The organism is Paenibacillus sp. JDR-2 (genome assembly GCF_000023585.1).
Classification (GTDB): domain Bacteria; phylum Bacillota; class Bacilli; order Paenibacillales; family Paenibacillaceae; genus Pristimantibacillus.
In genome coordinates this window covers 6720514-6778184 of the sequence record NC_012914.1, presented here as the reverse complement: position 1 = coordinate 6778184, position 57671 = coordinate 6720514, and the positions used below count along the sequence as shown (strand labels likewise).

Here is a 57671-nt window from a genome sequence, read left to right as displayed (position 1 = left end):
GCAAATATTTCGCGATGTACCAGCTGCAGCAAGGCTCGGCTGTTACCGCATCCTAAGCCAAGACCGGACAGGGGAAGGGTTCTCCCCGGTTCCGGTTATGAAAAAAGCACCTCCATGCAGCCGCTTGGCTTGATGGAGGTGCTTTTTTGCTTGGCTTTTATTCCGTCTTGAACGTATCAATCGCTTTGTTCAGTTCGGATGCAAGGTTACGCAGCTGAGCGGACGAGCTTGCAACCTCCTGCATGGAAGCGAGCTGCTCTTCGGAAGCGGCTGCCACGCGCTGGGACTGGATGGAGGATGCCTCGGCGATATGCTCCAGCTGATCAAGCGAAGCTGCGATCTCCTCGCTGCCTGCCGACATTTGCTCGGATGCCGCAGAAACCTCCTGGATTTGCGCGGATACCTGGCGGATAGCCTCGTGGATGGAACGGAACGATTCGCCTGCCTGATGGGAGACGGAGCTGCCTTCGCGGGCGCCCTCGGCTGCTTTTTCCATCGAGAGAACAGCTTCGCTGGTCCGGCTGCTAATGCCGCTCAGGATTTCGTTGATTTGATCCGAAGATTCCTTCGAGCGTTCGGCCAGCTTGCGAATCTCATGGGCAACAACGGCAAAACCTTTGCCATGCTCGCCTGCACGGGCAGCTTCAATCGACGCATTAAGTGCGAGAAGGTTCGTTTGCTTGGATACTTCGCCAATCATCTCGAGAATGGAGCCGATTTGGCTGTTCATTTGCTGCAGCTCCTGCATGACGGATACCGTTTCGCTGACATTTTGCTCAATTACCTGCATTTGGTTGACAGTCCGGTTAATAACCGTATCGCCGGCATTGGCAAGCTCGGAAGCGTCGGTAGCCAATTCGGATACGGAAGAGGAGGATTCCGCAATCCGCTGGATGCCTACGGTCATTTCGTTCATCGCGCGCTGGCATTCCTGGAAGCTCTGCAGCTGCGTATCCGCTCCGGCGGCAACCTCTTGAATGGCATGAGCAACTTCCTCGGTAGCACGCGAGGTCTGCTCGGCGCTTTCCTGCATGATGGAGGATGAACCTGCTACCTCATTAGAAGTAGACCGAATATGGCTGGCTAGCTGACGGAGGCTAGCGATCATTTCATTAAAGGCATGGGAAGCTTGGCCGATCTCGTTGCCTGTAGTGACCGGTACCGTGACGGTCAGGTCGCCTTTTGCGGCAAGAGCGGCTACTTGGCTGAGTCGCTTCAAAGGCCTAATGGCAAACCGTACGATTACTACGATAAGGATAATGGCTATTGCATCGCAGATAATCCCGATGTTAATGACCTGCCACATCCGGCGGTCGAGCTCGGCTTGCACGTTGTCGTAATCGAAGTCGACGCCAAATACCGCGACTGTTTTATTGGAGTTGTCTTTAATCGCCATCAGATAAGAGACCCATTTCCCCATCTCATCCTCGTAGGTAGCCACTCTGGCGAAACCGTCCTTCAAGGCTTTATCATAGCTCTTTACGAACCCGGGGGAGAGTGCGTACGGGGTTCCTGGTGTAAGCCCTGCTTTCGTAAGCGCTCCGGTGCCTTGCAGCGTAGTGAGATAGGTTTTTCCGTCCTTCTCGTGTAAATCCGGTTGCAGAACGTAGACGTTGGAAACTTGGTCGTTGGAGTTCATAGCCTCCAGAAATAACGATAAATTGTAAAAGTCCGTGGAGCCTTGCGTTTTTCCTTTTTTCATCTGCTCCTGCGCAGAGGTGATAAGGTCGATTTTGGCGCTGGTAATATTGCCAAGGGTTTTGACCGTACGGGACATTTCTTCGAAGTAGGCATCCTTCTGATTGCTGCTCGTAATCGATACCATCGCTCCGATCGTAGCTAGAAATAGAAGGGCAAGCACAACGGAGCTGACGAGCGCTAAACTGGTTTTTCTCTTCTTGAACATTTCTTAATCCCTCGTTCTTTATGTAGTTGATCGGCTGCGGGAGCAAAGAAGTCTTGGTCTTTGACCAACTATAACAGCCAAATATTAAATAAGTTCGCGGGGCCATGTTAGAAAAGTATTTGGCATCGGTACTTACTCCTTTTTTCGGCGTATGTGGACCCGGAGTTTAGTTCTGAGACAATTCTAATCTTTGGCAAAGTGCTAAAAACTAGCGATGTTCAAAATCTGTTCATAGAAGAGGAATACAATGGAAACGTTATTGAAAATCCTGGATGGAAAGGCGGAATATTATGCGTAGAAGCAAAGCGATCGCGGCAAGCTTGATGGCTCTTACCCTTGCGCTTGGAGGAGGATTGGCTTACGCGGCCGGCTCCGACTCGTCTGCAACGGCTTCATCTTCCGTGGCATCGGATCAGGCGTCGTCGTCCGGAGTGCAGCAGGATAAGCACGGTAAGTTTGCCGGCAAGCGCGGCGGATTTGCCCAGCTGGCCGGTTTGGAGAGCAAGCTGGCGGACTATTTGAAGCTGTCGGCGGAAGAGCTGAAGACCAAGCTTGAGACGTCTACCTTGGCTGAAGTTGGGGCGGCGCAAGGGATCAGCCGCGAGGACCTGAAGGCGAAACTCTTGGAATGGATTGATGCAGCGGCAGCGGCTATGCCGAAGAAGGATGATACGGCGGCAGAAGGAGAGTCGGTCAAAAAGCCGGATAGCTCGGCCATTGCCGATAAGCTGCTTGATTCGAAAGGGTTCGCTGCAGCCGGGAAAGGCTTTGCAAGCAAAGGGCAAGGACATGGTACGGGTGGTTTAGCATTTGGCGATAAAGAAGCACTAGCCAAGCTGCTCGGATTAACGTCGGATGAACTTAAGACTGCACTTAAAGATGGTCAGACACTTGCTGCTATTGCGGACAAGCAAGGCGTAAACGTGCAAAGCGTGATCGACCTTGAGGTAAGCGCCGTAAAGGCCAAGCTTGACGAGGCACTCGCGAGCGGCAAGCTTACGCAGGAGGAGTACGATGCGAAGCTGAAAGCGGTCACGGATGAGGTGACGAAGCAAGTAAACGGCGAGTGGGAAGCACATAAGGGCGGACGCGGCGCCTTTGAGGGCGGCGCCCACTTCGGCGGGGGCCGCGGTGGCAAGTGGCAAGGCGAAGCCGGCCAACAAGCAGCGCCGGCGGCTACAAGCTCGACCACGGCTTAATAGAAATGCGGAATGCGGTACGCGCAGGGAATTGCGCTACCGCATTTCTTTGTTTTGCTTGTATCTGGTGAGGGTGGAGAGCAAAATAGCAGGAAAAAACCGTGTTACAGTGGGGTTAGCATGGTCACGTGGGGCCCAAATAGCTCAATAAGACGGTTTTTCCGTACTACAGAGGCTGGAGTGGTGGCGTGCAGGCTGCGAAGAGCCAAATAAGAGGAAAAAACCGTGTTACAGTGGGGTTAGCATGGTCACGTGGGGCCCAATTAGCTCAATAAGACGGTTTTTCCGTACTACAGAGACTGGAGTGGTGGTGTGCAGGCTGCGAAGAGCCAAATAAGAGGAAAAAACCGTGTTACAGTGGGGTTAGCATGGTCACGTGGGGCCAAAATAGCTCAATAAGACGGTTTTTCCGTACTACAGAGACTGGAGTGGTGGCGTGCAGGCAGCGAAGACCCAAATAAGAGGAAAAAACCGTGTTACAGTGGGGTTAGCGTGGTCGCGTGGGACCCAATTAGCTCAATATGACGGTTTTTCATAGTTAGAGCGCCCAGCCGCTCGACAGTGGCGCGCGGCAACCACCACTTGCCAGACAGAAACAAAGAAAGGACGGAGCAGAAGCTGCTCCGTCCTTTTTTCGCTTAGTTAGGCTTTCAGCACGTCGTGGTCGACGTAACGCTCGCCGTTCAGCTCGCTGATGATGTTGATTGCCACTTTGGCGCCGTCGCCTGCGGTGATAACCGCATGCACGCTGACGCCGGCAACCGTACCCGCTGCCCATACGCCAGGGATGTTGGTGCGGCCGGCCGGGTCTACATCCGCCACGGTTTTGATGCGCGGCTCCGTGCCCGGTTTTGTCGCTACGCCGATGTGCTCCGCCAGATCAACCAAAGCGCCGGTTGCCAGCAGCACATGCTTCGCCTCGTAAGTGCCTTGGTCCGTAACAACGGACAAGCCGCCTTCGATTGGCGATACGCCCGTAACGGTCTCTTCTTTTAACTCTGCGCCGAGCCGGACGGCTTGCTTCTTGCCTGTATCCACAAGATCGGGGCCGCCGATCTCGGTAATGCCGTAATAGTTCTCAAACCATGCCCGCTTGGTCATCCCTTTATTATTCTCGAGCAATAACGTTTGCTTGCCTGCTTTTGCCGTAAAGATTGCTGCGCTTGCACCGGCAGGACCGGCGCCAATAACGATGATATCGTACATCATTCCAGCCTCCTACGTAACATTAGTAAGTTTCACCAATATTATAAGTCCGGCTGGTGGGGACAAGCAATCGCTCCAGCCTTTTCATAAAATTTTCAAATTATTGGCTTGTATCTTGGTTGACTGACGACTAATCCTTTTGTTATAGTTCTACTGTCTAATAGTTCTACAGTGAAACTAAATGATTGTTAACGAGAGGGATACGGACATGGTGATAGACAACGATATGCTGGGGCAGCTCATCCGCAGATACGAGGGGGCGCATTTTACCGTTGAACGCAGGCTGACGGCCATGTTCCGCGATCTGATGCCGAATGAGCTGACCTTTGAGCAATCTTCGACGCTCCGTTATTTGCGGACGGTAGGCGTATGCACCTCGACGGAGCTTGCGGATACGTTTTGCGTGGGAAAAAGCTCGATCACCGCGATTATAACGCGGTTATTCGATAAACAGCTGCTGGAGAGAACGCCGGACGAGAAGGACCGCCGCGTCACGCTGCTGCGGCTGACCGACGAAGGCATACGGATGGCCGATGCGGTGGAACGCAAAATCCAGGAACTGATCGCGAAGTATTTGCAGCATTTTGACGAACAGGAAGCACTTGCGTTTATTGAGACTTATGAGAAGCTGGCCATGGTTATGTCACAGCCGCCGGGAGACGGAGAGGAGTTAGAGAAAAAATGAAGACGGTAATCAAAGCAAGATGGATTCTCCTTGTAGTCTGGATAGCGGTAATGGTTGGGCTTATGCTAAGCGCCCCTAATATGCAGGATCTTGTCCGCGAGAAGGGGCAGGTGAACGTGCCCGACGGCTATTCCTCCACAATCGCCGCAGACATGGAGAAGGCAATTGGCACGAAGGATTCCGGGGTAGGCGGCGCTTCTACGGTGCTCGTCTTTCATAAGGACGGAGGGTTGTCGGATGATGACCTGACCAGTATACAAGGCGGCATTAACAAGCTGAAACAAGAGAAAGACGAGCTGCGCATCACTTCGCTGACGACGCATTTCGATACGCCGGAGCTGGCGAAGCAAATGGTGGCGGAAGACGGTTCCACCGTGCTCGTGCTCGTCAACGTGAACCTGGACGGAGCGGATCTCGCGCAGGTCCGCGATCATCTGTACGACGCGATTAAAGACATCAAGATTGAGCATTATTACACCGGCAACTGGCTTATTTCGGAGGACGTTGTCACAAGCTCGCAGGAAGGGCTCAAGAAAACCGAATTTATTACCGTCGGCTTCATTCTTATTATTCTGTTCGTGGTGTTCCGTTCGGCAGTAGCTCCGATTGTGCCGCTTCTGACGGTAGGTTTTTCTTACATGGTGACGCAGTCCATCGTTGCTTTTCTCGTTAAATACATGGACTTCCCGCTCTCCAACTTTACGCAGATTTTCCTCGTTGCCGTGTTGTTCGGGATCGGGACGGACTACTGTATTTTGTTGATCAGCCGCTTTAAGGAAGAGCTGTCGCACCGCGGCGGGAATATTCCGGAATCGATTGTGGCTACTTACAAAACAGCGGGCAGAACGGTTCTCTTCTCCGGTCTGGCTGTACTGGTCGGCTTCGCCTCCATTGGCTTCTCGACCTTTATCCTGTACCGCTCGGCGGTGGCGGTAGCCGTCGGGATCGCCGTACTGCTTTTGGCCTTGTTTACGGTCGTACCGTTCTTTATGGCGACGCTTGGACCCAAGCTCTTCTGGCCTTCGAAAGGCTCGCTGGAGCATAAACCTAGCGGCTTGTGGGGTGCTGTCGGCAACTTCTCGCTGAAACGTCCGATCTGGGCGCTTGTTATTTTGGCGGTACTGGTCGTGCCGTTCCTCACTGCATACAAAGGTTCCTTGTCGTTTAACTCGCTCGACGAGATTGGCGATAAATATGATTCAGTCAAGGCATTTAACATAATCGCGGACAGCTTTGGTCCAGGCGAATCGCTGCCAACGACGGTAGTCATGAAATCCGATAAACCGCTCGATACCTCGGATGGACTGGCGGCGCTTGAGCAAATCAGCCGCGAGCTTGGCAAGGTTGACGGCGTAAAAGTGGTCCGAAGCGCGACACGCCCGACTGGCGATGCGATGGACGATTTTCTAGTATCCGACCAGGTGGGAACGCTGGAAGACGGACTTGGGCAAAGCAATGACGGGCTTGGCAAAATCGGCTCCGGCTTATCCGATGCCAGCTCCGAGCTGAGCAAAAACGGGCCCAAGCTGAACGATGCGGCAGCCGGCGCCGGCAAGCTGGTGGATGGTACCAATGCACTGAAGAGCGGCATCGACCAGCTGGGTACCGGACTGAAGCAGATTGAACGCGGTCTGCAGGACGGTTCTGCCGGAGCCAAAGAATTAACGGCCGGGCTGAAGCAGGCCAAAGCAAGCGCCGAACAGCTAGCGGCTGCAAGCCAGGATCTGCTGAAGGGCTATCAGCAGGCGGGCAGCGGATTAACGCAGCTTACGCAGGCTTATCAATCGGTTGCATCCGAGCAGGCGAGGCTTGCAGACGGATTGTCGAGTCTCGAGCAAGGCATCACGGGGCTTAGCGCAACCCATCCGGAGCTCGCGGAGGATGCGGCTTACCAGCAAGCATTAAGCTCGGTGAAGCAGCTTGGACAGGAAGCTTCCGGTCTAAGCGGGCAGATGACCCAGCTTAATGCGCAGCTTACCGGCGTAAGCGGCGGGCTGGACAAAGCAAATGCCGGCTACAAGCAAGCGGCTGACGGGCAAACGGCGCTTGCTGCGGGACTCGCCAAGCTGGCAAGCGGTATTTCCGATTTGCAAAAAGGCATTGAGCAGGCCGCGAACGGCCAAGGCCAGATTGTCTCGAAGCTGCCTGGCGTTACGCAGGGTCTGGATCAACTGTCGAATGGGCAGAAAGAGCTGCAGTCCGGCTTTACGGAGCTGAACGGCCAGCTTGGTCAACTGACGGATGGACTGGATCAAAGCGTCGACGGCTTGACGCAGGTAACGGACGGATTGTCTTCGGCAAAAGGGTATCTGAATGAGCTGTCCTCTTCGCCGAATAAGCAGATGACCGGCTGGTTCATCCCGGATGAAGCGATTAAGAATGACGACTTCCAGCAAGCGCTGAACGTTTATTTGTCCGAAGACCGCAAATCGGCGAAGTTTGACGTCGTCTTCAGCGGCAACCCGTACGAGGAAGAAACGATGTCGCGGATTGATGATCTGGAAGCGTCAGTGGGCCGCGGCGTGCAAGGGACTCCTTATGACGGCCATGTCACTTACGCGGTTGGCGGCGTCTCCAGCATGAACAATGATTTGAGCAATATTTCGAACGCGGACTATTCCCGCACGGTTATGCTCATGATTATCGGCATCGCGATTATTTTGATTATTTTGTTCCGTTCCATCATCATGCCGCTGTATATGATTGCTTCACTGCTCGTGACGTTCTATACGTCCATGGCGATTACCGAAGTCATCTTCGTCCGGATGCTGGGGCATACCGGTATCAGCTGGGCGGTTCCGTTCTTCGGGTTCGTTATGCTTGTGGCGCTGGGTATCGACTACAGCATCTTCCTGATGGACCGCTTCAAGGAATACCGCGATCAGCTGTCTCCAACCGAAGCGATTCTGGCCGCGATGAAAAACATGGGCACCGTCATTATGTCGGCAGCCGTCATTCTGGGCGGTACCTTTGCGGCGATGCTTCCTTCGGGGGTTATGTCGCTCTTGCAGATCGCCACAATCGTGCTCTGCGGCTTGTTCCTGTACGCGCTGGTGATGCTGCCGCTGTTCATTCCGGTTATGGTGCGGATGTTCGGTAGAGCGAATTACTGGCCGTTTATGAAAGAGGATGGAGAGCGAAATGTCCCTTTGAGAGGGCAGGAGGTTCATACCCATTCTAAAGATATGTAATAAAAAGCGGCTGTGCCGGGGATAACCCTGGCATAGCCGCTTTTGCTTATTGGCAGGCTTTAACGGCCGGACCTGCCCGAGGTCGGGCTAATAGTTATTGGCTATACGCTCTACGTTGGAGATTGTCCAACGTAGAAGCTCTTGTTTTCCCATTGAAGCAGCCTACGCTGGGTTTTATCCAATAGTTTTCGCTCATTTTAGCTTCTTTGGCCCAAATATACGCATTTCGTTGGAGTAGATCCAGTGTAACTTTAATAACCGGGCTTTAGCGCTCCGTTATGCTGGATGAACTCCAACGTAGGCGAAGGGGATGAGGGTTCGAGCAAACAAGTATAAGTCAAAGAAGTCCTCTCGTCGTCGGGAATGACGCATAAGAGGACTTCTTTTTAGATATCCGCCAGCACCGTGCCGCCGTAGACAAAGGCGATACAGATGACGATTGCGGGATGGACTTTTTTGCGCTCCATCAGCCAGTAAGCAACGGCTGCAATGCCTAGCGTCTGCCACAGGTTAGTGGAATGAATCGACGTATCGAACATTTGCCAGGTGAGAAGCACCATCATGATGGCGACAACCGGCTGGACAAGCAGGGTCATTCCTTTAACAATCGGGGATTGGCGATGCTTCTGCAGCAGCTCAAGCAGGAAAATAAGCGCTACAGCGGAAGGGACTATCGTTGCCGCAAGAGCTAGGACCAGGCCGGGCCAGCCGGCAACATCATAGCCGATAAACGCGGCGATCTTGGTCGCGATTGGTCCGGGCAAAGCGTTGCCCAGCGCAAGTATATTCGAGAATTCGGAATCGTTCGTCCAGCCGTAATGCGTGACGATCTGGTTGTACATAAGCGGGATGGAAGCAGGACCGCCGCCATAACCAAGCACGTTGGCAACGAAGAAGCCGATAATAAGGTCAAGCCAATCCATTAGTCGCCGCCTCCTTCAGAGCGTACGCGCCGGTTGTTTTTCCACTTGGCAACCCAGCCCGCTGCTTTGAAATGTACCGCCCCGTACGCGAGAAAGGCGACGATAACGATTGCATCTTCAATATTAATAATTTGTAAGAGTAGAAAAGCAACGGCAAACATCGCGAAGCCCATCCATTTGCCAAGCCCTTTGACGGCACGGTTCGCGAATTCGTAAGCCATAACCCCGAGCATTACGGCAATGACCGGAATAACGGCGGAGATCATCCCCTGAATGACAGTCGAACCGCTCAAATACTGCACCACCGACAGCAGCGCGATCATGGCGATGGCCGAAGGCAAAATGTGCGCAAGAACGGCAACGACAGCGCCAAGCCAACCCTTGCGGCGGTAGCCGAGATAAGCGGCCATTTTAGTGGCGATAGGTCCCGGGAGAGCGTTAGCCAGCGCTAAAATCTCAGCGAATTCATCGTCATCGATCCAATGATAGCGGGTAACGGCTTCATAACGGATAAGCGGAATAACCGACGGTCCGCCGCCATAGCCTAATACACCGGTTTTGACCATGGCCCATGCGATGTGGCCGTAATCGGTTAAGCCTGAAGGTCTTCCGGTTTGAGGCGGGTTTGTGCCCGGCTCCAAAGAAGTTGTTGTTTCCATGCTACAGCCTCATTCCCATCCGACTTTTGTATCGGTTAATCAACACCTGGCAGTCGACGCCCATAATGCCGGGCAGCGGGTACAGCTTCTCCCGCATAAAGGTCTCCATTTCCTGATTGCTCGTAAACAATCCATGCATATGCAGCTTGCTTGGGCCCGTCATATGATACAGGCTGGTGACAACAGGCTCGTCGGCTAAACGGTCCGCGGCTTCATGAAGATACTTGGGTTCTACCTCCACGTTAAAAAAAGCGCTGACCGTAATGCCGATCTTCTCCGGATTAATAACGGCGGTGAACCGCTCGATGACGCCCTCTTCCATTAACGTATTGATGCGGGCCTGCACGGCGACACGGGATAACCCGATGTCTTTGGCCAGGTCGGTGTAAGAAATTCTGCCGTTTTGATGCAGGGCGGAAATGATTTTGCGATCGATTTCGTCGATCTGAACGTTCTCGATTGGACTTGAAGTGCGGTGATGCATGCTTAGTCTATCTCCTCTCTATTGCTTCTGTATATGCAAAAGGTATGTAAAATCGAAAGATTCATTACCATATGCATAAATATATAGCGTTTTTTGTTCATCATCAACAAAAATCGCGGAAATAGCTTTCTTTTTCGTTGCCGGGTCCCGGGGGGCGTGATATTTTAAATCTATATGGTTAGTAAACCTGACTTACGAGGTGGCATGGGGATGAAGAAGCCGGTTACGGGTACAAAAGCGATGGTGGTAAGTCCGCATCACTTAGCAACGGCGGCAGGCGCGCGCGTAATGGAACGGGGAGGCAATGCGTTTGACGCGGCGGTTGCGGTCAGCGCTTGTCTGGCGGTTGTTTATCCGCATATGACGGGCGTAGGGGGGGATGCTTTTTTCCTTTCTTATCATGCTTCGGACGGGGAAATGCGGGCTTATAATGCAAGCGGACGGTCGGGAGGCGAAGCAACCATTGAAGCCTTTGCCGATGTAGAGGGGATTCCGACAAGAGGACCGCGCAGCGCCATTACGGTTCCCGGCATGGTCGACGGCTGGTATGCGGTGCAGAACCGTTACGGCCGCTTGACGTTTGCCGAAGTGCTGGAGTCGGCGGTCTCGTATGCGTCGGAAGGTTTCCCGATGTCGCCCGATCAATTTGAACATACCAAGCAGCATGCCGCCATGCTGGGGGAGCAGACGGCTACGGCTGAAATCTATATGCCGGGCGGGCGTGTAATTCCGGCTGGAGAAAGGTTTGTCCAGTCAAAGCTCGCGGCAACCTTAAGCACCATTGCGGAAAAAGGAAGGGACGCCTTCTATCATGGAGAAGTCGCCGCCGAGATTGTCCGGTTTCTGCAGACCGAAGGCGGGCTGCTGACGGAGGAGGATTTCGCCGCGCATAGCGGCGAGTGGATAGAGCCAATCCGCGGTTCCTATCGCGGTTACGATATCTATCAGGTGCCTCCGAATTCGCAGGGCTTCACCGGCATAATGGCTTTGCAAATCCTTGAGCAGTTTGATCTGGCGGCCATGGGGCATGGTTCTTATGAGTATTATCACGTGTTGACGGAGGCGCTGAAGCTGAGCTTCCGCGACCGCAACCGGTATTTGACGGATCCATCCTTCTCGGCCGTTCCGCTTGACCGGCTGCTCAGCAAGGAATATGCGTCGGAGCTTGCGGCTTCGATTAAAAAAGATGCTGCCGTAGATATCAACAGCCAGCCGGTTGGCAGCGATACCGCGTATGCGGCCGTTGTGGATGAGGACGGCAATGCGGTTTCTTTTATCCAAAGCTTATACTTTGAATTTGGCTCGGGTGTTGTGGCGGGAGATACCGGCGTGCTGCTGCAGAACCGCGGTTCGTTCTTCTCGCTTGACCCGAACCATATTAACCGGCTGGAGCCGCGCAAGCGTACCTTCCATACGCTGATGCCGGCAATGGCTTGCTTGAACGGCAAACCGGGCTTTTTGTATGGCACGCAAGGCGGGGAAGGACAGCCGCAGACGCAGACGCTGATGCTGACGCGGATGATCGACTTTGGCATGAATCCTCAGCAGGCGGTTAGCGAGCCGCGGTTTGTATGGGGACGTACTTGGGGGGCTCCAACGCAGGAGTTGAAGCTGGAAGGACGAATTCCGGAAGAGTCAGCCGAGAAGCTCGAGAAGGCGGGACATCTTGTCCGCAGGCTGCCTGACTTCGATGGGATAATGGGGCATGCTCATGCCATTGCGATAAGCAAAGACGGTCTGCTAAGCGGAGGAGCCGACCCGCGTTGCGACGGATCGGCAATTGGCTGGTAGACGGATGGATATAGAGGGAGGGATTATTCCATGATCGATACGTACAAAGCGTTTGTAGAGCCGGAGCTTGAGCTGCCGCCGGTCGGAGAGGGACCGCTTCGCGGCCTGACATTTGCGGTAAAGGATGTATTTGCGATAAAAGGGTACACGAGCGGGGCCGGCAATCCGGATTGGCTTCGTACGCATTCGCCTTGGGAGAAGACGGCCTCTTCGATCAGCAAGCTGCTGGCATCGGGCGCGCGCCTCACAGGCACAACCCATACCGATGAATTGATGTACAGCATTAACGGACAAAACGATCATTACGGCACGCCGGTTAATCCGAAGGCACCGGACCGGATACCTGGCGGGTCGTCCAGCGGTTCGGCGGTTGCGGTGGCGGCGGGCGCTGTCGACTTCGCGCTTGGCACGGATACGGGCGGCTCGGTCCGGGTGCCCGCCGCGTATTGCGGGATTTACGGATTCCGGCCGACGCATGACTTTGTTTCCATTGACGGGGTTATTCCGCTCGCTCCAAGCTACGATACCGTCGGCTGGATGGCAAGAGACATCTCTCTGCTGCGCCAAGTGGGCGATGTTTTGTTACCCGGAACTACCGATGCGGAAACGCCGCGGCAGGATTTTCGCAGGCTGATCTTTGCCGAGGAAGCGTGGGAGAAGGCGGAGCCTTCCTGCCGCAAGGCGCTGGGGAGCGTCTGCATACAGCTTGTACAGACGGAAGGCATGACGCAGGAATGGCGATCGGTCGCGCCGGAAGGTCTGGAGGCTTGGAGCCATGCTTTCCGCACGACGCAAGGGCGGGAGATCTGGCAGACGCATGGCGAATGGATTGTCAGGGAGAAGCCGGTGTTTGGCGAAAGCATTGGCGCGAGATTTGCTTCGGCAAGCACGATATCGGGCGCCGAAGCCGAGAGGGATGGCGCGTTGCGGGAAATTATTCGGAAAAGGCTGCGGGAGCTGCTTGGCGACGACGGTCTGCTCATCATTCCGACGATCCCGGGCACCGCTCCAAGCCGGACGATTCATGGGCCTGCCGTTGAAGAACGCCGGTTCCGCACGATGCAGCTATCCTGTATAGCAGGGCTGTCGGGGCTTCCGCAGGTAACGATTCCGGCAGGCGAGGTTGATGGCGCGCCAATCGCGTTGTCGGTTATAGCGGGCGTGAAGCAGGACCTCAAGCTGCTGCGCCGGGCGGAACAATTCGAGAAGGGGAGGTAAAGCGATGAAGCTGGCTACGATTGTGCATGAAGGTGTGGAGCTGGGCAGCATAGCCGTACCCGAAGGATATGTAACGCTGGCGGAGCTGAACCGTATCACGGGATCAGACTGGCAGACGGATGTATTTGGCCTTATTACAAGCGGTCGGCTGTCGGAGCTAACTGCCTGGTATAACGAAGGTGGTCAAGAGAGGCTAGCCTCATTGTCGATCATCCGAGCCGGGGAAGCAAGCCCCGTGCCGCTTTACCGCCATCCCCGCAAAATATGGGGAATCGGCATGAATTACGCGGCGGACGCGAGGCAGCTTGCTGCCCTTCGCGAAGAAGAGCCGGTAAGCTTTATGAAGCCGGATACGTCGATTATTGGCGACGGCGAGGATATTATGCTGCCTGCCCAATCCGAACGGGTGACGGCCGAAGCGGAGCTGGCGATTATTATCGGGCGGACATGCCGGAACGTATCGGAGGACGAAGCGCTGCTTGCCATTGCGGGTTTTGCGGCGGCGATCGATACGACGGCGGCAGATATTCACGCCCGGCATATGCGTTATTTGACCCGGGCGAAAAGCTTTGATACGTTCTTCACCTTTGGCTCCGAGCTGACCACGCCGGATGAAGCGGGAGAGCTGCCCGAGCTGCAAGTGGAGACGTGGCATAACGGCAGGCTGGCGCATGCCGCCAAGCTGTCGAATATGATTTTTCCGCCTGCTTTTCTGATTGCCTTCCACTCGCAGGTAATGACGCTGCTGCCGGGAGACGTTATCCTGACCGGGACGCCGGGTGCGGCCGTCATTCGGAGCGGTGATGTCATCGAATGCCGGATTAATGGACTGTCGCCGCTGCGGAGCGGGGTTCGTTAATCGTTTGCTTGCAAGCCTCAAGCCCGGTTTAGTATGATTTAGGTTGCATATGGGGACGACTGAGTACTAGAACCATATGCAATTGCTGAAACGGAGAGGGAGTTACAGATGAGCCAAATACTTGTGATGTTCACCGGAGGAACAATCGGCAGCAAGAACAATGACGGCGCGATTTCGGTGAATGAAGCAGGCTCTTACCATTTGATTGATGCTTACATGGCGAGCGCGCTGAAGCGGGATGCGGACCTGGAGACGGTTCAACCGATGAATATATTGAGCGAAAATATCGTGCCGTCGGACTGGAATACATTGATTGCGGCGATCAGGGCCGTCGATCAATCCAAGTACGACGGTCTTATTGTGACGCATGGCTCGGATACGCTGGCCTTTTCGGCGGCGCTTCTCAGCTTTGTTTTATGCGACCTGACAATCCCGCTGGTCCTTGTGGCCAGCAATTATCCGCTTGGCGACGAGCGGGCGAACGGTCTGAGCAATTTCGCTGCGGCAGTGGACTTTATTTCGGAGGATGCGGCGCCGGGCGTATTTGTCATTTACCGTAATGATAAAGGAGAATCGGTGGTTTATCTCGGCAGCCGCATTACGCAATGCGAGTCGTTCACCGACCAGTTCGACAGCCCGTATAGCGTGCCTTACGGCACCATGGCTGGCGGAAGACTGGTCCGTTACGACCATCCGTTTAACCCGGCTCACGATGAGCTTCGCGCGCGTCAGCCGGAGAGCAGTCCGTGGCTGGAAGACGGCGAAGGCATCCAGTCCGGCATGCTGTATATCCGTCCTTTTCCGGGGCTGAATTATTCGTACTACGATTTCTCCGTGCATAAACCAAAAGCCGTGCTGCATGACCTGTTCCACTCCGGAACGGCGAATGCAAGCGGGGCGGATTCCCATTCTCTCCTGCAGTTTGCCGAATATTGCGCGGAACAAGGGGTGGACCTGTATCTGTGTCCGCTCAAGGACAGCGGCGAAGCGATGTATGCTTCGTCTATTCTTCTGAAGGAAGCGGGAGCGGTTTTTATCGAGAACATGTCCGTCGAAGCCGCGCTTATGAAGCTGACTTTGGCTTACTCTCTGCCGCTTGGCAAGGAAGAGATTCAATCCTTCGTTATGGAGCAGCCGCTGTTCTACGAATTTGTGGCTAATCGTGGTAAACTTGGCGTATAAAACGTTTTGAGGAGAGGTGTTCATTTATGACGCAAGCGCAAGTAGGACAAGCTGTACCGGATTTCACTCTGCCGGCTTCTACAGGCGGCAATATCTCGCTATCCGACTACAAGGGCAAAAAGCTGGTGATTTATTTCTACCCGAAGGATAATACGCCGGGTTGTACGGTTGAGTCATGCGATTTCCGCGATTACAACGGGCAGTTCAAATCGTATAATACGGAAGTGATCGGCATCAGCCCTGACGATCTGGCGTCGCATGACACCTTCATTAACGACTTCCAGCTTCCTTTCCCGCTGCTTGCCGATACGGAGCATGGAGTATCCGAGCTGTTTGGCGTATGGAAGGAGCGTTCCTGGAACGGCGAAACGTTTATGGGAATCGAGCGCTCGACGTTCCTGATCGACGAGAACGGCGTGCTGGCACGCGAATGGCGCAGCGTATCGGTAGACGGCCACGTTCTTGAAGTGCTCGAAGCGGTAAAATAAGCATGGACAAAAGAAGCCTCCAAATCCACAAACGGTGGAGATGGAGGCTTTTTTTCTTATATTTTAACGCTGGAAAAATTCGATTCGTTCGCCTTCCGGTCCGCTAATGAAGAAGTAACGGTAGCCGTTAGGAAGCGTTGTAATTTCCTCGTCGATAAATGTTACGCTTGTCTCTTTCAAACGTGCGAATTCGGCATCCACATCGTCTACATAAATCGCAAAGTGGTGAACGCGCCCTTCTACAGGCAGCTCGCCGTTATAATGCTGGACTAATTCGATTTCCGTCTCGTCGGAATCCCCGAAGCCAAGGAAAGCTAGTTCAATAACGCCATTTGTATGAGTCAAGCGGCCTTTCAGGGTCAGACCCACAAACTCTTCATAGAAGCGGATGGTTGCCTCCATATCTCTTACCATGATTCCAACGTGATCGACGCGTTTGCGTGCCATTTGCATTACTCCTTCTCCTCTAGTTTGACCCCATCATAGGCATTCATTCTTTCGTTGTCAAGCAACGAAGGGGAGAGTATAATGAGAAATAATTCCAAGTAAGTAAATAGGTATTATATGATAAAAGAAAACGGATAAAAGGAGGCAGAGGAGTGGAGATAAGAAGGCTGGGCGCAAGTGAGCTGTACCCGTCGGTTATTGGTTTTGGAGCATGGGCTGCGGGCCGGAACGGCTGGGGGGCTGTAGAAGAGAAGGATATCCGGCAGGCGATAGATAAGGCCATTGATCTGGGGATTACCTTTTTCGATACGGCTCCGGTATACGGATTCGGGGAATCGGAGAGAGTGCTGGGAAAAGCGCTTAAGTCCGTACGGGATAAAGTACTTATTGCCACCAAATGCGGTCTTGTCTGGGATGACCGTTACCAGGTCGATATCGACTTGTCCGGGGCAAGCCTTATCCGCGAGGTGGATGACAGCCTCCTTCGGCTGGATACCGATTATATCGATCTTTATCAGGTGCATTGGCCGGATCCTAAAGGCAAGGTACCCATTGAGGAGACATTTTCGGTTCTTAACGGGCTTGTCCAAGCAGGCAAAATCCGCAGCATCGGCGTATCGAACTTCTCCGTTCATCAGCTTGTGGCGGCGCAGTCCGTTGCCACCGTCGTCTCGCTTCAGTCCCCGTACAACCTGCTGCAAAGGCAAGTCGAATATGCCGAGCTTCCTTACTCCGAGAAGCAGCAGCTGGGCTTTATCCCGTACAGTCCTTTGGCGCAAGGGCTGCTCACCGGCAAATTCAACGCGGTCACGAAGTTCCGGGATGACGATATCCGCTCCTATGGCAATCCGCTTTACAAACGCGGCCAGTTCGAAGGCAACGTGCTGAAGGTGGAGCTGCTGCAAGGGATCGCAAGGTCCATCGGCAAGCCGCTCAGCCAGGTCGCGATTAATTGGCTGCTCTATAACAAGGCGGTTACGACGGTTATCGCCGGTGCCAAGACGGTTGCACAGGTACAGGAAAATGCCGCCGCTTCCCGATGGAAGCTGACCCGCGAGGATTATGAGCAGATCAGCCGCTTATTTGAACCGGACTCTTCATACGTTATTTAAAATAAAAGGCTTGCGGATATCCGCAAGCCTCTTGTTCATTATTATAATCCGAATTCATCTTCGCTATATTCGGGATCGTCTTCATACATATAATAGATTTTCCAGCTGTTGTCCGGCATTTTTTTCAGATAGTAAGTAGCGTCCGTAGGGATGACCTGAGTATGCGTCATGTCCGGGCCTTCCAATTTCATGTTGATCTTGCCGCCTGTCGCATGAATAACGGCAAAACGGTTCGATTTGGAGACGACTTCAAAACTTGCAGGCGCAGTCAGCTCAAATGCCAATTTATAGCCCTGTTCTTTTAAAGCCGCGAAGCTCTCGCTGTCCCAGAAGCTGGCGGCCAGTTGATATCCGGTATAATATTGTGCCTGGATCTCGCCAAGCTTGCCGTATTCCTCCGCATTGACGGCTTCCGCCTCTTTAGCGTTTTCCTCGTTAATGACGGCGGTAAGCACGGCATCCTCGGGAAGATCGCTCTTCTGCAGATCAAGCGCGCGCTGAATCATGACAACGGCTTCCGCGCGAGTCGCGTTTGCGTAAGGCTTAAAGGTTGTTGCGGTAGCTCCGCGGACAATTCCGGCTTGGCTTGCCTTTGCAATGAAAGGCGTTGCGAAGTATTCCGGTACGTCGGAGAAGGATTTCGCCTCGCCTTCAAATTTGACGGAAGATTCGAAAGCGCGGACCACCATCGTTGCGATCTCGCCGCGCTTAACAAGTTCATCAGGCCCGAAAGTTGTTTCGGTCAGACCGTTCACAACGCCAAGGGAGCTGGCGATCCGAATCGGCTCGGAGTACCATTTGCCGCTAGGAACGTCAGTAAAGGATTTGCCTGCTTCCTCGGTTGCTAGACCAAGCGCGCGTACGAGAATGGATACGAATTCCGCGCGGCTGATGGATAAGTCGGGCTTCAGATAAGTATCGCCATAGGAGTCCGTGTAGCCCTTGAGCAGGTCCGCCGAAACGAAGTTGTCCAGCGCCTCGTAAGCCCAATGCTCGTCGATATCCATCGGGATATAAGCATACAGGGTGTCTTCCGCGGACGCAGCGCTAGCTTTGGACGCCTGGAACGGGAGTGCAAGCAGAAGTACTGCTGTCAGAAAAATAATAAGACTGCGGGTAAAAGCTTTCATTTCATATTCCTCTCTTATGTAAAGATATTGTAAAAATGACCCATACTGATACTACCAGATGAGAGGTTTTAGTACTAGAGAGAATAATTGGCATGCAAAAAAAGAAGGCTTGCGGGTATCCGCAAGCCTTCTTCGTTCTTATTCAGTGATTTCGTCAGTGCCGGACGCGTCATCAGCGTCAGGACCAAACAGATAGATTTTCCAGCTGTTGTCTTCTGTTTTCTTCAACAGATAATAGCCGTCTCTTGGAACGGTTTGCGTTTGCGTATCGGCATCGGTTTTGCCTTTAACCGTTACTTTGTAAGTGCTGCCTGTTGCATGAATGGTAGCAAAACGGTCTGTTTTCGCCACGATTTCATATTTTTGCGAAGTCAGCTTTTCCAAAGCAAGGGTGTAACCTTCCTTCGCCAGCTCCGAATAATCCTGGTAGTCAAAGGCGTTTTCGGCTTTAGCGTAACCCGTCATATATTTATCCAGAACATCGCCAAGCTTAGCGAAGTCCTGCGAATTAACAACCTCTGCTTCTTTTGCCTCGTATTCATCAATCAGAGCGGTGAGAGTCGCATCTTCCGGCAGATTGCTTGCTTGCAGATCAAGCGCGCGTTGGACCATTACCACAGCTTCAGCGCGAGTTGCGTTTGCGTAAGGCTTAAACGTTGTAGCGGTAGCGCCGCGAACAATGCCCGCTTGGCTTGCTTTTGCAATGAAAGGAGTTGCGAAGTATTCCGGCACGTCGGAGAAGGACTTCGCTTCGCCTTCAAATTTGACGGAGGATTCGAATGCGCGAACGACCATCGTAGCGATCTCGCCGCGTTTGATCAGTTCATTAGGACCAAAGGTCGTTTCAGTCAGGCCGTTAACGATACCGAGGGAGCTTGCGATCCGAATCGGCTCGGAGAACCATTTGCCTGCGGGAACGTCAGCAAAGGTTTTGCCTGTTTCAGTTGTAGTCAAGCCAAGCGCGCGTACCAGAATGGCTACGAATTCCGCACGGCTGACGGACAGGTCCGGTTTGATCAAAGTGTTGCCGTCAGAGTCGGCGGAGCCTTTGAGCAGATCAGCGTTAACGAAGTTGTCAAGCTCGTCATAGGCCCAGTGGTCGTCGATATCAACCGGGAAGTATGTGCCCAGTGTATCTTCAGCGGACGCGGCGCTTACTTTTGAAGCTTGGAACGGAAGGGTGAGCAGCACGACAGCTGCCAAGAAAACAATAAGACTACGGGAAAAAGTTTTCATTTCGTATTCCTCTCTTATGTAAGAATTTTGTAAATAGACCCTTACTGATACTATCAGATGAGAGGGGATTGTACTAGAGAAAATTAGTAGATTTGGGCTTGGAATAGCTAAAATAAATCCTTGGAACCAGTGCGCAAAAAAACCGATCCTTATTAACTAAGGACCGGCTTTTTTTGTCTACTATTGTATTATTTCCAATTGGGAAGCTGGCTGACATAGCTGTCGGACAACTGCAGCAGCTCCAGCGCGCGGTTAAATTCGTCCGCCGAATCAAGGGACACGGTGCTTGCTCCGGAGAGCGGAAGATGCGTGCCGTCCTCATAGCCGCTGCCGGAGAGGAACAGCTCATCGCTGCTGACGAATGATCCGGTCGGCAGATAATAACGCTGCGGCAGCAGGTTAACCGACGTGTTGTTCAGAATATCCTGACCGAAATGAATTTGATTGTCCAACGGCAAGCCTAACAGGTTCGCTACCGTAGGCAGAATATCAACCTGGCCGCCAAGCTGATTAAATACTTCCGGTTCGGTAATGCCAGGGGCGGTAATAATAAGCGGGATGTTAATCATATCGGCAGAGCCGTATTCACGTCCGTAAATCTCTTTCATCAGTTCCTTGTCATCGCGGTCCAGCGAGTAAATCGGCAGTCCGAGATGATCGCCATACAGCACGATAACGCTGTTATCCCAAATGCCGCGCTGCTTCAGATCGTCAATGAACAAGCCAAGCGCGTAATCCGCGTAATTCTGGGCGCGGATATAATCGCCCACGAAGGTCTTCTCGTACCGCTTCGGAAGCTCCATCTTGTATTTCCGCTCCGGAATAGTGAACGGATGATGGGAAGACATGGAGATGACCTGCGCATAGAACGGCTTGTCGCCTTGATCCATTTTCTCCAGCTCGGCTGCGGTTTTCGCGTACAGCACTTCATCGGAGGCCGCGAAGAAGACGGAATCCTCGTCGCCGAAGAACGGTTTGTCATAGTAACGGTTGAAGCCAAGCGCCTTGTACAGCTCGCTGCGGTTCCAGAACTCCACGACATTGGTATGAAAGGTCGCCGTGTCATAGCCATGCTGCTGCAGCAGCCTTGGAAGGCTTGGCAGCTCTTTCTTCGGGTAGACCTGAGTAGCCGCGCCGTTTGGCGGTATATAATAAGAAGTATTAACAACAAATTCGGCATCCGACGTATTGCCCTGTCCGACACCTTGATAGAAGTTGTTGAAGTAGTAGCTTTCATTGGCCAGCTTATTCATGTTAGGCGTAATTTCCTGGCCGTCGATTTTCAGATTGATAAGGAAGTTTTGGAACGACTCCATCTGGATAATGATCAGATTTTTGCCGGAGGCCGCCTTCCACAGCTTAGGGGAGGCCGGCTTTTCAATCTGCTTTATTTCATCAATCTTGGACTGCGTAATCTCGGACGGATTGACGAGATCCTGCTTCTTATTGGATAAAATCGTATATGCCTCGTAATTAAGAATGCCCATTTGCTCCGCTTTGACGATCTCGTTCATACTTGCGCGGTTCGGCAAAATGTTAAACAGGCAAAGCGCAAGGGAAATGCCAAACAAAGCAGCAAGCACGCTCCGGCTGACGCGTTTTTGGCTGGCCGCCTTCCAATACTGTCCCTTCCGGCGCCGAATCAAGTAATAACCCATGACAATAATATCGATAAAGACCAGCAAATAGTAAGGGTCCATCAGAGAGAAAACGCTGTTGCTGACGGCCGTGACCTGATTAACCTGGTTGAGGGCTGAGTAGGTAACGATAACGCCATAATATTTGTAATACATAAGGACCGCAAACAGGATGGCGGTCATAAGCAGGTTAGCGCTTAAATAATAGACCAGCTTTCGTTTGGTAGCGAACCATTCAATCAGACAGAACACAATTAACGCAAACGGGACTTCCTTGAGCAGGGTTGTCCAGTTAGGACCACCAAAGACGACCATCCAGGTTAGAAAGCTCTTAAGCAGAACAATCAGTGAGAATGCGAGAATGGGCCGTTTGCTGAAAAGCCTTTTTGGTGCTAGATTTGACACGTTTTCGCCGCCCTTCACAATAAAACAGGCTTCTCAATAAGCAGCCTGTCCCATAATGTCTTCTATCTCTATTGTAATCATTATGCTTGGCTGGAAGAGGAATGTCAAAGTCAAGCCAGTCTGCCGGTGATGGCAAAATCACGTAAACAAATGTTGCAACTTTTTAAGACATTATCGAGTCTATTCGTTTATAGTAGAGAGGAAAGAACCGTAACGTTCCTAAACAAAAACAAGCAAGAATAAGGAGAGCAGCATGAGAAGAAACGTACAAAGACGAAAAAGACGCGGATTAGCTTTTCTGGCGGTATGCGTGGTTGCTATAGCAGTCATTCTGTTTATCCGCTACGAAAATTTAACGGCCCAGGCTCCGGAAGAGACAGCGGCTAATAGCCAGAACTCAGAACAACCTTCTCCTACGGCATCGGATGAGCCTGCAGTTTCGGACGAGCCTACGGATGCGCCAACGGATGCGCCGTCTGACAAACCGTCGGACACACCTTCAAATACGCCGTCCGAGAAACCGTCGGACAAGCCAACTGATACACCGGCTGACAAGCCTGCGATAGCTACTGCAGGGGAAGAGGATGGCTACGCGGTTGTCGCTCAGCCTGCAAGCGTAGCCGTGCTGGTGGACAAGCAATACAAGCTGCCTGACAATTACGAGCCTAAGGATCTGGTTTATCCGGATGTTCGCTTTACGTTCAGCGAGAAAATCGACAAACGCAAAATGCGCAAGGAAGCGGCTGGCGCTCTGGAAGATCTGTTTGCCGGTGCGGAGAAAGACGGCATTTACCTGGCCGGGGTCTCGGCTTACCGTTCGCAAGCAACGCAGAAGACGCTTTTCAATAATTACGTGAAAAAAGACGGCATGGAGAAAGCATTAACGTACAGCGCATTCCCGGGTACGAGCGAGCATCAGACCGGTCTTGCGATTGACGTATCGGGCAGCGACGGCAAATGTGCCGCGACGGATTGCTTCGGCGGTACTCCTGAAGCGGAATGGCTGGCGGATCATGCATCGGAATATGGCTTCATTATCCGTTATCCGGAAGGCAAGGACGCCATTACGGGCTACAAGTACGAGCCTTGGCATCTCCGCTATGTAGGCAAGGAGCTGGCTAAGGAGATTAATGATAAGGGGCTGACCCTGGAGGAGTATTATAACGCGGTTCCGGTAACAAAATAATAGAGCCGAATGGGACGGCGCTCAGCATCCATTGCGTGTAAATCATACACGGCAGAGGGCTGCGCGCCGTTACCCGTTCTTTTAGATCTTTGGCTCAAACGTTTTGCAGTCGGTTTCATCCGAGTTGCTTGCTTGTTTCGAACGGTTATTCACTACATAAATCGAAGTAGCGGCACAATTATTGCCTGCTGCCCAGTACTTGCAGGAGTTTACTTCGCACAGTACATCTTTAGCCATGATTATCATCACCTCCTAGCCTTAGGATGGACAAACGCAAACCTGTTTTATACTTACGAAGGGAATGAACAACAATGGGAAAAAAGCTTTATTTTAATCATGACGCGGGGGTTGACGATCTTGTATCGCTGTTTCTCGTACTGCAAATGAAGGATGTCGAGTTGGTCGGCGTATCGGTGATTCCGGCAGACGGATATTTGGAGCCGGGGATGGCGGCTAGCCGCAAAATCATTGACCGCTTTGGAGCACCGGGAACAAGCGGCAAAGTGGAAGTTGCCCGCTCGAATTCGAGAGGAAGTAATCCGTTTCCGGCGGAATGGCGGATGCATACGTTCTTTGTGGATGCGCTGCCGATTTTGAACGAACCTGGCGTTATCCATACGCCCGAGGCAGAATTGCCTGCCCATAAGCATATGATTCGGCAGCTTCTGGCGTCCGATGAGCCAGTGACGCTGCTGTTCACCGGTCCGCTTACGGACTTGGCGAGAGCGCTTGACGAAGCGCCGGAGATTGAGAAGAAGATCGACAAGCTGGTCTGGATGGGCGGTACCTTTAACGAACAAGGAAACGTTCAAGAGCCGGAGCATGACGGTACGGCGGAATGGAACGCCTTCTGGGATCCGGAAGCGGTAGACCGCGTATGGAACAGCGGTATCCAGATCGAGCTCGTAGCGCTGGAGAGCACCAATAAAGTACCGCTTACCGTTCCGGTGCGCAACCGCTGGGCTTCGCTTCGGAAGCATGCCGGACTGGACTTCGTGGGGCAATGTTATGCCGCATGTCCGCCGCTTGTCTTTATGGAAACAAATTCAACGTACTACCTATGGGATGTTCTGACGACAGCGGTCGTAGGCGATCCAAGCCTGGTCGAAATGAAGACCGTCCATAGCACCGTTATCGCTCGCGGCCCAAGTCAAGGCCGAACAGTCGAAACAGCGGATGGACGGCCGGTGAGCCTTGTTTATGACGTGGAGCCGGAACGGTTCTTCGATTATATTACGTCGCTGTCGCAGAACGCTGTGCTGAATCCTGCGGAGTAGTTAGTCCATTTCATAAATCGAACCGGATTTGCTCGCGTACAGCTCGGCATAGACCTTCTCCGCATACGCATCGGTCATGCCGGAAATATAGTCCGCGATAAAGCGGGCCCAGGTCCAATTGTGCTTGTGCTGCTCGAAGCTTGCCACCCAGTCCGGCGGCAGAATCAAGCGGCCTTGCTCGGGCCTTTTGAAGCTGTCCCACAGGCGGCGGATCATAATTTCGCTGCGCATTTGCAGCCGCTGTACGCGGAAATCCTTAATCAGCGTTACCCACGCAAGCTTCTTCAATATTTCCATCGTGCGCAGCAGGTCGATATCCTGCTGACCATCCAGCACGAACGTTACCTTCTTCCAGCCTTTTACCGGATCTTCGATAATGCCCACACGCCCGGCAAACACGCTGACCCACCGCGCTTTCATCTCTCTTCGCGTTCTGGACGATTCATGATCGTACAGGGCATAAAGCTCTTCCCACTGCAGCAGATAAGCAGCAAGCACTCGCCCCACCATCGCCGGAATATCAACCTGATCCCAACCCACATCCATATTGCCTTGGTCTTCTACGATTTCCTGCACCAGATTGTCGATCAGCCGCTGATCCTCAAAGAACGTACGGTTCATTTGGATTTTGCCGGCACGGATGCCGTCTTCAATATCATGGGTGGAATAAGCGATGTCATCGCATAAGTCCATCAGTTGAGCTTCCAGGGTGGAGCTGCCTACTGGCATCGCCCATTGCTGGCGGATATGATTGATGGCATGCCATTCGGAGCTGTACAGCCCCTTCAGCCTGCCCGGTTCGTCCAGGGAATAAGGATATTTATTTACCGCAAGCAGCACGGCTGCCGTCAGATCCAGACCGCTGCCGCTGCCGGCGCGTTTCTCCAGAAACATGAGGATGCGGAAGTTTTGCGCGTTGCCCTCGTATGCGAGGCCATGCTCCTCGAGCAATAAGCGGTTCAGCACCTCTTCGCCTTTATGGCCAAACGGCGGATGCCCGAGATCATGGGCAAGCGCGGCGATTTCCACGACGGATGGATCCATAATGAGGCCGGGATGCTCTTTTTTGCTCAGAAAAGGATACTGCTTCCCCAGGCGTCTGGCCACTTCGCGCGCAATCTGCGATACCTCGAGGGAATGGGTTAATCTTGTCCGGTAATAATCGCCGGATCCGGCGCCAAACACCTGCGATTTGCCTTGCAGCCGCCGGAAAGCGGGGGATTGAATAAGCCTTGCATAATCCCGTTCGTATTCGTCGCGTTCTTCGCTGAATGTGCCGAGCGCTGGTTCGTCTAATCGAAATTTGCGTAAGTCCATGGTTCTTCCTCCTATGCCGCCCGCACTTTTTTCTGAAAATTGTAACATAATTGATTCTTAATAAGAATGTTTGTGTAAGGTTTGAACATCTTTCCCGCTTGAGGTATGCTCTAGTTAACGTTTTTATCCATATATTGAGGGGCTCGTCTAGCTATGAATGTCTTACAGGATGTTTCAACGGTCTTTATCGTCTTGAATATATTGCTGGCATTGACCGTTATTTTCCTCGAGCGAAAGGATGCAAGATCGACGTGGGCCTGGCTGATGGTGCTGTATTTCCTGCCAGGGGTCGGGTTTGTGCTCTATCTTATTCTCGGGCAGCGGCTGCGCAAGCGGAAGCTGAATAAGATGTTGCTCGAAAGCCAGCGTATTATTGAAGATTCCATTGAAGCTCAGAAGCTTCAATTAGAGGAGCGGCATATCATTTTTAATGATCCCGCTACTATTAACTATCAGAGCATGATTCATATGAATCTGGTAGGCAGCTATTCCTTGTATACGCAGAACAATGCGGTACAGATTTTTACAACAGGGAAAAGCAAGTTCGATGCGCTGCTGCGCGATATCGAGTCCGCACAACATCATATTCACCTTGTCTATTACATTGTGCGTGATGATAAGCTTGGCAACCGCCTGATCCAGGCGCTTGTGGAGAAAGCGAAGCAGGGAGTGCAGGTTCGGTTTCTGTATGACCATATCGGCAGCAAGGGGCTGCCGCGGAAGTTCTTCAAGGAGCTGCGGGAAGCCGGCGGACAGGCGGCAGCCTTTTTTCCGTCGCGGATTCCTTATCTTAATTTGAAGATCAATTTCCGGAATCACCGCAAGCTTGTTATCGTAGACGGGCGGATCGGCTATATCGGGGGCTTTAATATCGGGGATGAGTATATGGGCCGCGACAAGTATTTCGGCGAATGGCGGGATACGCATCTGCGTCTGGAGGGACGGGCCGTTCTGCAAATGCAGGCGCAGTTCCTGATGGACTGGAATCTGGCTTCCGCGGGAATGGTGGAGCTTGATTATCATTACTTCCCGCGCCACTTCCAGGCAGTGGGGACGATTGGCATGCAGGTCGTGGCGAGCGGACCGGATTCGGAATCCCAGCAGATTAAGGATGCTTACATCAAGATGATTTATTTCGCGAAAAAAAGCATCTGTCTGCAGACGCCTTATTTTGTGCCGGACGAGAGTTTGATGACCGCGCTCAAGACGGCCGCTATGTCGGGGATTGAAGTGAAGGTCATGCTGCCCGGCAAGCCCGATCATTTCTTCGTGTACTGGGCAACGCATTCGTATTTGAACGAACTGCTTGCCGCGGGCGGCAAATGCTACATTTATGAACGGGGCTTCCTGCACGCGAAGACGCTTGTCATTGACGGTCAGCTTGCTTCCGTCGGTACGGCCAATATCGATAACCGCAGCTTTAAGCTGAACTTCGAAATGAACGCCTTTATCTATGACAGCGCAACGGCAGGCGAACTGGAAAGATTGTTTGATCTTGACCTGCAGGATTGTCATGAATTAACCTTCGAGGATTATTTGAAGCGGCCGCTGATGAACAAGTTCAAAGAGTCCATCGCCCGGCTGTTATCGCCTATTCTATAAAATACGCACGCAAAAAGGGATTCCGCTTATCAATGATAACCGGAATCCCTTTACCTTTCTGAATCGCAATTATTCAATTTCGTAACGCTCCATTCTACAACTTGCGTTGCCTTAATCTTACTAACGAATAAGTATTGATCGGGTCCAAGTGACGAGAGACGAATTTGAGTTCCCGCATGTCCGGTTTACCTTGCGATCTCCTTCCCGGAAATAGTGAGGACATGCTTCGCTAACCTACTTCAATGGTCTATCCCCTTTCGTTTGGTGTAGGTCTATCATAAACTATTATTTCAATTTTGTAAATATTCAGATAATTATTTTTCGTAAAGTTTGGCTACTCATTCTAAAGAGGGAGAATGGCGCATATAGGCAGAGAGTCCCGGTTGATCTTCCTATTCTTTAGATTTATACTTAGTCTAAATTAACTTGTACTGAAGGAATGAATAATGATGACTAAGATAAATTTAACCGTACAGCGCAAAACGATTCTCGAGGCGATCCAGGAATCCAATGATCACCCGACAGCGGCGGATATTATTGAAAGATTACGCGACAAAGGCGTCAGCTTTGCGTACGGAACGGTATACAATTCGCTCCGTTATTTGACCGACGCCGGACTCATCCGGGAGCTCAAGCTAGGCGAGGCTGTCAGCCGCTATGATGCCAGAATGGACGATCACCATCATATTATGTGCAAGCAGTGCGGTCGCGTCGAGGAAGTGTTGACCGAGCTGCCCGAGGAATGGCTGAAGAAAATTGCCGCAGAAACGAAGTTTAAGGTTCAGGATGCACATGTTGTATTAGAGGGGGTATGCGAGTTATGCGCCAGCAAGTAGAAGATAACCGTATGGAGGGGCCGCCCTCCAGCGAGTCGATGGAGGGGAAGGCATGTTCCCTCACCAAACGGATTATGACGGTTAGTCCTTTTCCCGAGCGGATGAACAGCCTTCTGCATCTTCTTACGGCGGAATGCTTCGACCTGTTCACGCTCCACGATCTGAACAAGGCATTCGTCAGCAGCCTGCAGCCGGAGCTGATAATTTACGATGCCACTCCGCATCCGCTTATTCCGGATGCCATAGATGCCCTTCATGCGGCGATGACGCAAACTTCTCCCATTAACGGCGCATCCCTTCTGTATCTGGTCCACGAGGACGCCCGGATTATGGCAGCGGCTATTCCGAAACATGCCGAGCTGCTCGCATGGCCTTCGAATCCGCAGGAAGCCCTTAACCAGATCAACCGGATGCTCGGCGAGTGGAAGGCTCCCGATCTGTCCAGCTACCGGTTCAAGGACCTGACCGTCGACCTGAAGAAAATGGCGGTGTTCCGCGGCGGTGAGCGAATTGAGCTGACCAAGACGGAATATGATCTTCTCCTTATGTTTCTGACATCCGATGGGGCGGTGCTCACGCGCGAAGCGATGTTTGACGCGGTATGGGGCAGCCAGTATTTCGGGGGGAGCAATGTCGTGGATGTGCATATCAAGACGCTCCGCCGCAAGCTGAAGGACAGCGCGGTAGCGCCGCATTATATCGCGACCGTGCGCGGAGTCGGCTATCGGCTGGTAGAGGAACGGGGCAATTAAAAGAGAGTGCAGGGACCTTCTTCATCTGTTCTTCATTAGGTTTTCATCCAACGTTCATGACAGGGTTGATCCGTAAACGTACAATAGGATTATAAGATTTAGATCAAGTCTAAATATAAATAATCCGGAGGTACCGATATGATCAACCGTTTAACCACTAATCAAGGCAAGCCTGTAGGCGATAATCAAAACTCCAGAACAGCCGGACAACGCGGCCCGACCTTGCTGGAGGATTACCATCTGATCGAGAAGATCGCCCATTTTGACCGCGAACGTATTCCGGAGCGCGTGGTGCATGCGCGCGGGGCTGGCGCATATGGCGTATTCCGGGCAGCAAGCAGCATGAGTGCCCATACAAAGGCAGCATTCCTGCGGGAAGCGGGCAAAGAAACGGACGTGTTTGTCCGGTTCTCCACCGTTATTCACGGAACAGGTTCGCCGGAGACGGCGCGCGATCCGCGCGGTTTTGCAGTGAAGTTCTACACGGAGGAAGGCAACCTGGATATCGTCGGCAACCATTTGCCGGTCTTCTTCATACGCGATGCGATCAAATTTCCGGATATGGTTCATTCGCTTAAGCCGTCCCCGCGAACGAATATTCAAGAGCCGGAGCGTTACTGGGACTTCATGACGCTGTCGCCGGAATCGACCCATATGCTTACTTGGGTATTCTCCGATGCCGGCACCCCTGCTTCCTACCGCGAAATGGACGGCTTTGGCGTTCACGCGTTCAAGTGGATAAATGACGAGGGCAATGTAACGTATGTGAAATACCATTGGAAATCGAAGCAGGGAGTCCGCAACTTTACGGCTGCCGAAGCCAGCGAGATGCAAGGCAAAGACTTCAACCATGCGACTCGGGATTTATACGATTCCATCGAACTAGGCCAATATCCGGAGTGGGATCTGCATGTGCAGCTGATGCCGGTTGAGCATCTGGACCGTTATTCCTTCGATCCGCTGGATCCAACGAAGATTTGGCCGGAGGATATGTACCCGCTGCAGCTTGTTGGCACCATGCGGCTGAACCGCAATCCGGACAATTATTTTGCCGAAGTCGAGCAGTCTGCTTTTGCGCCTAGCGCCGTAGTACCCGGCATTGAGCCTTCGGAAGACAAGCTTCTCCAAGGACGCCTATTCTCGTACCCGGATGCGCAGCGCTACCGTCTTGGGGCCAACTATCTTCATATTCCGGTCAATTGCCCTTACGCGCCGGTTCGCAACCATCAGCAAGGTGGCGCGATGACGATGAAAGCCGATCCTTCAACCGTTAACTATGAGCCTAACAGCTCTTCGGAAAGCCCGCGGGAAGTTTCGGAGTACAAGGACGGCGACGCGCCATTGCATGGCTATGCCGGACGTCAGAAGATCGACAAGACCGATGATTTCACGCAGGCAGGGGAGCGCTACTTGTCGCTGCCGCCAGAGCAGCGGGATAATCTGGTCAGCAATCTGGTGAACGACCTGAAGCACGCAAGCGAAAATGTCCAGCTGCGTGCTGTATGCAACTTCTTCCGCGCTAACGTGGAATTCGGTATCCGCCTTTCGAAAGGGCTTGGCGTAGATATCAGCGCCTATATGCAGCACCAGCGTTAATTTTATAAAACCAACGGCCGAAGCCGATCGATTGACGATTGGGCTTCGGCCGTTTTTTTGTTACACTATTGACGTAAACGATTACATAACGAGGTGAGAGGATGCAATATCGCGGGTTAGGTTCATCGGAATTGAAAGTTAGCGAGATCAGCTTCGGAACATGGGCGATTGGCGGTGCCTGGGGCAACGTCAACGATAAGGAATCGCTCATGGCGCTTGAGGCTGCCATCGATAAAGGCGTCAACTTCTTTGATACGGCAGACGTGTACGGAGACGGCCACAGCGAGCAGCTGCTCGCGCAAGCCGCCAAAGGGCGCGAGGATGAGATTTATATCGCGACGAAATTTTGCCGCGCGGGAGATATTCATGATCCGGCGACCTACTCGGAGGCTTCGGTCCGCGCTTATTGCGAAGCCAGCCTGAAGCGTCTGGAGCGCGAGCGGATTGATCTGTACCAGATCCATTGCCCGCCAATGTCGATTCTGAAGAACGGAAGCGTGTTCGAGGTGCTGGACAAGCTGCAACAGGAAGGCAAAATCCGTCATTACGGCGTAAGCGTAGAATCGGTGGAGGAAGGTCTCTTCTGCCTGGAGCAGCCGAATGTGCGCGCGCTTCAGGTCATCTATAATATTTTCCGCCAGAAGCCGCTTGAGCTGCTCAATGAAGCGCATCGCCGCGGCGTTGGCATCTTGGTTCGCCTGCCGCTTGCGAGCGGTCTATTGACGGGGAAGTTCACGGCATCGTCCACCTTCGAAGCGGATGACCACCGCCGCTTTAACGAGAACGGCGAAGCGTTTAACGTGGGCGAGACATTCGCCGGTCTAGGCTTTGCCAAAGGCGTCGAGCTGGCCGACCAGCTGCGCTGGATGGAGGAGGGCCGCGGCAATATGACGCGTGCATCGCTGCGCTGGCTGCTTGATCATGAAGCCGTCACTTGCGTAATTCCGGGCTTCCGCAACGTCCGTCAGGTGGAGGATAATCTTGCGGCACTGGACGTGCCTTCATTTACGGCAGAAGATCGGGAGCGTCTTGCGGCTTTCTATAAGGAACAGGTCCATCCGTTTATCCGCGGATCTTATTGATTGGATCGTTTGAAAGGCATAAACTTGCGGGCTTCAGAAGGTTTGCACTGTTTAAAATTTTGCAGTACGATGGGTGTAGCTAACCTATTTTGAAATGAGGATAGATAACGATGCTATCTGCAAATACACATCTCATTCAAGTGGCGTCCATCGTTTTTTCGGTTTGTGCCGGTCTGACGCTTATCGTGCTTCGCATGCGGGCGGGCAAACAGCCGACGAACCTGCGTAAAATTATCGCCCCGCCGCTAGGCATGTCGACGGGCTTTATGATGTTTGCTTTTCCCGTTACCCATATCCACTGGCTGTGGGGGTTATCGGCTTTTGGCACGGGGCTTTTGATCTTCTCGTTCCCACTTATCGTCACAACGCGTCTCGAGAGAGTCGAATCCGATATATTCGTCCGCCGTTCCAAGGCGTTTATTTTCATCATGCTGACCTTGCTTGCGATCCGGCTAGCGCTGCATAGCGTAGTCGAGCAATATATGTCGATCCCGCAGACAGGGGCTTTGTTCTACCTGCTCGCGTTTGGGATGATCCTCCCGTGGCGTTTCGCCATGGTTGGCGACTATATGCGTTTGCAAAAGGCGGAAATGTAACGAGTGGGCCGTGCCGTGAGGCACGCCCTTTTTTTGACCGCAATCAAGATTCGGTCGTTTATTTTTGATTCATGGGCACGGTCCTTCCGTGCCGCAAGACGGATAAACCGACTTAATTCGCTAGTTGTTCGGAGCGTTGATATGCAGCGGGTAGCTGTAAGAGGAAAAAACCGACTTATTGGGCTGGTTGTTAGTTGGGCTGATACGGAGCGGGTAGCTGTAAGGGAAAAAAACCGACTTAATAGGCTGGTTGCCCGTTGCATTAATCAAAAGCGAGCGCTGCAAGACGGAAATTTCCCCTTATTCGTGCGCAGACTAGCTATTCAATGTTTGACATAGGGCATCGGAATATGATATAAATTGTATGCAATTTAATTTTAATCAAATCATTTAGTCGGAGGAGGATATATTATGAGCGTTTATTCATTTGAAGCAGATACAATTAGAGGGCAGCGTGTTAGCCTGGAGGATTACAAGGGCAAGGTTCTGGTCATCGTAAATACAGCAAGCAAATGCGGCTTCACGCCTCAATATTCCGACCTGCAGAAGGTATATGAGCAATTCAAGGAGCAAGGACTCGAAATTCTGGGCTTTCCGAGCAATCAGTTCGGCGAACAGGAGCCAGGCTCGAATTCGGATGTGCAGGAATTTTGCCAGATCAACTACGGCGTATCCTTCCCGCTGTTTGCGAAGACGGATGTCCGTGAAGAATCGGCTCATCCTCTGTTCAAGTATTTGACGGAGCAAGCTCCGTTCCACGGCTTTGACACCTCGGAGCCAAGCGGCAAAATGCTTCATACTTTCCTGTCGGAGAAGCTGCCTCATTACCTGGAAGGCAACGACGTGAAATGGAACTTCACGAAGTTCCTCGTTGACCGCGAGGGCAACGTCATCAAACGGTTTGAATCGACGGACGAGCCGCTAAATATGGTGGAAGATATCCAGAAGCTGCTGTAATCTCATACTGCCTTAATAAAAGCTCATGTCGCCCGTTCAAGGCAGCGTGGGCTTTTTTGCTGTTTATTCAAGCTTCCCACCAGATGACCTCCGCGCCGACCCCCATCAGGCCAAGCACGGTCAAAGAGCCTACTACGTTAACGGTTAAGGTCTGTCCCGGCGGTACGGAAACGCCCCCGCCAACGGAAAAAGAGAATGGGCCAGGCTGCAGCGGATATAGGATAAAAGCCGTCCCGCCAGTCACGGCGTTGATAGAGGTGGTGACGGAAGCGACACTGGCCGTCCCGCTTCCCAAGTTAAAATTGACCGGCGTTACGGTAGTTGGGGAAGCAACGGTTCCACCGCTGTAGACCGTCACTTGCGCGGAAAAGCTCGAAAGCAGGCTTAGCGAAATGTTGGTGTACCCGATGATCTGTCCAAGGTACGCGGTTTTGCCGCTGCCCGAAGGGTTGGCGATGCGAATCGAGATATTGACGCTTCCCCCTAACAGTCCTAAGGACAAGCTGTTGGATGCGCTGATGCTGAAGGAGCTTCCGGCTTGTACGGAGGTGCCGGACTGAACCGGAATCTCGGACCCGGGCTGCGTATAGGAGTTGGCTGCCGCTCCGTACAAGGGCCCGTTGGAGCCGTCAAATATCGGGTTATTCGGCATTAAAACTCCCACCACGAAATATTGGCCGCCGCCGTAATGGCACCGGTACCAACTGAGATGGTGACTGAACGGTTAGGCGCTACAATAAGTCCCCCTGCAAAAGCAACCTCAAACATCCCCGCCGCCAGCAAAGTGGTATAGAACAACGTTGGTGAACCCGACACGCTTCCGGTAGTTACCCTAGCGGTAGCTACGCTTGTTGTCGCGTTGCCAAGCTGCATGTTAAACGGAGTTGGCGTTGTACCACCCGTGACCGTGCCTCCCGAATAAAGGTTCACTGTTGCAGCCGCACTCACTCCACCGCTAATTTTTGAAACATACAGCGACCTTCCGCTGCCGTTTGGATTGGTAATCTGAATCAACAAGTTGGAGCCCGCGCCTACGGCTGTGCTAGCCGAAGTGACCATAAAAAACCGGCCGCTCGCAGCAGCGTCTTCTTCAGGAGGAGCCACGATGGCAGGACTGCTGTAGCGGTTATTCAGCAAAATATAAAGCGGATTGTTCTCGCTGTTAAATACGGAGTAATTCGTCAATTGTCCCCACCTCTTGTATCGAAATGCTTGCCACAGTATATGGTGGAAAAGCCGGATTCGTATGGGGATTTAACGATGAGAAGGAAGTTAGGTGAATCTACAGGCGTCAATCGCCGCCGCGGACAAATTCGTTTACACATAAAGTAATGGAAGCATGGACATTGAGGAGAAGAGGAGAAATGGGAAAAACAGCAGGATGCAAACATAGAAGACCACGTCGTTGCCGCAAAAAGCCGTTAAAGCCCAAGAAACGCTGTATCCCCCGAAGACGTGTTTGCCGCAGGGGCAAAGACGGCAACTGTTGTCAAAGTTTCCGTTCCATTGAATATGAAGAAGCTGCGACATCAGATGAATTCGTCCCGATGCCCAAACAAGACACATCCTCCGATTTGGTGCTTTCTTACTCAGTGCTGAACCGGGGAGGAAATGCAGCCGTTGTGCGCTTGGAGGTTGGACCAAACGGGGTGGATTTCGCAAGCGACTATGAGAGCGTCGTGGAGCCGGGGGGCATGATCATTATGACTCCGTCGAGATTTTTGCATTTTACAAGACTCTCGATACGCTCGCAGCAGCCAGGTGCTTCAACTTTGATCCAGGTATATTTTCAGGCACAGCGAACGCAGATGACCTCGGTTCATGAATTTCATTTTCTAAGAGAAAATAGGTGATGGGAAGGCATGCCAAACTTTTCGACATTTAATCCGAATCCTGATAATTTACGCACTTTAATCTTTGGTAAAGACAGTACGGATACGGCGCGGCCGCTGACAGTGGACTCAAGCGGCAATCTGGTTACCGTGATGCTTGACGGTACGATCAGCAGTATTTTGGGTGTGACGATTACGGCCGGTACGGTTGCCATATCTGGCGGCACGGTTGGGGTGACCGGAACGGTAGCCGTTTCCGGAGGAACGGTGGATGCTACTCTGGCGGGTGGTACTTTAAGCGCCTTACTGGGTGCGACAATTACAGGCGGTACGATCAGCGCTGTACTTGGCACAACGATTACGGCCGGTACGGTGGCGATCTCCGGAGGAACGGTCGAAGTATCCGGCGGCACAGTCGCCGTATCCGGTGCAACCGTTACGGGCGGGACAGTAGATGCCGTGCTTGGCGCCACCATTACCGCCGGAACGATTAACGCCGTGCTTGGCACAACGATCACGGCCGGTACGGTAGCCATCTCCGGCGGTACAGTCGCAGTATCGGGCGGTACCTTTGAGCTGTCCGGAGGAACGGTGGCGGTGTCCGGCGCGACCGTTACAGGCGGAACGCTGGATGCTGTGCTAGGAGCAACGATAACAGCTGGAACATTGGACGCGTTGCTGGGAGCGACAATTACTGCAGGAACGATAGATGCTGTGCTAGGAGCAACGATAACGGCGGGAACATTGAACGCGTTACTTGGAGCGACGATCACAGGCGGAACGATTAACGCCGTGCTTGGCACCACGATCACGGCCGGTACCGTAGCCATTTCAGGCGGTACAGTCGCGGTATCTGGCGGCACGTTTGAGATAGCCGGAGGAACGGTGGCGGTGTCTGGAGCAACTATTACAGCGGGCACATTGGATGCATTGTTGGGAGCAACTATTACAGCGGGCACATTGGATGCATTGTTGGGAGCAACTATTACAGCGGGCACATTGGATGCATTGTTAGGAGCGACGATCACTGCAGGTACACTTGATGCCGTTCTAGGAGCAACGATTACTGCAGGTACGATCACAGCGGTACTTGGTACTACGATCACGGCCGGTACGGTAGCGATTTCCGGAGGAACAGTAGCGCTTTCGGGCGGCACGGTGGCCGTGTCTGGCGCTACAATCACAGCGGGAACGCTGGATGCATTGTTGGGAGCGACGATTACTGCAGGTACGATCACAGCGGTACTTGGTACTACGATTACCGCAGGTACGGTAGCGATTTCTGGAGGAACAGTAGCGCTTTCGGGCGGCACGGTGGCCGTGTCTGGCGCTACAATCACAGCGGGAACGCTGGATGCATTGTTGGGAGCGACGATAACGGCAGGCACATTGGATGCATTGTTGGGAGCGACAATCACTGCAGGTACACTTGATGCGGTTCTAGGCGCGACAATCACAGCCGGTACGATCACAGCGGTACTTGGTACTACGATCACAGCAGGTACGGTTGCGATCTCCGGAGGAACAGTTGCGCTTTCGGGCGGCACTGTGGCCGTGTCCGGGGCGACAATCACAGCGGGAACGCTGGATGCATTGTTGGGAGCGACGATTACGGCAGGCACATTGGATGCATTGTTAGGTGCAACGATCACAGCAGGTACACTTGATGCGGTTCTAGGAGCAACAATCACTGCAGGAACGATCACAGCGGTACTTGGCACTACGATCACAGCTGGAACGCTGGATGCATTGTTGGGAGCGACTATTACAGCGGCACATTGGATGCAGTTTTAGGAGCAACAATCACAGCAGGAACGATCACAGCGGTACTTGGTACTACGATCACAGCAGGTACGGTAGCGATCTCAGGCGGGACAGTAGCGCTTTCGGGCGGCACTGTGGCCGTGTCTGGGGCGACGATCACAGCGGGAACGCTGGATGCATTGTTGGGAGCTACTATTACAGCGGGCACATTGGATGCAGTTTTAGGAGCAACAATCACAGCAGGAACGATCACGGCGGTACTTGGCACGACAATCACAGCCGGTACAGTGGCGGTGTCTGCAGCAACGTTAACCGGAGGCACATTAAATGCCGTCCTAGGCACAACAATTACAGCTGGTACGGTGGCCGTATCCGGAGCAACAATTACCGCAGGAACGCTGGACGCCTTGCTTGGCGCGACGATCACGGCGGGAACATTGACAGCAGTGCTTGGCACAACGATCACGGCTGGTACTGTGGCGGTATCCGCAGCAACGATAACCGGAGGAACGTTAAACGCCGTCCTAGGCACAACGATTACAGCCGGTACCTTGACTGCGTTGCTTGGAGCAACCATTACCGCGGGTACTTTAAGCAGTGTCACTTCTATTTCTCAAAAGAGCTTCCAAGAAGTAGCGAACCTGAATAACCTAACAGCAGATGCATATACGGCTGTACCGGCTATTACGACCAGCGTATTTGGCACTTATTCTTACTTTGTCTACAACAAAGGTCCGGGAACAAATGCGGCGACTGCGCGTGTTGAGATCAGCGCTAACGGAACGAACTGGTATACCGACGTGGAAAGCGTAACGGGTATCGCGGTAGGCTCGGTTGATGTGCTTGTGCCGCAGCGTTTTCTGAAATATACGAGACTGGCTTACCGTTCGACAACGACGGGCAGTGCTACCACCGTCGACGTATACTTCAATGGCCAAGGCACGTAGGCTTACGAAGTAAGAATTACCGCAAAGAACGCGATAATTCTTGGCGTAGGCTTACGAAGTAAGAATTACCGCAAAAGACGCGCTAATTCTTTTTAGGAGGGTTATAAAATGCTGCTCGGTGTTCACATCATCGTACGCAATGAAGAGGATATGCTTCCCGAATGCTTGGACAGCATTCGCGGCATAGCCGATGAGCTAATCGTTGTCGACACAGGTTCGACGGACGGAACGGTGGACATTGCCCTGCGGTATGGAGCAAGAGTGATTAAGGCGGAGTGGAAGGATAACTTCTCCTCTGCCCGCAATCTGGCATTGGAGCATGCACGTACCATATGGGTTCTGGTTCTGGATGCGGATGAACGGCTGAAGGGTGATTCGCAATCGCTCAGACAGGGGCTGCGAAAAGCCGCATCGCCTGCCTATCGGCTTCGGATGGAGCATCTGCTCGATGGCTCCAATACCGGCCGCAGCATGACGAGCGAAGCCGTGCGTCTGTTCCGTGCTGACCGAGGGTATGTCTATCATGGAGAAATTCATGAGCAGCTCGTCCGTGTCCGTGAAACGGAGGACGGTGCCGTCCTGAAGGATGTGGACGGTCCGTTATGTGCAGGGGACTCTCACATTGCTCATATCGGGTACATGCCGGATGTGCTGCAGCGCAAATCCAAAGCGGAACGGAACTTACGGGTCATTTCTAGGCAGCTGACCAAGCGGCCGAATGACCCTTTTTGTCTATACAATTACGGAGTTACGTTATGCCAGCTTGGAAAAGCCGAAGAAGCGGCGGTTGCCTTTGATAAAGCGCTTGGCTATACCCCTCTATCCGCTCCATACCGGCCGACGCTCGTTAGAGATTACGCAACTACGCTTCTTGCTCTATCCCGGAACGGGGAGGCTGCCGAGCTGCTTCGGGGGGAGACGCTCCGATATCCAGATTACCCGGACCTGTATTTGCTGCAGGGCAACAGCTTATCGGCGGCGGGAATGCTGTTGGAGGCAAAAGCAGCCTATGAGGCGGCTATTGAAGCGGGTTCAAGACCCCATTCCTATATCTCCGAAAATGGAGCGGGCAGCTACCAGGCACAGCTTCGTCTGGCATCCGTGCTGCAGCGGACGGGAGAGGCTGAAGCAGCTTTGCTTGCATATGAAGCCTTGCTGGGTGCAAAGCCGGGCTGGGAAGAGGCTTTGTTAGCCTTGGCGGATTACCTTCAGCAGCTTGGCGTGCCCGACCAGGAGATCCGTCAGAAGCTAAGCAGCTTTACCGGTAACGATGTTGCAGATCCGCATAAGCTGATGGCCCGCGTGTTAAGCCGTATCGGGGCCAATAGTATGGCTTTGCCGCTGTGGAGGGAAGTGGTCCAGTCAACATCCGTGTCAACGGCGGGTGCTCCAATGCCGGAACAGCTTCCTTGGTGCGATATACGAGGGTTTGCGGATTGTCTGATCGGGACCGGTCAGTATGCGGAAGCGGCCTCGCAGATTCGGTCTTGGCTGCAAGCAGCCCAACCGTCCGCGGACGCAGAGCCTTCATACGAGATCCTGCAGTTAGGCATGGACTGGGCATTATGCCGTTGGAATGACGGGCTGCAGATCAGTCGGGAGGAGCTGGCGGCTGTTCTCGGGGGAGGGCGTCTTGCCCACGAGGCGGAGCATTTGAACGGCTGGCTTCCGGCGGCGCAAGGACCGCAGAACAAAATCGCGAAGGAGCAGGAGCTCGCTGCAGCTGCCCGCTGGCTGGATACGGCGGTGAGCCGGGGGATGCTGCGCCTTGCGCATCGGTTGGCAGGCGGTTTTTACGGACTGAGGCCGTATTTTGAAACCCTTCTCTATGACCACGGTTACGTGGATGCCGCGGCGGAACAGATGCTTGACCGTTTCGAGAAGGAAGGCCGTTTGACCGGTGAGCAATCCTTCCGTCTTGGGGAACTGCTGTATTTGAAAAAGCTGCATAACGAAGCGTTATCCTTGTTCGACAGTTCGGCCGAAAGCGACAAAAGCGGCGTTTATGCGGAAAGAGCGCGGCTTGGAGCCGCCGCAGCCTGCTTGCAGCTTGCTATTGAAGCTCTTCAGCCGGATGAGTATAGCGGGACCCGCAATTGGGACGGCAGCTGGTCGGAGCCGGACCGGATGAAGCTTCAGGAAGCATTGCTCCGAGTTGAATGGATGAGCTGGCAGACCAGCTGGAACGGGCGGCAAAGGAGGCGCGTGAATGGCGGAACAGCGGAAGCGGATTTCCTTATGTATGATCGTTAAGAACGAGGAGAAGCATCTACCCGGCTGTCTCGACAGCGTACTCGGCATAGCCGACGAGATCATTGTTGTAGATACCGGTTCGACCGACGAGACCATTGCCATAGCGGAGCGGTACGGAGCGCAGGTGATCCGGAGCGGGTGGGAGCATGATTTTGCCAAAGCGCGCAACAAGGGGGTGGAGCGGGCCAGCGGGGAATGGATTCTGTTCCTTGACGCGGATGAACAGCTGGATGCGGCAACAAAGCCTCAACTGCTTGAGTATGCCGGCCATGCGGAACTGTCCGCGCTGCTTCTTCAGATCAGAAACCAGGTCGGGCCGGACCATGATCAGGGCTCGACGATCCATCCCGTGCTTCGGATGTTCCGGAATGACCCTGCCCACCGGTTCGAGGGGCGGATTCATGAGCAGATTTCGTTTTCGATTTTGCGAAAAAACCCTTCGGCCCGTTTTCACCTCACGGATGTCATCATTCATCATTATGGCTACCGGACCCAGGTGGTGGCGGAAAAAAACAAGCTGCAGCGCAATATGGAGCTGCTCGAGCTTGCGCTTGCGGAAGACCCGGACAATACGTTCCACCGCTATAATATCGGCGTTGAATATTTGCGGAATAACCGAGCGGAGGAAGCGTTGGAAGCGTTCCGGATTGCCAAGCGGTCCGCCGGCTTTGAGCAGCTCTCTTATGCGCATCTGGTGCTGAAATACGAATCGCTTAGTCTCCAACTGCTAGGCAGATGGGAGGAAGCCGCGGCTCCAGCGAAGGAAGGCTCGGCTATTTTCCCGGACTATACGGATTTGTGGCATTATATCGCGCTTTGCTCGGCGAGTACCGGACGGTTCAAGAACGCTATGGAAGCCGCCGAAAAAGCGCTGGAGCTAGGAGCGGCGCCTGCGCGCTACCATACGGAGGACGGAATGGGGACGTTCCGGACCGCTTATTTGCAAGGACGAATCTATGAAGCGCTGCACGATGAGCAGGGCGTGGAGCAAGCATATATGAAGGCGCTGCGGTTTAAGCCCAGCTTGCTGCCGCCGCTTTTTCGGCTGTGCAAATACATGAGGACCGCCGGCCGCGAAGGCCAGCTTGCTGCATGGATGGCAAGGCGGATCTCCTGCCCGGATGAAGCGGCTATGCTGAAGCTGGCCGGGGTAATGGTCGCAAGCGGCTGTCCGGCCAGCGCGGCTGCCTATTTGGAATGGCAGGGTGAGCTTTACAAGGAGCCTGGGCTCCGGCACTCGCTTGCCGTGCAGGCGAATGCTTTGCGCGATGGGGATTACAGCGGACTGCCTTTTGCAGGCTGGCTTGGCAAGGATGAGGCGGAAGATACGCTGTCTTCCGCGGTATATTGGAGGGCGCGTGCGGAGCAGTATTTGGAGCGGGTTCAGCAGTCGAAGGAGCGCCCTGTCGAACGGCAAGCCGTTCAAAGCATCCGCATGCTGCTGCCCGGATTTGAAGGGTGGTAAGGAGGGACGGGATGGAAGGCCAGCTTCCGATAACGCTGTGCATGATTGTCCGGGACGAGGAATTATTCCTGCCGGATTGTCTGGCCGCGGCGGCTCCTTATTGCTCGGAGATTATAGTGGCGGATACGGGGTCGACAGACCGGTCGGCAGACATAGCGGAAGCCTACGGTGCAATAGTGCGGCGGGTTGTCTGGCAGGATGATTTTGCATTAGCCCGCAATGCCGCAATCGAGCAGGCTTCCCAGCCGTGGATTCTGGTGCTGGATGCGGACGAACGGCTTCTCCCGCTTCCCGTGAAGGAATGGAGCCAGCTGCTGTCGGCAGAGCAATGCTATGGCTATTTGATTCGGATCAGAAGCCGGGTTGACGGCAGGAGCGGGGAGGAAGAGGTCTCGGATGCGGTCTGCCGGCTTTTCAGGAACGATCCGAGGATCCGGTTCTCCGGCGCAATTCATGAGGAAGCGGCAACGGCCGTTTCGGCCTGCGGAGAAGAGGCCCTGCGTTTTGCCCCGGTTGAAGTGCTTCATGAGGGGTACCGGCATGCCGTTATGGCAAGGCGCGGGAAAAAGGAACGCAATAAACGGATCCTGCTCGCCGCATTGAACCGTGAACCGGAAAATCCGGTGCTTCGGTATGCGATGGGTACGGAATATTTTACTTACGGGGACTGGGAGCGGGCGGCCGAATGGCTGGAGCCTATGGTGAACGGGAAAGAAGCGGGTGACGACGCCGGCTATTTGTCCGACATATGGCTGAAGCTGGTCCATGCGTTGCGGGCGCTTGGCAGGCTGGAGGATGCGGAGCGTTATGCCCGGAGCGGCCTAACGAGGTATGCCGATTTCCCGGATTTGCATGAAGCTTACGCGGCGGTGCTGATGGAGATGGACCGGCCTGGCGAGGCCGGATCGGTGCTGGAGCGGGCATGCTTGGCTGGCGCACGGTCTGCGCATTACTCTTCCGCTGCCGGCTCCGGAAGCTACCGGACCCTGCTTGCCGCCGGTTATGCGGCGGAACGCGGCTATGACTGGAATCGGGCAGCCGAGGCTTATGCGGCAGCGCTTGAGGCTAACCCCGGTTATCGGCCGGCATGGGAAAGGCTTGTTATGCTGGGCACGCTTGACGCGGATCATAGAACGCATTGGTTGGCTGCGGCCAACCGCGCGGCAGCCACCGGCGATCATAGGCTTTGCCGCTTCATGCTGGAGCTGCTGGCTGACGCCGGACTGCAGCTTGAGCCCGAGGTAAGCAGCCGGCTGATGACCGGGCTGGCGGTCGGGGAAGCTTTTTGGAGCGGCCTGCTCGCCGCGCAGCAGGGCGATCCGGCCGCTGCCCGGCAGCGCTGGGCGCAGCTGCCGGATGCGTACCCGGGCAGGGGCGAGTACCTCGCCGCCCTTGCCTGGGCGGATGGCGGGCGGGCTGAGCCGCCGCCCGCCGGGATTGCGCACGCGCTGCTTCGCGTGCGTGCCTGGCCCGCGTGGCTGCGGCTTTGCCCAGCCGCGCCACCGCCCTTGGCGGCGCCTGTGCCCGCGGCGCCGCTGCAATGGTGCGCGCTGCTAGGCGCAGCGCCGCCTGTGCCCGCGCTGGCCGCGGCACAGAGGCTGCGCGCGGCAGCGCAGCCCGGTGCGCCTGCGCGGCTTGCCGCGGGCGTCCTGCACTTCGCCGCGGGCGACATGCCGGCCGCGGCGGAGCAGTTTGCGGCTGCGCGCGAAGCGGCGGCGCAGCCATGGGTCTCGCGAGCCGCCGCGGCGGGGCTCGCGGCAGCGCTTGCGGCGCGCGCCCGCAGCGCCGCGCAGGTCCCTGTTCTCGCAGCGCCGCTGCTCTGCGAGCAGGAGTTGATGCTGCGTATAACCTCCGTGCTGTACAGCCTATAAGCTCTTTTGTTTCGCGTTATACAGCTTGTAAACTCTTACGTATATGACCTTTTCCATTGCAAAAAATGCATTATATTTCTGAATTATAATCCATTTATTGGAATTAAACTGTATGATCTGCAGGATATTGCGCGTAAACCTACTTTGATTAGCTAAGATCTGAAGTGTATCTTGCAAAATGTACAACGTTTTACGCAGAAACAGCCTGGATCGGCGAATATCCTGTACAACGTGCAGCATATCAGGCGGGCGGCAGCGCGGAAAGGCATCAGCGGCTCTCCCCATCTCCCTTCGCAAGCTGCGCAGTAATAATCGCCTTCCACTCGGCGAGCCAGCGCGTCTGATCGAATGCGAGCGCCGCCCGCCGGGCGGCTATGCCTAATCGGCGCCTCAGTCTAGGCTGCTCGATCAGCTCGCTGACGGCAGAGGTGACGGCTTCTGCCGAGGTTGTAATTAGGCGGCCGTTTACGCCATTGATGATGAGATCGTTCAGCCCGCCGACATTGGTTGCGACAACGGGCAAGCCGCAGCTCATCGCCTCCAGGCAGGAGAGGGAAGTCCCTTCCGAGAACAACGTCGGGATAACCGCGATATCCGCCTGATGATAGGCCGTCTGAATCGTCTCGAACGTATATGTCCGGTGAATGATGCGGTCGCGGTGAGGATGAGCCTCCTTCCATAAATAAAAGGCTGCCGCCATCATTGATCCGTCAATCAGCTCGCCGGCAAATTCCACGGTCAGGGCGGGATACCTGCAGAGCAGCTCATCCGCCGACAGCATCATCGTAACAAGTCCCCGTTCAAAGCTTAGCCTTCGCGGGAAAAGCACCCGCACCTCTTTTGCCGAAGGGGAGACACCCCCCGGCCGGGGAACAAACCGCAAGGTATCCACGGGATTGGGAAGCAGGGTAATAACGGCCGGATCTTCATACTCGCAGACAGCCCTGCAATACGTCTGGAAATGCGAATCCACCGACACCACGCGGTCTAGCTGCCGAAGAGCCTGATTGATATGCCGGGTGATCGCCGCCTTCGTCCCGGCCGCGATAGAAGGAGTGTCCCAATTGATGCCGTGGCAGATGCCGATGCTTCCCGGGCGATAGCGGATGGGATGCCAGATGCAGCTGGCATAGATAAGCAGGCCTTCCGCGGATTCCGCCATCCGCTCGAAAGCCTCCGTAATCTTATTGGCTTCAAATGGCCAGCCTTTTACCCGGACGCCTTCGTGCACGGTGTCAAAAGCCTCGTAATACGTCATCTGATAAACAACCGGATTGAGCCCGAGCTCCTTGATTGCCCGGCATAACAAATCGACATACCGCTCCAGCCCGCCTCCGAACACCCGGGAATAATCCTGTCCATAGGCGTTCAAATAGCTGTGGGTCAATATCGTCACCGTCTTCATGGGCTTCGGCTTTGCCATCGTCCTACCCATCGCGGCGCTCCCTCTCCTGCCAGCGGATCAATCTTGGATTCGGATCGAGAATAGAAGCGTAGTGGCCGAGATTGCCCCAATGTCCCTGCGGGTCGAGCTTCATATAACGGTCGTATTTCGCCCGCCGATCCTCGGCGCTTCCCGCCCAACCGTAATGCTTGATCCGAAGGTCGGTATCGAGACTGGGCAAAGCGTTGTAGGTAAAAGGAAGCCGGGTGGCGTGATGCGCCCGCTTCGGATACGCATAATGAAAGCCGGGCAAGTAACGGACAAGCGTCATCATAGGCCGCTGATGGAGATTCCACCAGTCGTCCTCGCGGTAGTGGGTGACCGAATCCCAGAAATCGTACATCCGGAAGGAAACGGTATCGTAGTCATCCTGGTTAATAAGCTGCCTCATGGCCGCTTTTGCGTCATCCTCGTAAAATTCATCCGCATCCACGGCCAGCAGCCAATCCGGCGAGGTTTCCTCCGCCGCCCGCCACAGCTGCTCGCGCAGCAGCCATTCTTTATGAAACAACGAATCCTTATTCCGTACCAGCTTCACAACCTTCTCGAACGATGCGGCGAGCTCCGGCGTATCGTCCGTGCTCCCGTCATCCACAATGACAATCTCGTCTGCAAAGCCGGACAAATCCGCAAGCGCCGCTTCCAGATAACGTCCGGCTTCGTTGCGGACCTGCATGATGGCGGTTAATTTGTTGTCCGTTATTTTTCTTCCGCCTTTTCCGAGACCGCTGGACATCCTTAGTCAGCCTCCTTATTTCCTCGTGTCAGCTCCCGCGCAACTCCATCCATAACAGCCAGCTCAACCACGCCGTTCAATTCCTCCTGCCTATGCTCTCCCGCCGCCAGAAAGCAGTGGATGGCCTCATGCCGTTTGCCTTTGAGCAAGAGCGCCGTTCCTTGCAGACGCTGCCACTGCCGGCGGTCGACCGCCGACTTGCGGAGCCCGTCTTTGCCGAGCGAGAGAGCGCTGTCTAATCGGCCCATCGTAATATAAGTAGCAGTAAGCAGCGCACACGCTTCCGGATCATCCGCAAGCGGCTCCAGCAGAGCTGCCGCTTTGCGGTAATCGTCATTCAGCCGGTATAGCTGGGCTTTGGCGAGCTCCCGCTTCCCGGCAGCCAGCCATCCGGATAATTGTTCGGCATGCCGCCATTCGATATCCCCTTGGGCGGTGTAGCCGTAGGTCCGTACGGCGTCCTGAACATGTCCCTGCTCCAGTTCGATCGCCGACAGGAACCGGTATACGTTCTGAAGCGTATCCCTGCGGCCTTCGTGCAGCATTTGCTCAAAGGAGGCAAGCAGAAGCTTTCTTGCGTATTCGGCTTCGCCGGTCAAATACCGGTAGACCGAATGGAAGAAGAGACCGTCGGCATAGCCGTTCACCTTACCGCCCGCCGCCTGCTCATGCTCCTGCTTCTGAAGCAGTTCATTCCGCCAGTTGGCTCTATGGCGCTGCTGGAGGCGGATAAGCATGTCGGATTCGAAGCCGTCGCTATGCCATTCCACCGCCTGACGGGCGAACAGATCGGAGGTTTCGTCCAATCCGTCCATTAGAAAGACGCTGCCGCGGCGGAAGCACTGCTCCAAATAGAAGGCCTCCGTACCGGCCACGACAAGCGTGGCATACGCGCATAGCCAGGAGCGGCATTTGCCCCACAACTCTTCTTCATTAGATTCCGGCCCGGGCAGTACGGCAATAAGACAGTGCGGCTTCAGCGGCACGGCAATATGCACCCAGGCGGGATGCATAACGATAGCGGAGGCGCTGCCCCATTCCACGTCATCCAGCTGTTCCAGGGAGAGAGTCTCGATTCCGCTTGGAGCATCATCGGCTACTGCAAGCAATTTTCTCTTCGCGGCCAGCTCCTCCAGCCAGTCCCGGACGCCGGAAGGAATCCCGCGCCAGCCGCCGGGAGGAAAGACGATAATCGGTTGTGCTGCCATGGCGCGCTCACCATCCGTTCCACTCTTTTGGTTCTTGTATGAACGTATGAAAAATAGTACGATAACCATTCCGGTTTTTTCTCGAACTGGAAGCAAATAATAGGCTTTAACAACAACATCAGGTTAAGACACAAGGAAAGAGGTAGGTTTGTAAGATGGTTGATCAAAACAAGAGTACCGCTGCTCCATCGCTTGCGGATGGGGAAGAGCGGTTCTCGAAATCAGGATTTATTTTCGCGGCAATCGGCAGTGCGGTTGGTCTTGGCAACATGTGGAAATTCCCTTATATCACCGGCAAATACGGCGGTGCGGCATTTTTCCTCATGTTTATTGTCTGCCTTCTCGCTGTTGGCTTGCCGGTCCTGATGGCCGAGCTTGCGATCGGCCGCGGCGGCCGCGGCAGCGTATCGACCTCCTTTAACCGGCTAACTAAGCAAAAGGGCTGGGGAGCGCTTGGATTCCTAATGATCGCAGCGCCATTTTTGATTTTATCGTTCTATTCCGTTGTCGCAGGCTGGACGATGTATTACGCAGTCCGGTCGTTCTCGGGGCAGTTGTTTACGACGACGGATTACTCCGGCCAGTTCAATGCCTTCATCGGCAGCTGGCAGCCGGTATGGTGGATGCTTCTGGCGCTGGTACTAACAGCGGCAGTTATTATTAAAGGCGTGTCTGCCGGAATTGAGAAGTTTAACAAAATTCTTATTCCGGGCCTCGTTATTTTGCTGCTTGTCCTTGTTGTCCGCTCTTTGACGCTCGACGGGGCGGGAGAGGGCGTATCGTTCTTCCTTAGTCCGGATTTCAGCAAGTTAACGGCTGAGTCGGCACTGGTTGCGCTTGGACATGCGTTCTTCTCCCTATCTCTTGGTATGGGAACAATGATTACGTACGGTGCTTACGTGGACAAGAGACAGTCGCTTGGCGCGGGCACGATGGCGATTGGCCTAGGCGACCTTCTGTATGCCTTCCTGGCAGGTTTGATCATTTTCCCGACGTCCTTTGCTTTCGGGATCGAGCCGGGCCAAGGGCCGGGGCTTGTATTTGTGGCGTTGCCGGCTGCCTTTGCAGCAATGCCGCTCGGCAGTCTTTTCGGCGGATTATTCTTTATCCTTCTTGCGGTTGCTTCATTAACTTCGACGGTTGGCCTCCTGGAAGTGCCGGTTGCCTTTATTCGCGAGCGGTATGGCTGGAGCCGCGGACTAGCGGTTACGGTGATCACGGTGCTTCTCTTCCTGGTTGGCATCCCTTCGGCCGTGTCGGTAGGCGGAGCGGTAAGCGGATTGGATTTCGGGGGCAAGACGTTTTTCGACTGGATGGATTTCATCTGCTCGAACATCATGCTGCCGCTTGGCGGTCTTATTGTTACGATCTTTGTAGGCTGGGTTTGGAAAAACGCGGCAGAGGAAGCCGGTCTTACGGCGGCATGGTTTGGGATATGGCTGTTTATGGTGCGTTATATCGCTCCGATTCTCGTCGTCCTGGTTCTGCTCTACTCCGCTGGCGCACTGGACTTTTTATTCAAGGGATAGTGCCTCCCTCTAGCAGTAGGCAGTGTATTTTCTCGTAATTTTGTGTATGATAGGAAGATCATTAATTACGGGAAAGGTTGGTCGCCGTGGAAAACACAGTGGAGAATAAGGTATCATCCTCTAACTTTATCAAGAACATCGTCGTCGAAGATTTGAAAGAAGGCCACGTGCAGGAAATCGTGACCCGCTTTCCGCCGGAGCCTAACGGATATTTGCATATCGGACATGCCAAGTCGATCTGTTTGAACTTCGAGCTAGCCGATGAATTCAAAGGACGGACAAACCTGCGTTTCGACGATACGAATCCGGTAAAGGAAGATACGGAATACGTAGAGTCGATTAAGGAGGACGTGCGCTGGCTCGGCTTTGACTGGGATGATCTTCGTTTTGCATCCGACTACTTCGAAGAGCTGTACAACCGCGCCGTTTTGTTGATCCGCAAAGGGAAAGCCTATGTGTGCGACCTGACTGCCGAGCAAATCCGCGAGATGCGCGGTACGCTGACGCAGCCTGGACAAGACAGTCCTTACCGAAGCCGCAGCGTCGACGAGAATCTTGATCTGTTCGCTAGAATGCGGGCAGGCGAATTCAAGGACGGCGAGAAGGTGCTGCGCGCGAAGATCGATATGGCTTCACCGAATATCAACTTCCGCGACCCGGTTCTGTACCGGATTGCCCATGCGCATCATCACCGCACGGGAGACGCATGGTGCATCTACCCGATGTACGACTATGCGCATCCGATCAGCGACGCGATTGAAGGCATTACGCATTCGATTTGTACGCTGGAGTTCGCGGACCACCGTCCGCTGTACGACTGGACGATCGCGGAATGCGAAATGGTCGATGTGCCGAAGCAGTACGAGTTCGCGCGTCTGAACATTACGAATACCGTTATGAGCAAAAGAAAGCTGAAAGCGCTCGTGGACGAAGGCGCCGTAACCGGCTGGGACGACCCTCGCATGCCAACGATCAGCGGCTTGCGCCGCAAGGGCTATACGCCGGAAGCGATCCGCGCGTTCTGCCGCGAGATTGGCGTAGCGAAAGCAAACAGCACGGTTGACGAGCGGATGCTGGAGCATTTTATCCGGGAAGACTTGAAGCTGAAGGCGCTTCGCACGATGGCCGTTCTGCAGCCTCTGAAGGTTGTCATTACGAACTATCCGGAAGGCCAAGTAGAGATGCTTGAAGCGGAGAACAATGCCGAGAACGAGGAAATGGGCACGCGCCAAATTCCGTTCTCCCGCGAGATCTATATCGAACAAGACGATTTCATGGAGAATCCTCCAGCGAAATACTTCCGTCTGTTCCCTGGCAACGAAGTGCGCCTGAAGCATGCTTACTTCATTACGTGCCAGGAAGTAATCAAGGATGCGGACGGCAACGTGATCGAGCTGCGCTGTACGTATGATCCGGCTACCAAGAGCGGTTCGGGCTTTAATGCCCGCAAAGTAAAGGGCACGATCCATTGGGTCGAAGCCTCGCAAGCCGTGCCGGCGGACTTCCGTCTGTACGAGCCGCTTATTACAAGCGAAGCCGAAGAGGAAGGCAAGCCGTTCCTCGAATGCATCAATCCGAATAATCAGCAAGTACTGCAAGGCTTTGTGGAGCCGAACATGAAGGACTCGAAGGGCCATGACAAGTTCCAGTTCTTCCGTCACGGCTACTTCAATGTGGATCCGAAGGATTCGACGGCTGAGAAGCTGGTATTCAACCGGATCGTCTCGTTGAAGAGCTCGTTTGATCCGTCCAAAGCTTAAATAAACGCCATAGGCCGAACGAGCCGGGCTGTCCGTACAGGATAGCTCGGCTTTTTAATTATCATAATATATGGTAAAAGAGAAGGAAATTGTAGAATGGTGGCGAACATTCTTGTAAACTGCTCGGGCTTTAGCGGGAGTCATAAGCCCAAATAGGTGGTAATAGGCTAAAGAAAGCACAAAAAGCCAATAGAGAAAAATAGGGAGGAACAACATGGATACTTATAACCGCGCAGGATTCTGGAGACGTTTGGGCGCCAATATTTTGGACGGCCTTATTATCGGCATTCCGCTTACCATTCTGGCCTTTATCATTTCGGGCGAGAGGGAGAACTCGTTTACGAACATTATATCCTTCCTGTATTCCTTGCTGATTCCTATTCTTTGGAACGGCTATACGATCGGGAAAAAGATTTGCGGCATACAGATCCGCCGCCTGGACGGCAGACCGCCGGGCATCGGCACGATGCTGCTGCGCAATGTCGTGGGCGGGCTTGTCTATGCGGTTACGATCGGTATCGCAGCGGTTGTCAGCGCGTTTATGGTTGGTATGCGCGAAGACAAACGCGCCATCCACGATTTTATCGCGGGGACGGTTGTTGTTCACGACGGAGACGAGTAAAAGGCCATCATCGCCATGTTATCTGGTATACGGCAAGCCCTTAAGGCCCCTTGGGGACCTTAAGGGTTTTATTTTTGTCTTTGAAGTGTCCGTTAAGGTCCCTAAAGGACCTTAACTACGCGGTAGGTGGGGGTTAAAGTTGGTTTTTGAGAGATCGTAAAGCGCTTAAGGCCCTCTGGGGGCCTTAAGTGCTTTAACTTTTGCCTTTGAAGTGCCTGATAAGGTCCCCAGAGGGTCTTAACTGCGCGGTAGGTGGGGTTTATGGTTGGATTTTGACAAGATCGCCAAGCACCTACGCCTCTGTGAGACCTTAAGCTCGCGGAAGATAGAGTTCGAGGCTGGTTTTTAGCGGGTGGAGAAGGTTAAATTATTTACACGTGCGCAAAAATCGTACAGGCTGTACAATCAAATAAAGGAAACAAGAGGTCAAGGAGAGAACTACTTATGAACAATGATTTTACGATCCGAGATGCCAGGGTAGAAGATCTGCCCCGCATCGTCGAAATATACAACTCTACTATCGCATCCCGCCGGGTAACGGCTGATCTGGAGCCCGTATCGGTGGAGAGCAGAATGAGATGGTATGACGAGCATTCACCGGATTTTCGCCCGTTATGGGTGCTGGAGGAAGACGGAAAAATGTTAGCGTGGCTGAGCTTCCAGTCGTTCTACGGGCGCCCGGCATACAACGCAACGGCCGAGATCAGCATTTATATCGATCAGGAGTACCGCGCGCGCGGTATCGGCTCGTTCCTGATTCAGAAGTCGCTTGAAGCAAGCCCGGGACTTGGTCTTCGGACGCTGCTCGGGTTTGTATTTGGTCATAATGAGCCTAGCCTTGCCCTGCTTCGGAAATTTGGCTTCGAAGAGTGGGCGAACCTGCCAAAGGTAGCCGAGCTCGACGGGGTAGAGCGGGACTTGATTATTCTAGGACGCAAGATTTAACGAAGGCTGAATTTGGTGATTCCTGCCAAATGATTTATGCTGGAAGCAATAGGATGATAAGACGACAGGGGAGAATGAACATTGAGCAAGTTTTGGAGTCCGCTTACGGCTTCTTTAGTCCCTTATGTTCCCGGGGAGCAGCCGAAGGACAAAAAATACATTAAGCTGAACACCAACGAAAATCCGTATCCGCCTTCGCCTCAAGTGCTTGAAGCGATCCGGTCGGTAACAAACGATGATTTGAGGCTTTATCCCGATCCAACCTGCGATGCGCTTGTCCGGAAAATCGCCGGATATTTCGATGTTGAACCGAATCGAGTATTTGTAGGCAACGGATCTGACGAAGTGCTCGCTTTTGCATTTGCGGCTTTCTTTAATCCGGCCAAACCGGTCGCGTTCGCGGACATTACATACAGCTTCTATAAGGTGTATGCGGAGTTCTACCAGCTGAAGGCGGACATTATTCCGCTGGGTGAGCAGTTTAAGCTGCCGGTTGAAGAATTCAGCCGACGGGATACCGGAGGTATTGTTATTCCGAATCCGAATGCGCCTACAGCTATGCTGATCTCGCTTGACGATATCCGTACTTTGCTGGTGCAGAACCCGGATCAGGTTGTCCTGATTGACGAGGCGTATATCGATTTCGGCGGCGAGTCGGCGGCGAAGCTGGTGAATGAATATCCGAATCTGCTTGTTGTTCAGACGCTATCGAAGTCCCGCTCGCTTGCGGGTCTGCGGGTAGGCTGGGCGCTGGGCAGCGAAGAGCTGATCGACGGGCTGAACCGCGTCAAAAATTCGTTCAATTCTTATACGCTGGACCGTCTTGCTCTTGCAGGCGCGGTAGCGGCGTTTGAGGACGAGGCTTATTTCCAGGAGACCACAGCGAAGGTAATCGCCACGCGCGAAGCTGTGACGAAGGAATTGAAACAACTGGGCTTTATCGTGACCGACTCGGCAGCGAACTTTGTCTTCATCTCCCATCCGGAGCATGCGGCAGAGCTTCTGTTCCAGCAGCTGCGCGAACGAGGCGTGCTTGTCCGTTATTTCAAACAGCCCCGCATTGACCGATATTTGCGCGTAACGGTTGGCACGGACGAAGAGATGGCCGCTTTTGTAGAGGCACTCAAGGAGATCATTAAGCGATAATGAAGCCGCAGGTAAGACCAGGCTATCAACGGGCTGCATTTTTCGTTGTTCTCTTGAGCGTTATTTATGCGGTAATCGGGAATACTTTTTTTCAACTGGCCTATCGCTATAGTGCCGCTATAGATGAGGCGTACATCGTTTTTGCAATAACATCGGCAGTATATGCGTTGCCCGTTATATGGTGGTTCCGCCGTAAATATTGGTATTTTGCTTTGTTTATCCCTGTTATTTGGGTGCCGATGCTGATGATTACCGGTTATCTGATGGGGGTGGTTTTTCCGCTTCCGGAGGATGATTATGGCGCAGGCATGCTGCTATTGTTCATACACGGATTGAATTTGGCAGCGGTAGTACTGGGCGTGGCGCTTGGATTAACCGTGAACGCGGCGATTGCGGCTTGGAGGAAGTTCAGCAGGGTATAAAAAGGCTATTTAAGCCTATTTCCATTTTGTTATTTTTTCGTGCTATAATGGTGGCAAGTGACTGGTTCGGATTTTTATGTTTGAAGTATAACAATCGTCGTCAGTCTTATAAATAGGAGGATTATTTTTGAATAACCATAAAACAGAAAAGAAACTAACCATTTTTGCCTTAGGCGGCGTAGGCGAAATTGGCAAGAACATGTACGCGGTACAATACGCGAACGACATTATTGTAATTGATTGCGGTTCCAAATTCCCGGATGAGGAGCTTCTCGGTATCGACATCATCGTGCCGGATATTACGTACCTCATCGAGAATAAGGACAAGGTCAGAGCTTTGCTCATCACGCATGGCCATGAGGACCATATTGGCGGGTTGCCGTATATCCTGAAGCAGCTGAGCATGCCGGTCTATGCAAGCCGTCTTACGATGGGATTGATCGAAGGAAAGCTGAAGGAAGCCGGACTGCTCGGATCGACGGAGCGGCATTTGATTCATTCCGATTCCGAGCTCAAGCTGGGTTCGATGAAGGCGTCGTTCTTCAAGACAAACCACAGTATTCCGGATTCCCTCGGCGTCGTGCTGGATACACCGGAAGGCGTCGTTGTCCATACGGGCGACTTCAAGTTCGACCAAACACCGGTAGGCGATTATCACGCGGACATTCACCGGATGGCCGAGATTGGGAAGAAAGGTGTCCTCGCTTTGCTGTCGGAGAGCACAAACGCCGAACGTCCAGGCTTTACGCCATCGGAACGGATCGTCGGCGCGAACTTCATTGATGCTTTCCGCAAGGCGGAACGCCGCGTGATCGTCTCTACCTTCGCCTCGAACGTGCACCGTCTGCAGCAGGTTGTGGATGCAGCGGCAGCATCGGGACGGAAACTGGCGATTATCGGGCGCAGTATGGTCAACATGATTACGATTGCTTCGGAACTGGGCTATCTCGATATTCCGGACGGTATGCTAATCGAGACGAACGAAGTGAACCGCTATGCGGATAATCAAGTCGTTATTCTTTGCACAGGCAGCCAAGGCGAGCCAATGTCCGCTCTTACGCGGATGGCCCGTTCGAATCACCGTCAGGTAGAGATTCTGGAAGGCGATACGGTTATTATTTCGGCAACGCCAATCCCAGGCAATGAACGCAGCATCGGACGCACGGTGGACGAGCTGTTCCGTCTCGGCGCGAATGTCATCTACGGTTCCGGCACGCAAACAGGCATGCACGTATCCGGCCACGGCAGCCAGGAAGAGCTGAAGCTGATGCTTCAATTGATGGCTCCAAAGTATTTCATCCCGATTCACGGGGAATACCGGATGCAGCTTCATCATAAGAAGCTGGCTGAAGCCGTTGGCGTAGAGCAAGGCAATACCTTCATCGTGGATAACGGTGAAATCGTAGAAATCGTAAACGGCGATGCACGCAAATCCGGCAAAGTGCCGGCTGGCAATACGTATATCGACGGACTTGGTATCGGAGACGTTGGCAATATTGTACTTCGTGACCGCAAGCACCTGTCCCAGGACGGCATTCTTGTTGTTGTAGTAACAATCAGCAAGCAGGACAAGACGATCAAATCGGGACCGGATATTATCTCCCGCGGCTTCGTCTATGTACGGGAGTCGGAAGGACTGCTTGAGGAAGCAGGCAGAATTGTAACAAGAACGATTACGAAATCCATTAGCGATAACGTAAACCAATGGACAACACTCAAATCAAACGTAAAAGACGCGCTCGGACGATTCTTATATGAACAAACGAAAAGAAAGCCGATGATCCTTCCTATCATCATGGAAGTGTAATCGGCACCTAACCAGTCCACTTCTTTTTGTTTAGTGAGCCGATATATACACGCAAGGGGCTGTCCCGTTAGCTGATAAAGCTACGGGACAGCCCCTTGATGCATTCTAACCGCAATTAAGCCACCAGCTTGAGGCCAACTACGGCCCCGATAATGAGGGTGATAAAGAAGATCCGGAGCATGTTTTTCGGCTCGCCGTACAGGATCATGCCTAGAATCGCCCCGCCGGTAGCGCCGATACCCGTCCAAATCGCATATGCAATACTCATCTCGAGGGTTTGCATGGCATAGGACAGGCAGGCAAAGCTCATCCCGAATCCAATTAGCAGGAGAGCGATGTTTTTTACGCTTTTCTTCTCATTGACCTTGTTCATCATAACGACGCCCAGCATTTCGAACAGACCTGCGCAGATCAAAGCTAACCAGTTCATTTGGAGGATACTCCTTTCTTGTCGCCCGCATTTGCGTGCTCCGGTGTAATAAGCTTGAGACCGATAATGCCAATCAAAAGAATGGCGATAAACAATAATTTAGCCGCATGAAGCGGATGCCCGAAAAAGACCGATTCCGAAATCACGGTGCCGGTTGTGCCCAGGCCTACAAAGACGGCGTATACCGTGCCGACAGGAAGCTCGCCGCTTGCTTTGATGAGCAGAGCGAAGCTGACCAGAATCGCAATAAACGTGACCGCCCAGCTCCATGCATGGTCCGCATGCTTGAGCCCGGTTACCCACATGACTTCAAATACGGCAGCGATATAAACTTGCAACCATTGCTTTTTCATGAAAAATCTTCCCCCTTACACGTGATGTAATATTTAAAAAGACAAAAATAAAACCTGGGAGACACTGCTGGCGCAGGCGACTCCCAGGTTTTTATCCTTCCGTGATCACAGCTATTGCTGTGAGTTTTCCCTCGGACCAGACCTAAGCATCTCGCTTAGCGGAACCCTAGAAAACCACTAACCTGTATTATACACACTTCCCCCCGAAGATCAAGGCCTGGAAAAGGATAAAAAATGACGGCACCCAGGCAGAGGAAGCTCTCAGTCACGCTAGGACTGAGGCTGCCACCGGCACAGGCGCCGCCAACATGAAACAGCGGATTACGGCTGAATCAAAAGCTTATCAGGAATGCTCGGCATCGAATGAAGCCGCAAGCTCCTTGGCGCGTGCTTCATCGTTGCTGCGTACATGAAGCCGTTTTAAGGAGCCATCCAGGGTTACCTTTGATTTTAATCCGTTTGTTTTGAAATACGCATACAGCCTGTCGATTTCATCCGCCCGGGATCCGGCCTCAGTCCGGAAGGCAGTCCATCGGTTCCACCACAGCACCATCCCTAACACACCTCCTTCGCCTGCTGATTCGCCATTCCGTACATATGTATTCGCCTCTCCGACCATCATGACAGGTTTGTTGGGATTATCCCGCTAATTATTCGATAGCGGCTTAATTGTTCATAGGGGAAGAACGGTGGTAAAATAGGGTAGCTGAGAAGCAGCATTTTTAGAATGAGGGAGGAGAAGAGTTGTGAGCAAATTTACATCCATTACGCAAACCACGGAATTGAACAACGGAATTCAGATGCCTTGGCTTGGCTTTGGCGTATTCAAAACAAAGGAAGGCGTCCAGGTGGAGCAAGCGGTTGCGGATGCCCTGGAGGCAGGTTACCGCAGCATCGATACAGCGGCGATCTATGGTAACGAGGAAGGCGTGGGCAACGCGATTGCCGCAAGCGGCCTGAAGCGCGAGGAGCTGTTTGTTACGACAAAGGTATGGAACAGCAACCAGGGCTTTGAGAGCACGCTGAAGGCTTTCGAGGAAAGCCGCCGCAAGCTGAAGCTGGAAGTTATCGATTTGTATCTGGTTCACTGGCCGGTGGCCGGTAAATACAAGGATACTTATCGTGCTTTGGAGAAGCTGTACAAGGAAGGGCATGTGCGGGCAATTGGCGTCAGCAACTTCCTGATTCCTCATCTGAACGATCTGCTTGGCAGCTGCGAGTAGTGCCTGCGGTGAATCAGGTGGAATTCCAGCCATACCTGACTCAGCCTGATCTGCAAAGCTATTGCAAGGAGCGCGGCATTCAGCTTGAGGCATGGAGTCCGCTGCTTCAGGGTAATCTCGATGTACCGCTTCTGCAGGAGATCGGACAAGCCCATGGCAAATCGGCCGCGCAAGTTATTTTGCGCTGGGATTTGCTATGCGGCGTCGTCACTATTCCGAAGTCTGTTACGAAGAGCCGGATTATCGAGAACGCGGACATTTTCGATTTTGAACTAACCGCTGAAGAGGTGGAGAAGATCAACGGCTTGAATGTCGGCCGCCGCTATGGATCCGACCCCATGAATTTCAATTTCTAACATTAAGCATTGCGAATAAGGGGGGTGCCGCCGTCGCACCCTATGACTGTGGCGGAAATCGGGCGGCCTTGCTATTGACATTGTTAACTGTAATTGATATTATTACAGTACTAAACAGGGAGGCCGTTCACATTGAACAGCGAATTTACGATTGCCGTACACAGTCTCGTTTATTTAGCCTATCTGCCCGAGCGGATGGCAAGCAGTGAGATGATCGCCGACAACGTAGGCACGCACTCCGCGCGCGTCCGCAAAGTAATGAGCGGATTGCGCAAAAGCGGCTTTGTCGATACAAGAGAAGGCGCGGGAGGCGGCTACAGGCTTACAATTGATCCAGATGTCGTTACGCTTGGCGATGTATACCGCGTCATGGCGCAGGGCTCTTTTATTCCGAGCTGGTGCTCGGGTGATCCGGGTATGGATTGCGTCGTTGGCTCGAATATGAACCAAGTGATGTTCGGGATCTTCTGTACGGCCGAGAAGCAGCTGGAAGGCTACTTCAGCGGCATCACGATTTCCGATGTACTGAAGCAAATTCACGCTTGTGGTTGCGATTAGGTTACAATAAAACGGTACGTGGCGGAATTCCCTTATCATAT

At 53.4% G+C, this 57671-nt stretch carries 52 protein-coding genes, 1 pseudogene and 1 riboswitch (1 of these 54 running past the window's edge); of the genes and pseudogenes, 34 read left to right on the top strand and 19 right to left on the bottom strand.

Features of this window, described 5'->3' with window-relative positions; all coding sequences use genetic code 11:
* Positions 1 to 56, top strand: partial view of an ABC transporter ATP-binding protein gene (locus PJDR2_RS29740; protein WP_015847452.1) — the end only. It extends 1969 nt beyond the left edge of the window; only the last 56 of its 2025 coding nucleotides appear in the window; its start codon lies beyond the left edge, outside the window; it ends in the stop codon at positions 54 to 56.
* 101 nt (positions 57 to 157) lie between these two features.
* Here the strand turns inward: PJDR2_RS29740 and PJDR2_RS29735 are convergent, their stop codons facing one another.
* Positions 158 to 1906 (bottom strand): methyl-accepting chemotaxis protein, encoded by a 1749-nt coding sequence (locus PJDR2_RS29735; RefSeq protein ID WP_015847451.1) that lies wholly within the window; start codon positions 1904 to 1906, stop codon positions 158 to 160.
* A gap of 290 nt (positions 1907 to 2196) precedes the next feature.
* Here PJDR2_RS29735 and PJDR2_RS32210 point away from each other — a divergent pair, with 290 nt between their 5' ends.
* Positions 2197 to 3105: a hypothetical protein gene (locus PJDR2_RS32210; protein WP_015847450.1), complete on the top strand. Its 909-nt coding sequence runs from the start codon at positions 2197 to 2199 to the stop codon at positions 3103 to 3105.
* Between the two features lie 642 nt (positions 3106 to 3747).
* Here PJDR2_RS32210 and PJDR2_RS29725 read toward each other — a convergent pair.
* Positions 3748 to 4311, bottom strand: a complete 564-nt coding sequence (locus PJDR2_RS29725; RefSeq protein ID WP_041613704.1) for an FAD-dependent oxidoreductase — start codon at positions 4309 to 4311, stop codon at positions 3748 to 3750.
* Positions 4312 to 4519: 208 nt separating this feature from the next.
* Here PJDR2_RS29725 and PJDR2_RS29720 point away from each other — a divergent pair, with 208 nt between their 5' ends.
* The gene (locus PJDR2_RS29720) at positions 4520 to 4996 is read left to right on the top strand and encodes a MarR family winged helix-turn-helix transcriptional regulator (RefSeq protein WP_015847448.1); all 477 of its coding nucleotides are present in this window, start codon (positions 4520 to 4522) and stop codon (positions 4994 to 4996) included.
* Positions 4993 to 8187, top strand: coding sequence for an MMPL family transporter (locus tag PJDR2_RS29715; protein ID WP_015847447.1), 3195 nt, complete (start codon positions 4993 to 4995; stop codon positions 8185 to 8187). The genes PJDR2_RS29720 and PJDR2_RS29715 overlap by 4 nt, the downstream gene beginning before the upstream one ends.
* 386 nt (positions 8188 to 8573) lie before the next feature.
* On the opposite strand, the gene PJDR2_RS29710 is transcribed toward PJDR2_RS29715, so the two are convergent.
* The 3 genes from PJDR2_RS29710 to PJDR2_RS29700 form a co-directional block, all read right to left on the bottom strand.
* Complete coding sequence (locus PJDR2_RS29710; RefSeq protein WP_015847446.1) at positions 8574 to 9110, bottom strand: chromate transporter; 537 nt, start codon at positions 9108 to 9110, stop codon at positions 8574 to 8576.
* Positions 9110 to 9676 (bottom strand): chromate transporter, encoded by a 567-nt coding sequence (locus PJDR2_RS29705; RefSeq protein ID WP_265525218.1) that lies wholly within the window; start codon positions 9674 to 9676, stop codon positions 9110 to 9112. Before PJDR2_RS29705 ends, PJDR2_RS29710 begins: the two co-directional genes overlap by 1 nt.
* Positions 9677 to 9770: 94 nt before the next feature.
* Positions 9771 to 10253 carry an Lrp/AsnC family transcriptional regulator gene (locus PJDR2_RS29700; RefSeq protein WP_015847444.1) on the bottom strand — a complete coding sequence of 161 codons (483 nt, stop codon included), beginning with the start codon at positions 10251 to 10253 and terminating at the stop codon, positions 9771 to 9773.
* Positions 10254 to 10463: 210 nt separating this feature from the next.
* On the opposite strand from PJDR2_RS29700, the gene ggt reads away from it, so the two are divergent.
* The 5 genes from ggt (at position 10464) to bcp (ending at position 15791) form a co-directional block, all read left to right on the top strand.
* Positions 10464 to 12044: a gamma-glutamyltransferase gene (ggt, locus tag PJDR2_RS29695; protein ID WP_015847443.1), complete on the top strand. Its 1581-nt coding sequence runs from the start codon at positions 10464 to 10466 to the stop codon at positions 12042 to 12044.
* A 30-nt stretch (positions 12045 to 12074) separates the two neighbouring features.
* Positions 12075 to 13262 carry an amidase gene (locus PJDR2_RS29690; protein ID WP_015847442.1) on the top strand — a complete coding sequence of 396 codons (1188 nt, stop codon included), beginning with the start codon at positions 12075 to 12077 and terminating at the stop codon, positions 13260 to 13262.
* 4 nt (positions 13263 to 13266) lie between these two features.
* A complete protein-coding gene (locus tag PJDR2_RS29685) occupies positions 13267 to 14121 on the top strand; it encodes a fumarylacetoacetate hydrolase family protein (RefSeq protein WP_015847441.1) in 855 nt (284 codons plus the stop codon).
* A 108-nt stretch (positions 14122 to 14229) separates the two neighbouring features.
* Complete coding sequence (locus tag PJDR2_RS29680; protein ID WP_015847440.1) at positions 14230 to 15303, top strand: asparaginase; 1074 nt, start codon at positions 14230 to 14232, stop codon at positions 15301 to 15303.
* Positions 15304 to 15329: 26 nt separating this feature from the next.
* Positions 15330 to 15791: a thioredoxin-dependent thiol peroxidase gene (gene bcp / locus PJDR2_RS29675; protein ID WP_015847439.1), complete on the top strand. Its 462-nt coding sequence runs from the start codon at positions 15330 to 15332 to the stop codon at positions 15789 to 15791.
* A 63-nt stretch (positions 15792 to 15854) separates the two neighbouring features.
* Here the strand turns inward: bcp and PJDR2_RS29670 are convergent, their stop codons facing one another.
* Positions 15855 to 16238, bottom strand: coding sequence for a VOC family protein (locus PJDR2_RS29670; RefSeq protein WP_041614792.1), 384 nt, complete (start codon positions 16236 to 16238; stop codon positions 15855 to 15857).
* A gap of 152 nt (positions 16239 to 16390) precedes the next feature.
* On the opposite strand from PJDR2_RS29670, the gene PJDR2_RS29665 reads away from it, so the two are divergent.
* Entirely contained in the window at positions 16391 to 17350 is a 960-nt protein-coding gene (locus tag PJDR2_RS29665) for an aldo/keto reductase (RefSeq protein ID WP_015847437.1), read from the top strand.
* Positions 17351 to 17391: 41 nt separating this feature from the next.
* Here PJDR2_RS29665 and PJDR2_RS29660 read toward each other — a convergent pair whose 3' ends face one another.
* From PJDR2_RS29660 to PJDR2_RS29650, 3 genes are all read right to left on the bottom strand, one after another.
* Positions 17392 to 18480: an S-layer homology domain-containing protein gene (locus PJDR2_RS29660; protein WP_015847436.1), complete on the bottom strand. Its 1089-nt coding sequence runs from the start codon at positions 18478 to 18480 to the stop codon at positions 17392 to 17394.
* A 138-nt stretch (positions 18481 to 18618) separates the two neighbouring features.
* On the bottom strand, positions 18619 to 19716 hold the full coding sequence (locus tag PJDR2_RS29655) for an S-layer homology domain-containing protein (protein ID WP_015847435.1): 1098 nt from the start codon (positions 19714 to 19716) through the stop codon (positions 18619 to 18621).
* Positions 19717 to 19904: 188 nt separating this feature from the next.
* Positions 19905 to 21758 (bottom strand): LTA synthase family protein, encoded by a 1854-nt coding sequence (locus PJDR2_RS29650; protein WP_015847434.1) that lies wholly within the window; start codon positions 21756 to 21758, stop codon positions 19905 to 19907.
* 253 nt (positions 21759 to 22011) lie between these two features.
* On the opposite strand from PJDR2_RS29650, the gene PJDR2_RS29645 reads away from it, so the two are divergent.
* Entirely contained in the window at positions 22012 to 22944 is a 933-nt protein-coding gene (locus tag PJDR2_RS29645; RefSeq protein WP_015847433.1) for a D-alanyl-D-alanine carboxypeptidase family protein, read from the top strand.
* 81 nt (positions 22945 to 23025) lie between these two features.
* On the opposite strand, the gene PJDR2_RS32665 is transcribed toward PJDR2_RS29645, so the two are convergent.
* Positions 23026 to 23181 carry a DUF1540 domain-containing protein gene (locus PJDR2_RS32665; RefSeq protein WP_015847432.1) on the bottom strand — a complete coding sequence of 52 codons (156 nt, stop codon included), beginning with the start codon at positions 23179 to 23181 and terminating at the stop codon, positions 23026 to 23028.
* 74 nt (positions 23182 to 23255) lie between these two features.
* Here PJDR2_RS32665 and PJDR2_RS29640 point away from each other — a divergent pair, with 74 nt between their 5' ends.
* Positions 23256 to 24221 carry a nucleoside hydrolase gene (locus PJDR2_RS29640; protein WP_015847431.1) on the top strand — a complete coding sequence of 322 codons (966 nt, stop codon included), beginning with the start codon at positions 23256 to 23258 and terminating at the stop codon, positions 24219 to 24221.
* Here the strand turns inward: PJDR2_RS29640 and PJDR2_RS29635 are convergent, their stop codons facing one another.
* Positions 24222 to 25538 (bottom strand): deoxyguanosinetriphosphate triphosphohydrolase family protein, encoded by a 1317-nt coding sequence (locus PJDR2_RS29635; RefSeq protein WP_015847430.1) that lies wholly within the window; start codon positions 25536 to 25538, stop codon positions 24222 to 24224. It lies immediately after the preceding gene.
* A gap of 153 nt (positions 25539 to 25691) precedes the next feature.
* On the opposite strand from PJDR2_RS29635, the gene cls reads away from it, so the two are divergent.
* From cls to PJDR2_RS29600, 7 genes are all read left to right on the top strand, one after another.
* Entirely contained in the window at positions 25692 to 27140 is a 1449-nt protein-coding gene (gene cls, locus PJDR2_RS29630; RefSeq protein ID WP_015847429.1) for a cardiolipin synthase, read from the top strand.
* Positions 27141 to 27589: 449 nt separating this feature from the next.
* On the top strand, positions 27590 to 27976 hold the full coding sequence (locus PJDR2_RS29625; RefSeq protein WP_041614788.1) for a Fur family transcriptional regulator: 387 nt from the start codon (positions 27590 to 27592) through the stop codon (positions 27974 to 27976).
* Complete coding sequence (locus tag PJDR2_RS29620; RefSeq protein ID WP_015847427.1) at positions 27961 to 28728, top strand: winged helix-turn-helix domain-containing protein; 768 nt, start codon at positions 27961 to 27963, stop codon at positions 28726 to 28728. The genes PJDR2_RS29625 and PJDR2_RS29620 overlap by 16 nt, the downstream gene beginning before the upstream one ends.
* Before the next feature lie 138 nt (positions 28729 to 28866).
* Positions 28867 to 30324 carry a catalase gene (locus PJDR2_RS29615; protein ID WP_015847426.1) on the top strand — a complete coding sequence of 486 codons (1458 nt, stop codon included), beginning with the start codon at positions 28867 to 28869 and terminating at the stop codon, positions 30322 to 30324.
* A 101-nt stretch (positions 30325 to 30425) separates the two neighbouring features.
* Positions 30426 to 31406 carry an aldo/keto reductase gene (locus PJDR2_RS29610; RefSeq protein ID WP_015847425.1) on the top strand — a complete coding sequence of 327 codons (981 nt, stop codon included), beginning with the start codon at positions 30426 to 30428 and terminating at the stop codon, positions 31404 to 31406.
* Positions 31407 to 31516: 110 nt separating this feature from the next.
* Positions 31517 to 32002, top strand: coding sequence for a CcdC family protein (locus PJDR2_RS29605; RefSeq protein WP_015847424.1), 486 nt, complete (start codon positions 31517 to 31519; stop codon positions 32000 to 32002).
* A 411-nt stretch (positions 32003 to 32413) separates the two neighbouring features.
* Complete coding sequence (locus PJDR2_RS29600) at positions 32414 to 32959, top strand: glutathione peroxidase (protein WP_015847422.1); 546 nt, start codon at positions 32414 to 32416, stop codon at positions 32957 to 32959.
* 67 nt (positions 32960 to 33026) lie between these two features.
* Here the strand turns inward: PJDR2_RS29600 and PJDR2_RS29595 are convergent, their stop codons facing one another.
* A complete protein-coding gene (locus tag PJDR2_RS29595) occupies positions 33027 to 33611 on the bottom strand; it encodes a hypothetical protein (protein ID WP_015847421.1) in 585 nt (194 codons plus the stop codon).
* Positions 33611 to 34144: a hypothetical protein gene (locus PJDR2_RS29590; protein ID WP_015847420.1), complete on the bottom strand. Its 534-nt coding sequence runs from the start codon at positions 34142 to 34144 to the stop codon at positions 33611 to 33613. Before PJDR2_RS29590 ends, PJDR2_RS29595 begins: the two co-directional genes overlap by 1 nt.
* 179 nt (positions 34145 to 34323) lie before the next feature.
* On the opposite strand from PJDR2_RS29590, the gene PJDR2_RS29585 reads away from it, so the two are divergent.
* The 6 genes from PJDR2_RS29585 to PJDR2_RS32200 all read left to right on the top strand — a co-directional run bounded on the left by PJDR2_RS29585 (position 34324) and on the right by PJDR2_RS32200 (position 43091).
* Entirely contained in the window at positions 34324 to 34812 is a 489-nt protein-coding gene (locus PJDR2_RS29585; RefSeq protein ID WP_015847419.1) for a DUF6385 domain-containing protein, read from the top strand.
* A gap of 9 nt (positions 34813 to 34821) precedes the next feature.
* Entirely contained in the window at positions 34822 to 36585 is a 1764-nt protein-coding gene (locus PJDR2_RS33340) for a beta strand repeat-containing protein (protein ID WP_015847418.1), read from the top strand.
* A complete protein-coding gene (locus PJDR2_RS33685) occupies positions 36570 to 37502 on the top strand; it encodes a DUF6385 domain-containing protein (RefSeq protein ID WP_265525089.1) in 933 nt (310 codons plus the stop codon). Before PJDR2_RS33340 ends, PJDR2_RS33685 begins: the two co-directional genes overlap by 16 nt.
* A gap of 108 nt (positions 37503 to 37610) precedes the next feature.
* A complete protein-coding gene (locus tag PJDR2_RS29565; RefSeq protein ID WP_015847416.1) occupies positions 37611 to 39755 on the top strand; it encodes a glycosyltransferase family 2 protein in 2145 nt (714 codons plus the stop codon).
* Positions 39712 to 41220: a glycosyltransferase family 2 protein gene (locus PJDR2_RS29560; protein WP_015847415.1), complete on the top strand. Its 1509-nt coding sequence runs from the start codon at positions 39712 to 39714 to the stop codon at positions 41218 to 41220. The genes PJDR2_RS29565 and PJDR2_RS29560 overlap by 44 nt, the downstream gene beginning before the upstream one ends.
* Positions 41221 to 41231: 11 nt before the next feature.
* Positions 41232 to 43091 (top strand): glycosyltransferase family 2 protein, encoded by a 1860-nt coding sequence (locus tag PJDR2_RS32200; RefSeq protein WP_015847414.1) that lies wholly within the window; start codon positions 41232 to 41234, stop codon positions 43089 to 43091.
* Positions 43092 to 43359: 268 nt separating this feature from the next.
* On the opposite strand, the gene PJDR2_RS29545 is transcribed toward PJDR2_RS32200, so the two are convergent.
* The 3 genes from PJDR2_RS29545 to PJDR2_RS29535 are packed head-to-tail and all read right to left on the bottom strand — an operon-like array spanning position 43360 to position 46479.
* The gene (locus tag PJDR2_RS29545) at positions 43360 to 44526 is read right to left on the bottom strand and encodes a glycosyltransferase family 4 protein (RefSeq protein ID WP_015847412.1); all 1167 of its coding nucleotides are present in this window, start codon (positions 44524 to 44526) and stop codon (positions 43360 to 43362) included.
* Entirely contained in the window at positions 44519 to 45271 is a 753-nt protein-coding gene (locus PJDR2_RS29540) for a glycosyltransferase (protein ID WP_015847411.1), read from the bottom strand. Before PJDR2_RS29540 ends, PJDR2_RS29545 begins: the two co-directional genes overlap by 8 nt.
* Positions 45272 to 45273: 2 nt before the next feature.
* Positions 45274 to 46479: a tetratricopeptide repeat protein gene (locus PJDR2_RS29535; protein WP_041613698.1), complete on the bottom strand. Its 1206-nt coding sequence runs from the start codon at positions 46477 to 46479 to the stop codon at positions 45274 to 45276.
* A gap of 155 nt (positions 46480 to 46634) precedes the next feature.
* Between PJDR2_RS29535 and PJDR2_RS29530 the strand changes: the two genes are divergently transcribed.
* The 7 genes from PJDR2_RS29530 to PJDR2_RS29500 all read left to right on the top strand — a co-directional run bounded on the left by PJDR2_RS29530 (position 46635) and on the right by PJDR2_RS29500 (position 54710).
* Positions 46635 to 48008, top strand: coding sequence for a sodium-dependent transporter (locus PJDR2_RS29530; RefSeq protein WP_015847409.1), 1374 nt, complete (start codon positions 46635 to 46637; stop codon positions 48006 to 48008).
* A gap of 98 nt (positions 48009 to 48106) precedes the next feature.
* Entirely contained in the window at positions 48107 to 49768 is a 1662-nt protein-coding gene (locus PJDR2_RS29525; protein ID WP_041614778.1) for a glutamine--tRNA ligase/YqeY domain fusion protein, read from the top strand.
* 214 nt (positions 49769 to 49982) lie between these two features.
* Positions 49983 to 50390: an RDD family protein gene (locus tag PJDR2_RS29520; RefSeq protein WP_015847407.1), complete on the top strand. Its 408-nt coding sequence runs from the start codon at positions 49983 to 49985 to the stop codon at positions 50388 to 50390.
* Between the two features lie 444 nt (positions 50391 to 50834).
* The gene (locus tag PJDR2_RS29515) at positions 50835 to 51335 is read left to right on the top strand and encodes a GNAT family N-acetyltransferase (protein ID WP_015847406.1); all 501 of its coding nucleotides are present in this window, start codon (positions 50835 to 50837) and stop codon (positions 51333 to 51335) included.
* A gap of 81 nt (positions 51336 to 51416) precedes the next feature.
* Entirely contained in the window at positions 51417 to 52481 is a 1065-nt protein-coding gene (gene hisC, locus PJDR2_RS29510) for a histidinol-phosphate transaminase (RefSeq protein ID WP_015847405.1), read from the top strand.
* Complete coding sequence (locus PJDR2_RS29505; protein ID WP_015847404.1) at positions 52481 to 52903, top strand: hypothetical protein; 423 nt, start codon at positions 52481 to 52483, stop codon at positions 52901 to 52903. The genes hisC and PJDR2_RS29505 overlap by 1 nt, the downstream gene beginning before the upstream one ends.
* Positions 52904 to 53030: 127 nt before the next feature.
* Entirely contained in the window at positions 53031 to 54710 is a 1680-nt protein-coding gene (locus PJDR2_RS29500; RefSeq protein ID WP_015847403.1) for a ribonuclease J, read from the top strand.
* Positions 54711 to 54825: 115 nt separating this feature from the next.
* Here PJDR2_RS29500 and PJDR2_RS29495 read toward each other — a convergent pair whose 3' ends face one another.
* The 3 genes from PJDR2_RS29495 to PJDR2_RS29485 all read right to left on the bottom strand — a co-directional run bounded on the left by PJDR2_RS29495 (position 54826) and on the right by PJDR2_RS29485 (position 56046).
* The gene (locus PJDR2_RS29495; RefSeq protein WP_015847402.1) at positions 54826 to 55140 is read right to left on the bottom strand and encodes a DMT family transporter; all 315 of its coding nucleotides are present in this window, start codon (positions 55138 to 55140) and stop codon (positions 54826 to 54828) included.
* A complete protein-coding gene (locus PJDR2_RS29490; RefSeq protein WP_015847401.1) occupies positions 55137 to 55493 on the bottom strand; it encodes a DMT family transporter in 357 nt (118 codons plus the stop codon). The genes PJDR2_RS29495 and PJDR2_RS29490 overlap by 4 nt, the downstream gene beginning before the upstream one ends.
* A 78-nt stretch (positions 55494 to 55571) precedes the next feature.
* Positions 55572 to 55674, bottom strand: a riboswitch (guanidine-I (ykkC/yxkD leader).
* A gap of 162 nt (positions 55675 to 55836) precedes the next feature.
* The gene (locus PJDR2_RS29485) at positions 55837 to 56046 is read right to left on the bottom strand and encodes a hypothetical protein (RefSeq protein WP_015847400.1); all 210 of its coding nucleotides are present in this window, start codon (positions 56044 to 56046) and stop codon (positions 55837 to 55839) included.
* Positions 56047 to 56293: 247 nt separating this feature from the next.
* On the opposite strand from PJDR2_RS29485, the pseudogene PJDR2_RS29480 reads away from it, so the two are divergent.
* Both PJDR2_RS29480 and PJDR2_RS29475 read left to right on the top strand, forming a co-directional pair.
* Positions 56294 to 57072, top strand: a pseudogene (locus tag PJDR2_RS29480) (aldo/keto reductase).
* 132 nt (positions 57073 to 57204) lie between these two features.
* Positions 57205 to 57630 carry an RrF2 family transcriptional regulator gene (locus PJDR2_RS29475; protein WP_015847399.1) on the top strand — a complete coding sequence of 142 codons (426 nt, stop codon included), beginning with the start codon at positions 57205 to 57207 and terminating at the stop codon, positions 57628 to 57630.
* Positions 57631 to 57671 lie beyond the last annotated feature (41 nt).

Excerpts from the sequence above, each read along its gene's own strand:
- PJDR2_RS29735 (WP_015847451.1), bottom strand. The coding sequence starts at position 1,906 with ATGTTCAAGAAGAGAAAAACCAGTTTAGCGCTCGTCAGCTCCGTTGTG.
- PJDR2_RS32210 (WP_015847450.1), top strand. The coding sequence starts at position 2,197 with ATGCGTAGAAGCAAAGCGATCGCGGCAAGCTTGATGGCTCTTACCCTT.
- PJDR2_RS29725 (WP_041613704.1), bottom strand. The coding sequence starts at position 4,311 with ATGTACGATATCATCGTTATTGGCGCCGGTCCTGCCGGTGCAAGCGCA.
- PJDR2_RS29720 (WP_015847448.1), top strand. The coding sequence starts at position 4,520 with ATGGTGATAGACAACGATATGCTGGGGCAGCTCATCCGCAGATACGAG.
- PJDR2_RS29715 (WP_015847447.1), top strand. The coding sequence starts at position 4,993 with ATGAAGACGGTAATCAAAGCAAGATGGATTCTCCTTGTAGTCTGGATA.
- PJDR2_RS29710 (WP_015847446.1), bottom strand. The coding sequence starts at position 9,110 with ATGGATTGGCTTGACCTTATTATCGGCTTCTTCGTTGCCAACGTGCTT.
- PJDR2_RS29705 (WP_265525218.1), bottom strand. The coding sequence starts at position 9,676 with ATGGTCAAAACCGGTGTATTAGGCTATGGCGGCGGACCGTCGGTTATT.
- PJDR2_RS29700 (WP_015847444.1), bottom strand. The coding sequence starts at position 10,253 with ATGCATCACCGCACTTCAAGTCCAATCGAGAACGTTCAGATCGACGAA.
- ggt (WP_015847443.1), top strand. The coding sequence starts at position 10,464 with ATGAAGAAGCCGGTTACGGGTACAAAAGCGATGGTGGTAAGTCCGCAT.
- PJDR2_RS29690 (WP_015847442.1), top strand. The coding sequence starts at position 12,075 with ATGATCGATACGTACAAAGCGTTTGTAGAGCCGGAGCTTGAGCTGCCG.
- PJDR2_RS29685 (WP_015847441.1), top strand. The coding sequence starts at position 13,267 with ATGAAGCTGGCTACGATTGTGCATGAAGGTGTGGAGCTGGGCAGCATA.
- PJDR2_RS29680 (WP_015847440.1), top strand. The coding sequence starts at position 14,230 with ATGAGCCAAATACTTGTGATGTTCACCGGAGGAACAATCGGCAGCAAG.
- bcp (WP_015847439.1), top strand. The coding sequence starts at position 15,330 with ATGACGCAAGCGCAAGTAGGACAAGCTGTACCGGATTTCACTCTGCCG.
- PJDR2_RS29670 (WP_041614792.1), bottom strand. The coding sequence starts at position 16,238 with ATGGCACGCAAACGCGTCGATCACGTTGGAATCATGGTAAGAGATATG.
- PJDR2_RS29660 (WP_015847436.1), bottom strand. The coding sequence starts at position 18,480 with ATGAAAGCTTTTACCCGCAGTCTTATTATTTTTCTGACAGCAGTACTT.
- PJDR2_RS29655 (WP_015847435.1), bottom strand. The coding sequence starts at position 19,716 with ATGAAAACTTTTTCCCGTAGTCTTATTGTTTTCTTGGCAGCTGTCGTG.
- PJDR2_RS29645 (WP_015847433.1), top strand. The coding sequence starts at position 22,012 with ATGAGAAGAAACGTACAAAGACGAAAAAGACGCGGATTAGCTTTTCTG.
- PJDR2_RS32665 (WP_015847432.1), bottom strand. The coding sequence starts at position 23,181 with ATGGCTAAAGATGTACTGTGCGAAGTAAACTCCTGCAAGTACTGGGCA.
- PJDR2_RS29640 (WP_015847431.1), top strand. The coding sequence starts at position 23,256 with ATGGGAAAAAAGCTTTATTTTAATCATGACGCGGGGGTTGACGATCTT.
- PJDR2_RS29635 (WP_015847430.1), bottom strand. The coding sequence starts at position 25,538 with ATGGACTTACGCAAATTTCGATTAGACGAACCAGCGCTCGGCACATTC.
- cls (WP_015847429.1), top strand. The coding sequence starts at position 25,692 with ATGAATGTCTTACAGGATGTTTCAACGGTCTTTATCGTCTTGAATATA.
- PJDR2_RS29625 (WP_041614788.1), top strand. The coding sequence starts at position 27,590 with ATGACTAAGATAAATTTAACCGTACAGCGCAAAACGATTCTCGAGGCG.
- PJDR2_RS29620 (WP_015847427.1), top strand. The coding sequence starts at position 27,961 with ATGCGCCAGCAAGTAGAAGATAACCGTATGGAGGGGCCGCCCTCCAGC.
- PJDR2_RS29615 (WP_015847426.1), top strand. The coding sequence starts at position 28,867 with ATGATCAACCGTTTAACCACTAATCAAGGCAAGCCTGTAGGCGATAAT.
- PJDR2_RS29610 (WP_015847425.1), top strand. The coding sequence starts at position 30,426 with ATGCAATATCGCGGGTTAGGTTCATCGGAATTGAAAGTTAGCGAGATC.
- PJDR2_RS29605 (WP_015847424.1), top strand. The coding sequence starts at position 31,517 with ATGCTATCTGCAAATACACATCTCATTCAAGTGGCGTCCATCGTTTTT.
- PJDR2_RS29600 (WP_015847422.1), top strand. The coding sequence starts at position 32,414 with ATGAGCGTTTATTCATTTGAAGCAGATACAATTAGAGGGCAGCGTGTT.
- PJDR2_RS29595 (WP_015847421.1), bottom strand. The coding sequence starts at position 33,611 with ATGCCGAATAACCCGATATTTGACGGCTCCAACGGGCCCTTGTACGGA.
- PJDR2_RS29585 (WP_015847419.1), top strand. The coding sequence starts at position 34,324 with ATGGGAAAAACAGCAGGATGCAAACATAGAAGACCACGTCGTTGCCGC.
- PJDR2_RS33340 (WP_015847418.1), top strand. The coding sequence starts at position 34,822 with ATGCCAAACTTTTCGACATTTAATCCGAATCCTGATAATTTACGCACT.
- PJDR2_RS29565 (WP_015847416.1), top strand. The coding sequence starts at position 37,611 with ATGCTGCTCGGTGTTCACATCATCGTACGCAATGAAGAGGATATGCTT.
- PJDR2_RS29560 (WP_015847415.1), top strand. The coding sequence starts at position 39,712 with ATGGCGGAACAGCGGAAGCGGATTTCCTTATGTATGATCGTTAAGAAC.
- PJDR2_RS32200 (WP_015847414.1), top strand. The coding sequence starts at position 41,232 with ATGGAAGGCCAGCTTCCGATAACGCTGTGCATGATTGTCCGGGACGAG.
- PJDR2_RS29545 (WP_015847412.1), bottom strand. The coding sequence starts at position 44,526 with ATGGGTAGGACGATGGCAAAGCCGAAGCCCATGAAGACGGTGACGATA.
- PJDR2_RS29540 (WP_015847411.1), bottom strand. The coding sequence starts at position 45,271 with ATGTCCAGCGGTCTCGGAAAAGGCGGAAGAAAAATAACGGACAACAAA.
- PJDR2_RS29535 (WP_041613698.1), bottom strand. The coding sequence starts at position 46,479 with ATGGCAGCACAACCGATTATCGTCTTTCCTCCCGGCGGCTGGCGCGGG.
- PJDR2_RS29530 (WP_015847409.1), top strand. The coding sequence starts at position 46,635 with ATGGTTGATCAAAACAAGAGTACCGCTGCTCCATCGCTTGCGGATGGG.
- PJDR2_RS29520 (WP_015847407.1), top strand. The coding sequence starts at position 49,983 with ATGGATACTTATAACCGCGCAGGATTCTGGAGACGTTTGGGCGCCAAT.
- PJDR2_RS29515 (WP_015847406.1), top strand. The coding sequence starts at position 50,835 with ATGAACAATGATTTTACGATCCGAGATGCCAGGGTAGAAGATCTGCCC.
- PJDR2_RS29505 (WP_015847404.1), top strand. The coding sequence starts at position 52,481 with ATGAAGCCGCAGGTAAGACCAGGCTATCAACGGGCTGCATTTTTCGTT.
- PJDR2_RS29495 (WP_015847402.1), bottom strand. The coding sequence starts at position 55,140 with ATGAACTGGTTAGCTTTGATCTGCGCAGGTCTGTTCGAAATGCTGGGC.
- PJDR2_RS29490 (WP_015847401.1), bottom strand. The coding sequence starts at position 55,493 with ATGAAAAAGCAATGGTTGCAAGTTTATATCGCTGCCGTATTTGAAGTC.
- PJDR2_RS29485 (WP_015847400.1), bottom strand. The coding sequence starts at position 56,046 with ATGGTGCTGTGGTGGAACCGATGGACTGCCTTCCGGACTGAGGCCGGA.